A 56,665-nucleotide genomic window follows, 5' to 3' on the forward strand; every position below is an offset into this window, starting at 1 on the left:
AGGCTGTGACAAATGAGGGAAAAGAGCATATGATAGAGATTGACTAAATGGAAAGGGGTGTCGGGTATGGATGGAACGAAACGTGCTGACATTCGCCCAGGGCTCCATGTCCAAATCGTTTTGAAACAAGATCAACGAAGCGGGAAGCTGACGAAAGGCGTCGTTCAAGATATCTTGACGAACTCGCCACGTCATCCGCATGGAATCAAAGTGCGTTTGAGCGATGGACAGGTCGGTCGTGTGAAAGTGATCGAAGCTGGAGGTGAGTAAGATGAGCGAGAAAAAACTATCTTTTCAAGAAGCGATGAAACAAAAGCTTGCAGAAAAGAAACAGAACCAGACGAAGGTTCCGACAGGTTTACATGGTACAAAACAAAAACCGTTAACGAGTCAATTGACGAAAAAACCTAATAACCAGAAGAAACGTACTGGTATTTAAAAAGCAGTCGCTTGAAAGAAGCGACTGCTTTTTTTGATGGATTAGTCGTGTAACGTATTTTCAAAATAACCGTTGTTGAATTGATCGAGAAGTTGTTGGTAATACTTCATTTGGTCTACGTTATTGTTAGCTAAAGCTGTTTCTGCGCCGGAAAGTAGTTCGCCAACTGTCAAACCAGTCGATATGCCACTGTCTTTATAGACGAGCTCTAGATCAAGGAACGCAGGGTCATTCAATAATACGTTGATTTTCGCTGCTGTCAACTGCATAATCAATCGTTTTTCTTCCGTCATTGATTTTGGAGAACCTGTCATTAATGCAGACAACGCCTGTTGTCCTTCAAGTGTGCTGACATCATAGGATACTCCTTGAATATAAACGATTGAACCATACTCAAACGAGACTTTTTCATAGTTGAAGATGTTCTTCCAGAATCCGATTGTATAGACCCCATAATCGATCTCTGGTGGCGGAGGTGTGCATTCTTCAACAGTCAATGTCACATAGCGGACCCAAGGAGTTCCAGTGCCTGGATCACCAGGATAAGCCGTCTCCGTTTCTCCATTGACGATTGTGTCTAGGTGAAGGAAAACGTTAAATTGGAAGCCGTTTGACTTCAATACACTTTCGTCTACACCAAGATAACTTGCTAACGAAGCATAAGGGATTAGTAGATGTGTTGGATCAACGAGCGATGCTGTTTTAAATTCGTATGCGCCTGGACTTCCACGTTCGAGTGATTCGCTTGTTAACCGAAAATCAATTTTGATGTTTTCAGGCACGTCAGCTAATGTCACACCATCATTTAAATCGATGACAATTTTTAGACCGTCTGCGACAAACTCAAAATCGACGACTCCGATTGGGATGTTCTGTCCTGCATAGATGGTTGAGTCAGAGGTGGTGGAGATACACCACTGCGTCCCGTCATTTGCTTCGACAACATTACCTTTCATGGGTAACAAGGACAACACGAATGCCAACACAACGAACCAAGACAACCATTTCCGATGCCTTTTCATGATGGATTCCTTCTTTCTTCTAGATGACTTTACGTGGTGAACAGAAGGTGACAACTATAGTAAGTTAATACCCGATAAACAGAGAAAACATAGATGAAACTCCAAAAAAACAGCTTGAAATAGAGGGATAATGGACTGACTTACCCTTAAAATTCATGAAATTGAGTTTTCAAATATGTCAAAACAATCATGATTTAATATTTCTAAACATTTTTATGTAAGCGCTTTAAATGACTAAAAATAAGGAATCTCGTCGAATTGATGTGAAAAAAGAGTGAAATCACTTATAAAAAAATTGTTGCTAATTGTCAGAATCTTTGTATAATTCAGAACTAAGACATCATAAAAAATTCTCAACTTCAGATTCACACAACAGGGAGGAACTTATTCATGGAAGCGATTCAAGGTATGTTACAAGGAAGCGTCGACTTTTTGAACAACATCTTATGGTCGTACGTATTGATCGCCGTGCTCGTTGGAGCCGGGATCTACTTCACAGTCAAAACACGATTTATGCAGTTCCGTTACTTAAAAGAAATGTTCCGGACGATTACAGATAAATCGGACGTAACACCATCAAAAGATGGAAAGAGTATCACACCAATGAAATCATTCTTCATCGGTGCAGCTACTCGTATCGGTACGGGTAACCTTGCAGGGGTTACGGTAGCGGTCACACTCGGTGGACCAGGAGCGGTCTTCTGGATGTGGATTGTCGCCCTTCTCGGTGGAGCGACAGCGATGATTGAAAGTACATTGGCTCAAGTATACAAAGTGAAAGACGATGTCGCGTACCGCGGTGGTCCGGCTTACTACATTGAAAAAGGTTTGAACAACCGTGCGCTCGGAATCGTATTCGCGGTTCTCATCGCCGTCACATTCGGTTTGATCTTCAACTCAGTTCAATCGAACACGATCGCTGCAGCATTCGATAACGCGTTCGGTGTCGATGCAGTCATCGGTGGAGCAGTCTTAGTCGTCCTTACAGGTCTCGTCATCTTTGGTGGTGTACAACGTGTCGCGAACTTCTCGGCAATCGTCGTACCTGTCATGGCTGTTCTCTACCTTGCAATCGCACTTTACGTTGTCGTTGTAAACTTCGCTGAACTTCCAGCTGTCTTCGCGATGATCTTCCAAAGCGCATTCGGCTTAGACGAAGCGGTCGGTGGTTCAATCGGTGCTGCGATCTCAATGGGTGTTCGTCGTGGACTCTTCTCGAACGAAGCTGGTATGGGTTCTGCACCAAACGCAGCAGCAGCTGCTGAAGTATCGCACCCAGCGAAACAAGGTTTCCTTCAAGCACTCGGTGTATTCTTGGATACATTGATCGTTTGTACGGCAACTGCAGCAATCATCCTTCTTTCAGATAGCTACGCTTCAGGGAACGGTGAAGGGATTGTCCTTCTTCAAAACGCTTTGACTGAACAAATCGGAGCGCTTGCTCCAGCATTCATCGCTGTCAGCGTCTTCTTGTTCGCGTTCAGCTCGATCGCAGGAAGCTACTACTACGGTGAAACGAACATCGAATTCATCAAGAAGAGCAAAGGTGCAGTCCTCGGATTCCGTCTTGCAACAATGGCATTCGTCTTCATCGGAGCGGTCGCTAGCCTCGGATTCGTTTGGAGCCTCGCTGACCTCTTCATGGCAGGGATGACATTGATCAACATCGCGGCAATCACATTGCTCGGTGGTGTTGCCTTCAAAGTCCTCAAAGACTACGAAGAGCAACGTGCTCAAGGTCTCAACCCACGCTTCTCTGCTCGTAAGCTCGGTATCGAGAACACAGAGTGCTGGGACGTGGAAGAAGACGAAGTGGCACAAGGTTCTGTTCAAGCAGCCGCTGCTGACTCTTCAAAATCATAATTCGTGAAATGAAACAAACAGGGACCCTGCGAATCGGGGTCCCTGTCTTTTTATGCACGTTGGCGAATCGGTTTGACGGCTTGCTCCGTCTCCGATTTGTTCAAATATAAGTAACTCCCCGCAACGAACAACGCACCACCGACAATATTACCGAGTGTGGCGAAGAACAAATTGTAAAGGGCACCGCTGAAGGTGATGAGGTCCGACGGTACATAGTGGAGCGCAAGGGCAAAAACGCCCATGTTCGCAATCGAGTGCTCGAACCCGGCGGCAAAAAATACGACGACTGGAATCATCGTCAGCATAATCTTCGCGACGTCATTGTTCGTTTTGAGCGGCATGAAGATGGCCAAACAGACGAGCACGTTACATAAGATCCCTTTCAGAAAAATCGCGAGGGCATCTCCACCGATTTTTTTCGTTGCGACGACGGCGAGTAAGTGCTCACTTGTCACTTCCCCCATACTATGGGCACCGATGACGAGCAAGGCCAGGATGATGGCACCAATCAAGTTACCGACCCAACTGAGTCCCCATATTTTTGCTAAGTCTAGCCAAGCGACACGACCTCGTTTTGCACCGGTATAGAGATACATGGTGTTACTCGTAAAGAGTTCTCCACCCATCCACACGATGAAGACGAGTGCGACCGAGAAGCTCGCGCCGGCGATGAGCATCGTGCCGGGCACATCGATGAACATGTTTCCGACCGTGAACGAGAAGACGACCCCGATTCCAATCAAAAACCCTGCGATGATTGAGCGTAGCATGTATTGCGAAAATGATTGCTGAAGCAAGGATGATTTTTTAAATGCGGCTTCTTCCATATAGTCGACGACTTGCTTTTCCATAAAAAGACCTCCTTTAGACCCTTTCAGTCTAGGAGGTTGACATAAAGTTTGCAATTGTTTTCACAAACTTTCAAGAAGTTATCAAGAAACCGTTCACATCGTTGCCACGAGTTCAACTTTGATACGGTCCGGGTCTTCAAAAAACAGTGCTGTATAGTTCGGACCACCTGCGTGAGGGAAACGGTCCGCATACAATTCGCGAAACCCGTGTGATGTGAGCTGTTGTCGAATTTCTTCTAATTGCTCGAGTGATGAGGCATGAAACGCCAAATGATTCAGACCAGTCTTTTTTCGATGATAGGGCGGAGAAAGGTGATCTTCCTCTGTCTGGACGAAAACGAGATATGTATCTCCGTAACGATAGCTCCGACCTTCTGGCCACGATTGGTAAAGTGTGTACGCCAGTTGGTCACAGAGGAGCCATTCCCAGGCACGCACACTGTCATCAAGGTTGGATACGTACAGTTCAACATGGTGAAGCATGAGAATCATCCTTTCGATGGACGTTTGAAATCGGTCCGTTCGGTATAATTGAACTATACAACGAATGGGGGAGGAAGCATATGGATCGGACAGGGCTCGTCTCGAATATTTTGATTGCCGGGAAGACCGGTGTCGGAAAGAGTGCGTTCATCAATTATATATACGGTCATGACGTCGCCGAATCGCGTGCCGGAAGTCCGGTCACCGCAGAAGGGCTTCATGAATACGAGTATTACGATTTAGAGCGAGGCATCTTATTTCGTTTCTTTGATACGTGGGGGCTTGAAGCAGACCGTTCCGAAGAATGGCATCAAGCTATCCTATCCATTGTTCATCAGCGCGAAGGTGCCCTCGATATCGCAGAGTGGTTTCACACCATCTATTATTTGTTGTCCGTGCAATCAGGACGTGTCGAGGCATACGAGCTCGAGGCAATTTTAAAGCCGTTATATGAACGGGGGAGCAACGTCACCCTCATCCTGACCAACTTCAATGAGGAAGATCCGATGAGTGTACAGAAGGCGGAAGCGATGGAGCGAGTGCTGTTACGCGAACTTCCGATTGAAGAAGGAGACATCATCCGTGTCAACAGTGTCGAAAAGAAGTTACTGACGGGGAAACGTGTCCCGGTGAGAGGGTACGAAGAGGTGTGGAAACGGAATCGAACGAACTTGTGGAAAGACATTGAACGAAAACTTCCCATCAATCTGACGAATCATCTCATAGAAGAATTGGAAGATTGGCGCATTCGAAGTATCACGTCAGCGGAAAAAATCCGCATGCTGACTCCGCAAGCGATGATCAGTTGGAAAGCCCGGAATATTGAAAAGGATTTAGAGAAAACGCTCGAACAGGCGGCCGTGACGACCGAAGACGCGATGGCAGAAGGGGTGCGTCACTATATCCAACTCATGCAGCGGTATCCTCTGGTCGGTGAGCAAGCCGATCATCTATTTAGAACGAGACGAGTCGAGCTCGGATTTGACTATTCGTTCGGGAAAACAGTCCGAAAGATGGTTCTCGGAATGATTCCTGGGGTGCACTTCATCTACTGGGCATTCAAGCGCCGAACGGCAGAACGAGGCATCAAAAAGGCCATCAATCAACAATATGCATCTGTGAAACAAACGATTGAAGAACAGATTCGACGTGGCTTTGAGCGCGAGATGCGTCAACTTGGTCAAACGCTCAACTCATAAAGGGGGAAACGAGAATGGAATCGACAAAACGGTTTGATTTTAAAGAATATGATTTAAAAGCGGAGCTCGATCGCCTTCGTGGCAATGTGAAGAAACCGAACATCCTCATCGCAGGAGCGACCGGGGCTGGGAAAAGTTCGGTCGTGAACCATGTGTTCGGTCGTGATTTGACGAAGGTGGCGGCGGGAGAGCCGGTCACTCGAGGAATTCACCAATATAAGAGTGAGGATATTGCGGTCACGTTGTTTGATAGTGAAGGATATGAAATCGGCAGCGCACGGCAGCAACATTATGAGGAAGAAGTCATCGGTTTTGTGGAGAACGCAAAGCGACAAGAGGCAACGAATCGAATCCATCTTGTATGGTACACGATCAACGCTGCGACAAAACGTGTCACGCCTCTCGACAAGACGCTCATTCGTCGTCTACGTGACTCGACTGCTGTGGCTGTCTTATTTACACAAATCGACCAAGTCGATTTGGATGAACTGACGGCGCTACGAAGTGAACTAGATGAGGTCGTATCAGAGGAATCCGTCTTCCAAGTCAGCATTTCCCCAGAAATATTGAATGATGAGACGTTACGACAGTATGTCGATTGGGAACGGTTAATTGTGTGGTCGGTCGAACAGTTAGACACTTCATTACAGGAAGGGCTCTTGATGGAGATTCAGGCAGAGAGTGAAGCGATGCTCAAGTTAAAGCGGAAGAAAGCGAATCGAATCATCTCAGGCTATGTGGCGAGTGCGGGGACCGCTGCGGCAGTGCCACTTCCATTCGCAGATGCCGTGGCATTGACACCGATTCAAGTGACGATGAGCGTCCACCTGTTCCGTTATTGGGGTGTGAAGGCGAGTGACGATTTACTGAAGACACTCATTGGAAGCACGATCATCCCACAAATCGGTCGTACGCTATCGAAGACGCTACTATTGAACGTAATGAAATTCTTCCCTGGAGCGAACGCCGCAGCTGGTGTCATTAATGCAACTGTCGCCTCGGGGATCACGTGGGCGATAGGACTCACCATCAACGAAATTGCTTATCGAAATGCGATGGACTCCTCAAAAACAATCGAGCAGTTGTTGAATCAAGAGTTCGGCTCCTTGTTTGAAAAGTTCCTGAAACAAACTCCGAAGTCGGATCAACCATCTTAACGGCTCCCTTTTGTTAGACTACAAGTAAGTGTAGAGAGGGGGAGAAAGATGAAAAAACGAATCTATATTACGCGGCGTTTGCCGGAAGAAGCAGTCGCGCCACTTCGTGACCATTATGATGTACGTATGTGGGAACATGAGGGGGAAAGTGTCCCACGTGAGGTTCTTTTAGAAGAGGTGGCAAGTGCACATGCACTGTGGACGATGCTCAGTGACACGATTGACCGCGAGGTATTTGAACGTGCAACGAATTTAGAGGTCGTTTCCAACTTGGCTGTCGGCTATAACAACATCGACTTGAACGCAGCGAAAGCGAAGGGAGTCATCGTGACGAATACTCCGGACGTCTTGACCGAAACGACAGCGGACTTGACGTTTGGACTCATGATGATGACGGCACGGCGTCTCGGTGAGGCAGAGCGTGATTTACGTGCTGGCGAGTGGAAGTCTTGGCTGCCGATGGGGTATGTCGGGATGGACCTTTATCAAGCGAAGCTCGGCATTATCGGCATGGGACGGATTGGTGAGGCGGTCGCACGACGGGCACGAGGGTTTGATATGGAGGTGCTGTATCACAACCGGACGCGTCGTCATGAGTCGGAGTCGATGTACGGCTTCACGTATGCGGAAATCGATGAACTGTTGACGCAATCTGATTTCGTCGTCGTTCTCGCTCCGCTCACGGATGAGACTCGAGGCATGCTCGGAGCTGAGGAGTTTGCCAAGATGAAAGAAACGTCGATTTTCATCAATGTGGCTCGTGGAGAGATCATCGATGAACAGGCGTTGTATGAGGCACTCAAGGCGAAGAAAATTTGGGGAGCGGGACTCGACGTGTTCACGAAAGAACCGGTCAATCTCGATCATCCGCTATTGACGCTTCCGAACGTGACGACACTGCCGCATATCGGGAGTGCCTCGATTCGAACGCGTCTCGCGATGATGGCGTTGAACCGAGACGCTATCGTGAACGTGCTGGAAGGAAAAGAACCGAAGAATCGATTGACGTAAATAGAGCCTGACGCGGACGCGTCAGGCTCTTCTTATAATTAAAAACGTCGAATGTTGTCTGGGTCTTCGACGTCATTTCGGTAAGCACGATCATCGAGACCACGTAGTTTTTCTTCTCGGTCAGGTTTCTTCGTTTCTTCGTCTAATTTATCTTGTTCTGGGTCCACCGGGTGACTTGAATCGACCGTCTGGGCTTCATGATAAGGTTTCGAATCGATCTCTAATCCGTCGTCTGTATGACTACCGAGATGAGTGGATGATGCGTCTTGATACGGTTTCGCGTCAACCGTCACCCCGTCCTGATGACGACGTTCAAAATCTTCATCGACGTAAACGAGAATTTTACCGGCCTCGACATCGTCATAGTGACGTTTCACTTCATCTTCGCTAAGTCCCATATTTCGTAAACCGGCATGAACATCTTCATGTCCGCTTAAGAAGGATCGGACCTTATCGAACCAACTTGTATGATGTGCAGCTTCCGTATGAACGTCTGTGTCCCGTCTCAAAATCGATACGTTGTCTTCATGCTTCGTGACGACGTAAATGTGTGAGTCCTCGTACCCTTTTGCGCGTAACTCTTCAATTTTTCCAAGCGCCGCATCTTGTGTGTCGTGCATACTGATGAATCGTTTCTCGTTCATAGTAACTCCTCCTTATAGTCGTCGATGGTCTTCTAAACCTGAATGTCCGCGAACAATCGGGTCATCCTTTGTACCTTTTGGTTCCTCGTCATGGTCGTTGAATGGTTTCGCGTCAAACGCGATTCCATCTGCCTCTTCCCCTTTGTCATGATCGAGTTCGCTATCTTTTTTATACATATTCGGATAGCGGTCGTACGAATGGCGATCGACATAGAGTAAAATCTGACCTTCATCGATGGCGTCATAGTATTGCTCCGCCTCTGCATCGCTAAGGCCCATGTTGCGCAGCTCGTCACGGATACGGTCACTTCCATGTAGGAATGCTTTGACGCGATCGAGCAAATTCACATCTCGAACCCCAGCCTCGGCATTTACATCCGTATGGTCACGTAAAGCAGAGATTTCCCCATCTCGTTTGGCGACGACATGCATATTTTTCTCGGCTTCCCCTGCAGCCCTTAATTCATCTACTTTATGCATGACTTCTTGTTCCGTCTGAAACAGACCAATCATTTTACGTTCTGACATCGAATACCCCCTTAGATTTTGTCACTCTTCAATTAGCGTCACAATAGGAGTAATTTCCGTTCTGTCCAAAATCGAAACAAAAAACGCCATCTCCTTAAAGGAGTGGCGTGGTTAGTAGTAAAGCATGAGCGTGTCGTCACCGAGTGAACAACGTGTGCTCTTCCAGACGAATTCAATCAACGTCCAGATGGCCATAAAGCCGCTGATTGCCAAGAGAATGAGAGCATACAGTGGAGTCAATTGAATGACAAACGACCAACCGAGCATCATTAAAAGCGGTTGAATCAAAAAGATGGATGTAACGTAGACGACTACAATGAGTAGAGCAAATGCGATTCGTCTTCCGAGCGTTTGGATGTGGTGCCGAAAGCGGGTCAATACACCAAAGATGGCACCAGTCACGAGGACGGGTAACAGGAAGGCTAAATAATCTACCGGATAAGTCGACATTGGGGCAGTGAATAACCGTCCGCTAAATACATCGTCGATGACGAGCAGTAAGTTGGCGTAGGAAAATGCCAAAATCATACCGAGCAACCAGCCAAATCGGTTCCAAATCGCACGTGACGATTTGAGTGCTTCGATTTTTGTATAGGCGAGGAATGCAAGGTCTCGTACTTCAATCTCTTTTAATGAGAGTTTCGCTTCATCCAGTTGATTGACGGCCCAATCGAAATCTCGATTCGCCTGAGCTTTTTCATGAGGTTTTAATTCATCCGAGGCCTCGATCAAAACGTGGTAACGACGTCGATATTCTTCATTTGTTTCTGGTTGTTCAATGAGGAAACGAGCATACTCGTGCGGATCTTGGTTTAAGAGGCCGTCTAACGACTGTCCACTTTTCTCCGCATGGCGGATGTAGCCGGCGAGTGCCAGTAAGAGGCGGTCCGCTTCCGCCTCATTTCCAACTAGTTCAATCAGGCGCTTTCGCACTTCGTTAAAAAACTGTTGGACGTTCGGGTCGTGAATCATATTCGGTTCCAGGGAGATTCCTCTCCTTTCTTGGTTTGTCATGGTCACGCAGGTGGTTCGTCATTATGAGAAAGTTTGAGCGACTCAAAATCACCTTGTTCGATGCTTCGAATCAAAATCTCACTTCCGCCCATGTTTGTTGAAAGGGGGATGGAATAAACGTCACACAGACGCATCAATGCGCTCACATCCGGTTCGTGAGGTTGGGCAGTCAATGGATCTCGGAAGAAGATGATCATATCCATCTCTCCGCGTGCGACGGCAGCTCCAATTTCTTGGTCCCCTCCAAGCGGTCCTGAGCGGAAACAATGCACCGGTAACCCAGTCGCTTCCGCAATCCGTTTACCTGTCGTACCCGTTGCGAATAATTGATGTTTTTCTAGAATATGTGCATACGTTTTAATGAGGACAATCAAATCGTCTTTCTTTTTGTCGTGAGCCACTAAAGCGATGTTCATTCGAATTCCTCCTAAAATGACTTCTCATGTTATTCGTATCATATCTCGAGTGATTTGACACGAGTTCTCTCTTAACTAACGTACCCAATTCCGATAAATCGTAATAGTCATGTAAACGAGTTGTTATGTGCATGATGTTTGATGATTTTGAAATATAGGTATTTAAAGAAGGAGCACTGTTAAGGAAAAGCAATCATTTCATAAAAAAAGGAGGAAGATTCGATGAACAATACGACGTATAACTTCAATTCGTTCATGTCATGGCTACCAGAGCTTTTGCTGGCAATTGTTATTCTCGTAGTCGGTTATATCTTGGCGAAAGTATTGGAAAACGTGACACGAAAAGCATTGAAGAAGGCACGACTCGATGAGCGGGCCGGTATTAAAAAAGAGGGGGAAAAAGGAGATAAGTGGACGCCTGAACGCATTATTGCAAAAGTGGTGTTCTTTGGAGTCTTACTTCTCGCATTCCTGATCATCTTTGAATTTATGAACGTTCCTGCAATCACAGAGCCGTTCAGTCAGATTTATGAAGGATTCTCTGGATTGATTATTGGTGTCATTAAAGCCGGTTTGATTTTACTCGTTGCTTGGGTCATCGCTACTCTTTTGAAAAAAGGGATTCAAATGGCGGGACATCGCTTGAATTTGAGCAAGTTGATGGAAAAGACAGGACAAGAATCGACAAGTGTCAACCAAACGAAATGGGTCGATACGGTCGCGAATATCGTCTTCTATCTCGTCCTCTTACTTGCATTACCGGCTGTACTTGACGCCCTTGGACTTCGTGGGGTCAGCGGACCATTCGAGGACTTGTTAAACAGTTTCCTTGGATTCATTCCGAAGCTTGTCGCAGCAGCCCTCATCTTCGCAATCGGTTATGTCGTCGCGAAGATCGTCCGCGATATTTTGACGAAGTTCCTCGAGGCAGCAGGTTTAGATCGATTGGCAGAACGTTTCCATCTTTCTGACTATGTAAAAGGATCGAGTCTTGCGAAAGCGATTGGTACAATCGTGTTCATCTTCATCATGATTCCGGTCACAATCTCAGCACTTGAAGCGCTTGATATTCGAGGTATCTCGGAACCAGCGATTGCGATGCTGAACGATGTCCTTGTCATGATTCCGGACATCCTTGTTGCAATCGTTCTCGTCCTCGTCGGTGTGTTTGTCGCAAGATGGTTGAAAGGTGTTGTCGTATCGCTCCTTGAAAACCTTGGCGTCAATTCACTGGCTCAAAAAATGGGCTTCGGGGAACGCGCATCTTCGATGTCAATCGCCCAAGTGGTCGGTGTCATTGTCCAAGTAATCGTGATTTTACTCTTCGTATCTGAGGCACTTCAGGTCGCGAATCTCGAGTTCATGGCATCTCTCGCAACGGCAATCTTCGCTTACTTGCCAATGGTGATTGCAGCACTCATCATCTTGGCGGTCGGCTTCTGGTTGGCTAATATGGTAGAGCGTTTGGTCGGAAGTGTCCTTGTCGATGGAGCAGGACAACCGAGCGCACTTCGTTACGTAGCGAAATACGCGATTCTCGGTCTCGTCTTCTTCATGGCAATCAGTCAACTTGGCATCGCGCCAATGATTGTCAATACGGCATTCCTTCTCATTCTCGGAGCAGTGGCTCTCGCCTTCGGACTTGCCTTCGGTCTTGGTGGTCGCGAGACGGCGGCACGCTATTTGAAAAAAGCGGAGCAACGTATTGATGAAACAGAAGTGTCAAAAGAAGGGCTCGAGCAAGAAAAAGAACAGATGAGTCGTGAAGCGGAAGCTGCGAAGCATCAAGCAAAACAAGGTGTTGAGCAGTCGAAGCACGAAGCGGAACAATCGAAGCAAGAGATGAAGCGAGACGTTCATGATTCAACGGGAGATCACGTTGACGGACCGGAACCAAATCCGTTCCACGAAAATATCACCCCGGATCAAGACAATCGTTCACTTGATGACAATGATGGTCCGTTGCGTCCTTAATTGATTCTTTCACGGATCTCCCATGCGGAGATCCGTTTTTTTTATGTTCAACGAAAGCATTCATCTAGTCGATAATAAAAGAAAAGAGTCTAGGGGTGAGGGGAATGTTTAAACGATTTCAACGAACACTCGTAATCAACTATATCATCGGATCAGGATTAGCCGTTTTTGGAGTGGGTGGAGTCTTTATTTTTCAGACGCTTGATTTGTCCGTTCGTGAGGTGTTGTTGCTATTGACCATCATGCTAGGCTCAGGGATTATCATGATCACATCCGAACTTTTCTTATACCGCCGTCACATTCGACCGATTCGACAGTTTTTTGCGACCGACACACCGACAATTGATGAATTGACGTCAGCGTTCGAGCAAGCGAGTCGATTCCCGATTTTAACGGTACAGCGGATTCTAGGTCCGCATTTATTTGGATTATCCATCCCGTCAATTGCTTTGACGACCCTTTGTATTTATTATGATTGGATTGATTTACCGTATCGTTTGATTGGGCTAGCCGCCATCGGTGCTGTCATGATTGCCGTGTTACATGCATTGATTGAATATTTTTTAACGGTACGGTCAGTGGAACCGCTTCTTGTGCATATGAAGGATAAGCACTATGAGCTCTTTCATCAACCTATCCATGCAACATATCAATCGTTTAGTGTCCGAACGAAATTATTGATCAGCATGCTCATTACAGGTGTCTTTCCGATTATGCTGTTTATGTTGGCTTCGAGCGTTCAACTTTCGACCTCGACACGCACCGATACGTATTGGAACTGGGCGTTCGTGATTCTCGTCATCATTGTCGGGATTGCGGTGTTATGTAGTTTCTTACTTTATGACAACATCAAACGTCCGATTGGACTTTTGACATCGGGAATCGAACAGATGGAGTCAGGACGACTCCAAAAAATCGAAAATCCCTATTTAGACGAGTTCGCCCAATTGATCGGTGGCTTCAACCAAATGGTTGAGACGGTGAACGCTCGAGAACAAGAGAATGCGCAACTGCTAGATAGCCTCTTCATTTTGTTTGCCGCAACACTCGATGCACGTGACCCATATACAGCAGGTCATTCGGAACGTGTAGCGATGTACTCGGTGGAACTTGCCCGTGCCCTTGATTTGCCAAAAGAACAAATCGATTTACTCAATAAGTCAGCACTGCTTCATGACATCGGGAAAATCGGAATTCGCGACGATGTCCTGTTAAAAGAGGGGAAGTTGACAGACGAAGAGTTTTCAAAGATTCAGGAACATCCGACAATCGGCATTCATATTTTGAGTCAAATCCATTTGCCGGCATCACTTCAACCCATTTTAGCCGGAGTTCGATCTCATCATGAACGAATCGATGGAAAGGGTTATCCGGATCGCCTAAGTGAAGTCGATATTCCTCTATTTGGGAGAATCATGGCCATTGCCGATGCTTATGATGCCATGACATCAGACCGACCTTATCGATCGGGAATGCCGGTTGAGAAGGCACTTTCTATTTTAGAGAGCGGTCGTGGCACACAATGGGACGCCGAATTCGTAGACGTCTTTGTACGACTTCGTCGACAAGCCATCTCTGCATGAAAAAGGAGCCGCACCTCGTGTGCGACTCCTTTTACAATAAGGTTTGGAAGGCGTAAACACCGAACACGGCTCCTATGACGACAACGACGAGATTAACGCGGAGTAGCGCAAGCGTCGTAGCAACCACCCCTCCGAATAAGGCGGACGTCGTAGTGGTTGTGGAGGATAAGACCCCCGGAAAGATCAAACTGGCCAATACCGCATAAGGGATGAAGGAGAGAAATCGTTTCATATATGCCGGTAACGCCAATTCCTTTAACCACAGTAGCGGAATGACGCGAGGGAGGTACGTGACAAGAGCCAACCCTAGGACGAGCAGAAACAACGATATCATGTGACCTGTTCCTCCTTAAATACAAAAGCACCGATTCCGGCTGCAACAACGGTCGCGATGATGATTCGGATGCCGTCTGAGATTGGAAAGAACGGTGTGATGCCCCAGTGAAGTATCGCTTGAATCATGATGGCGAAACTCGCGACAACGAAGACGGGACGAGTCGTCAATGAAGGGACGAGTAACCCGATAAACATCGCATATAGCGCAATGCCCATGCTCGCCTGTAACGTGCCGGGAAGACCGAAGGCTAGGAAGACGCCAATCCATGTACCGATATTCCAAGCGAGAAAGGCAATTGTATTTAACCCGAGGACGAACAGACCAGAACGTGCCTCTTTTCGAGTGGACGCGATACTAAACGTTTCATCCGTCACTCCGAAGGCGATGGTTGCTAATAGTTTTCGAGACGTCGTTTCAATTCGTTGTGACAACGAGGCGGACATTAAAAAGTGTCGCGAGTTTAGAATGAACGTGGTCAGAATGATTTCCCAATACATCGAACCGGTCATCAGCAATTGCACGGTGATGAACTGACTCGCTCCCGCGAAGATGAAAAACGACATAGATAACGTGATGGCGTTTGGAAGATCAAACGATTTTGCTAAAAGCCCAAAGGCGATGGCAATCGGGATGTATCCAATTGCAACGGGAATACCTGCCCGAAGGCCGGCACGAAATGTCGATTGTTGTGAAGATGGGGATGTGGATTGAATCGAAGTCGCCATGACAGCCCTCCTTAAGAATCAAGATGATTTCTATGTCATTCGGGATGAATGGACGGTTTCCTGCTCAAACGATGAAAAAGAGGGTATACATGTATCGTTAAGGAGGGTGGTCACATGAGTCGTGCTGAAGAATTTTTGGCCTCTTATCATCGAATCGAGGACTACTTGAGTCGAGAGATGGGAGATGGACAACATTTCAGCTTTAGCAACATGGTGAATCGGTTAGCGAAACAAAACCCGATCATCGACCGTTATAAAGAAGATTTACATCAAATGAGTCAACTGCGAAATGCCATCGTCCATGAGCGACGAGAACCTGATTTTATTATCGCGGAACCACATGAATCGCTCGTTGAATTGATTTTAGAGGTGGAACGGGAGCTACTTCATCCCCGTCTCGTCATCCCATTGTTTGCGAAATCCGTGGTGACGTTTCAGTCAGAAGACTTTTTGACGGAGGTGATACGCGAGATTCGCGACAAAAATTACTCGCAGTTTCCGGTATATCACGACAATGGCTCGTGGCGTGGTCTACTGACGAAAAAAGGAGTGACGAGTTGGCTGGCCGAGACAATCGACGGGACCAACTTATCACTCAAAGGAGTGCGCGTGAAGCATGTGCTTCATCATGATCCACATATGCATCGTTATCGCTTCATTCGAAAAGATGCTACGGTCATCGAGGCACAACATTGCTTCACACAAATGAAAGAGGGCGCACGATACGACGCCCTCCTGATTACGAATACCGGTAGCCCGGATGAAACGTTACTTGGAATCATTCGCCCTCAAGATTTACTGAACGCGCTCCGTTGAGGCGAGGTGTTCAATGGCGACCTCGTATTGGGTGACGGTGTTGCCGAGGACAATCGGTTTCACTTCGGACGTCCCGTCATCCCGTTTTTTATGGGCATGTTTGTAGGCATTGCTGTCACGCCAGTTCTCAAAGCTTTCCGCATCACGCCATGTGGTCATGATGACCACATGATCCATTGCCGCATCAGACGTATCTGTTAACACTTGCATACGGACAAAGCCATCCATCGCTTCGATTCCTTTTGTCGTTTCGAAGCGTGCTTTGACCGCATCGACCTTTCCTTTTTCAACATCTAGTTTGTTCATCACGATCCACATCACGCATTTCCCCCTATACGAATAAGATGACTCCATTATAACGTGAACGGAGAAATGCCTGAAAAAGGATGCTCACTCAACGTTGGTTCCACCATTCTTCAAACGCCCAATTCTTTTGCTTCATCATCGTCGCTTCATTCACCCCGACATAGCGCAAATGCCATGGTTCATAATTATAGCCGGTGATCTTTTCTTTTCCTTTCGGATAACGGACGATGAAGCCGTAACGATGTGCGTTTTGGATCATCCACTTTCCTTCAGGTGATTGGTCAAAGGATTCATATAACCCTAGTCGCATGCGTTGACTCGTCATATCTACGGCTAACCCGGTTTGATGTTCACTATGACCGGGACGGGCGACATATTTTGAAGCGTATGCGACCCCGCGTGTATTGACCCAGTAAGTGTATAGTGATTTTTGGGTCGAATAGGAGCGATAAGCGCTGAGTGCGTACAACGTATGACCTTGCTTCCGACCTGCGTAATACAATTTCGCCAGTGCGTAAGCGGCTTCCGCTGTCATCAGTGTACGCTCACTCCCTTTTTGATAGACAGTTGGGACGGTTAAGGTCACAAGTTGTGGGGAACGATAAGTGGACGGGAGTCCATACGTTTTATTAACAAGTCGTAACCGATCGGCCGTAGGCATTTTAGGGATACCGGCTTTCAGATTAGCGGTCGGAGTGAAGTACTTTGCACTTCCGATATAAACGTTTGCCCAACTCCGGTTATACGTGGTGTAACGGACCGGTATATTCGTTCGTAACGTCTTTAACACAGGAGAAGATTGCATTGCGCGACCATATAAGTAGGTTGTTTTAATCGTATAACCTGGTTGTGGGGACGATGATGCCGCCATCACCGGCGAGGTCTGAAACAGCAGCAGACAAATGATCAAGATACGCAGGGACTTCATGGCAAAAAGCCTCCTCTTGGGTTAGATGATGTTCCTTTTCCCGTTTTCTTGATGGACTGAGCATCTTTTATCCATCCTTAGGTCGGATGAGGATACAGCTTGGGTCCGATGAAGCGAGACACCAAATCCGATACAATAAACATAACGAATGAGATCGTAGAAAGGAGTGAGCGAATGGAAGTCTTATTTGGATTACCACTGTTGTTGCTCGTCCTGTTCTTTGCCTTTTTATACTTTAATATCAAAGGGCTATCGAATATGTGGAAGGACTACAATCGCACGAAATCGATGATTCCGCTCGGGTTCTTCATCGTCGGGATTATTGGGATTTTCACAGGGGTGTGGACGTGGCTCGTCATTTTGATTTACTACGTCGTCCGACCGAAAGACTAAACACTGTATGCAGACGCATACGGTGTTTTTGCTATACTAAGGACGAGGTGTTGAGATGGAGAAGTTAATAAAAGCATGGTTTATCGTGACATTGATCGCGTTTGGGATCTTCAAGCTTGGTGAAGTGATGACAACCCCTTATTCGGAAACGCCGAGTGAAGGGAATGTATACTGGATTGTGCTCTTGATTGGCTGGCCGTTTCTATTATTATTCATTTGGATTACAATCCGGATGACACGTCGAGTCACAGCATCCGTGCGACCAATCGGGAGAGTCGTATTAGGTTTGGGTAGTCTCATCATGGCCGGGATTGCTTGGGTGACCAATCAATCGCAAGCGACGTCTCTTCGGGAAGGAATTCGTTTATCTACGAACGAGTCTTTCGCAGAAGGATGGAACCAATTCACGAATATCATCTATATGAACCAACTGACTTTCTTTTTCCTGACAGTCAGTTGCATGGGGATTGGAGTTGTCCTTTCGTTTCTCCCGACTAAAAAACAGCGAGAAGAAGCCGTGTGAGCTTCCTCTCGCTATTTTCATAAACGCTCTTGATAAAGACGGGCATATCGGTCGGCCGCGATGATCGCATCAGCCACTTCTTCAGGCGTGACATCAAAACCGCTATGAATGGTTTCACCTTCTGCCGTGGCAGCTTTTCCGACTTTCAAGATATCTTCTCGAGATGCATCTTTCAATTTAATGTCTTCGAGTGTGACCGGTAAATCGAGTGCCATATAAAAGGCAACGTACTGCTCGAATTCTTCTTGAGGACGTCCTTCGAGTGCGAGTTGCACGAGTGTTCCAAATGCAACTTTTTCACCGTGCGTCAAATGGTGGATGTCCCCCTCTAACGCGGTGAATCCATTGTGAATGGCGTGGGCAGCAGCCAAGCCACCACTTTCAAAGCCGAGACCGCTCAATAAGGTGTTGGCTTCAACGATGGCTTCGAGCGCAGGTGTGACGACTTTTGCTTTGACGGCTTCATACGCTTGAATGCCGTACGTGAACAGCACTTCTTCACACCGTTCGGCAATCGCTTCCGCCGCAAGCGTCGGGACACCACCGGCCATCGTTTTCCCTCTAAATGAAAGAACGCTTCGCACTTCAACCCACGTCGCTAAAGCATCGGCAATGCCTGATGCAAGGAAACGTGGCGGTGCCTGTGCAATCAACTCGGTGTCCACTAAAACGAGGTCTGGATTCTTTTTATAAAAACGATAGCTTTCGAAATTGCCTTCATCTGTATAAATGACTGAAAGTGCGCTCGTCGGTGCGTCTGTCGAGGCAATCGTCGGTACGATGACGATGCGCGCATCCAATTCATCTGCAACCGCCTTTGCCGTATCGAGCGTCTTACCGCCACCGAGACCGATCACAAATGCTGTACCGCTCTCTTTGGCGTCTGTGGCGATTCGAGTAATCTCATGTTTCGATGCCTCTCCGACAAAATCTGCTTTCGTCGACTCAAGATTGCTCGTCTCTAGCGACGTTGTCACACGCGAACCGATTAAATCCCACACGACGTCATCGGCGATGAGTAAAGCTTTTGAACCGAAATGAGCGACGAACTCTCCGATACGATCAATCGTCTGTTTCCCTTGCACATACTTAGCCGGACTGATGAAAATACGTTCTGACATAGTGAAATTCATCCTTTCCTATTGGTTTTTTTGTAAGTGCTTACAACGCCATCATACTACAGTTTGTGAAGGAATGTCCGTGAAGATTACATGAAGATCTTCAACTGACCGAGCACAAGCAATAAGATGATGATGGCGACAACAGCGAGAAACCCCCAGTCATTCATTCGTTTCGTCATACGAGATATCCCCTTCATTGTTCAGAGTGACGATTCATCCTCAGTATAGAAGGATATACAAAAGAGGTAGGCTGAATAAATCACCAGGTCAAAAATAGAAACACCTCATGATGTCGAGACAGTTCATCAGGTTTAACGGATGATGAATCGGGAACAATAGTGTCGTATGTTGATTATTGAAGGAGGAATTGAGTATGTCGAAACATGTACTGATTGTCACAACGTCAGCGAATGAATTATCAAATGGCCATGCAACGGGACTTTGGCTTGAAGAGTTTGCCGTTCCTTACTTGTTGTTTGAAAAAGAAGGGTACAAAGTGACGGTCGCAAGTATCGAAGGTGGAGACGTGCCAATCGATGCGAATAGTTTAGAGGATGGCTTGTCAGAAGATATTTTAAATACACGCGAGTTGCTCAAAGACACAGCGCGTCTCGATCAAGTCGCAGACGAGTCATACGACGCAATCTACTTGCCTGGTGGTCACGGGACAGTCGTCGATTTCCCAGAAAATGAAACGCTACAGCGCGTGATTCGCAACGTATACGAAAGTGGAAACATTGTTGGAGCGGTTTGCCATGGACCGATTGGATTGGTCAATGTGAAGCTTAGTAACAATGAACCACTCGTCAAAGATAAACAGGTGACAGGATTCACCGACGCAGAAGAAAAAGAAATGCAACTTGATTCAGCTGTACCGTTCTTATTGGAGACGGGACTTCGCAATCAAGGCGGACAGTTCAAAGGAGCCGACAACTGGGCGGTGAATGTGGCAGTGGACGATCGACTCGTCACAGGTCAAAACCCTCAGTCTTCTGAAGCGGTCGGGAAAGAACTTGTCAAATTGCTCGGATAAATATGATGAAGCAACTTCGATCATTCGAAGTTGCTTTTTATTTTTGGACATATGTCCTATTCAAGCTGTCATTCTTTTTGTACAGTCAGACAAAGAGAGAGGGGAATGACATGGGAGTTATATTTGCCATACTATCTGGCACGTTTATCGCGTTACAAGGGATTTTTAATGCCAAACTAGGAGATGCAGTAGGGGCATGGATGTCTGTCACGATCGTCCATTTCGTCGGACTTCTATTAGCGCTCGTCATTTATTTGTTCAAACGAGATGCTGACATGACGGCCTTCAAACGTGTCCCTTGGTATTATAGTTTAGGCGGACTGTTTGGTGTATTCGTCGTATTCGGCGAACTGACAGCGATTCAACAACTTGGTGTGACGTGGGCAATCTGTGTCCTGCTTGTGGCACAATTGGTAGGAGCATTTATCATCGATTTGAACGGCTGGTTTGGTGTCAAACGAAAGCCGATGAATACGGGACAGGTCATGGGACTCGTCTTGATGGTCGTCGGTATCGGAATTTATACATTCGCGTAAGGAGTTCAATTCCAATGATGAATATTATGGATGCACTGACACGTTTGCAGTGGGATCATCTTTTTTCTAACGAAACGCTCGAAGCTTCTTCTTTAGTCACTTATGAATCCGGGACAATGCTTTGTTCGAACAATCAACATATTGAATGCTTGTTTGTCGTTCTCGAAGGACGTGTCAAAATTTATACGCTGAGTGAAGAAGGGAAGTTGCGCTTGCTTCGTTTAAAAGCTGCACCTACCCTGATTGGTGACATCGAATATGCGAGTGGTCGTAACGTGTTGCATACCGTCGAGGCGGTAGGTCCGGTAACCTGTTTACGCATTCCGTTCGAGGTACTTCGTCGTCATAATCGTACGGTCGAATTCACGGAACATCTATTGCGCGGGGTATCTGAAAAACTGTTCATCGAGGCAAACGCCTCATCCAATCATCTCATGTCGACACTTGAAGAACGGTTGGCTGGTTATTTGATCTCGCTTAGCGAATCAGGTAATGAGCTGTTTCAAGCTGAGATGAGTCAACTGAAGCGTAAAGAAGTCGCCGAATGGCTGGGGACCAGCTATCGTCATTTGAATCGGACGTTGCAGGCGTTCGTCGATGAAGGATTGGTCAAACGAACGAGAAAAGAAGTTGTCATATTAAATAGTGCGCGATTGAAAGAACGTGCGAACGGCATGTTTTATGAGTGAGGAGCGATTACATGGTTTTTGGAATTATCTGTTCAGCAGTGGCCGGAGCATTTATTAGTGTCCAGGCAGCGGTCAATGCAAAAATGAATACAAATTTAGGAGCTTGGGCGACAACGGTACTGGTCTTTATCGTCGGTTTGGTCGGATCCATCATCCCGTTGTTATTATTCGGAGGCAATCTTTCCGGATTACGTGACGTCTCTCCCATCTATTGGCTTGGTGGGTTACTTGGTGTAGGTGTCGTGTATTGTGTCATGCGGAGCATCCAGTTACTTGGACCAACGCTATCGGTATCCCTTATCCTTGTGTCCCAATTGATTTGGGCGTTACTGGTCGACTTGTACGGTGCCTTCGGGATGCCTCAAATCACCTTGTCGTCTGGACAAGTCGTTGGGCTTACGGTCCTGCTCGTCGGAGTGATTCTCTTTAAGCAGTCCCAAACCGCGGCCATCGCCAAACAAGCTGTCAACGAAGCCACTTCTTGAGGAGTGGCTATTTTTCTGAGCAAAACGGGTACAGGTTGGTAACGATTTTTTGATAAAATGAAGCAGTATGGTTTAAAAATTAGCTGAGGTGATAAAAAAGTGGATTCTTCCATAGTGATTGATTTGTTGATTGTTTTGTTTTTGATTGTGTTGAACGGGATTTTTGCGATGACAGAAATTGCGCTCATCTCATCGAAACCTGCAAAACTTGAGGTTGAAGCAAATCGAGGGAAACGAAGTGCGAAGATTGCGCTTCACTATTCGAAAGACCCGACAGATTTGTTGTCGACCGTTCAAGTCGGAATCACATTGATTGGGATTATTAACGGGGCCTACGGGGGTGCGCGCTTCTCGGCTCCTCTCGCATCGGCGTTTGAACAAGCCGGGATGAGTACGCAGTATGCCGGAACGGTAGCTTATGTGGCCGTCGTTACAATCATTACGTATTTGTCGCTCATCATTGGTGAATTGGTACCGAAACGGATTGCGCTCGTCTCGCCTGAAAAAGTAACGATGGCAATCATTCCTTCGCTTGATTTATTTAGCAAGTTGATGCGCCCATTCATTTGGATTTTATCGAAATCGACGCTCTTCTTATTCAAGCTACTTGGGTTGAAGGCAGAACAAACAAGTGGAGAAACAGAGCTTGAGATTAAGCAGCTTCTCTTTGAAGGGGCACAGCAAGGTCAGTTTGCTCACGAAGAAGTTCAGCAAGTTGAACGCGTCTTTGCGTTCCATGATCAGTTGATTTATGAACTGATGCAACCTCGGACGACGCTCGAATGGGTCGACTTAGAGGATGACATGGACGACATGAAAAAATCGATTTACGAAAGTAAGCATAACAAGTTACCAGTCGGTCGCGACTCGCTCGACGATTTTGTCGGATATATCGATGTGCGTGACATTTTGACGTTACCGACATTGCGTGAGCCGTCACAGATTTTAAAACGCATCAAGCAACCGCTCATCGTTCCAAAGCAACGAGAGGCGAGCCAAGTGCTTCAGATGATGCAGAAAAATGGTGTCGAGATTGCCTTTGTCTTAGATGAATATGGTGGATTCCTCGGAATGGTCACGTTATTCGATATTTTAGAAGAAATCGTCGGAGAGGTCATGATTGAAGAAGATACACCGGAAGTGGTTCGTCGTGAGGACGGATCGTATTTGGCGGATGGGTTACTCGGAATCGAGGATTTGAAACGAACGTTCGAGATTCGGGATGACCGATTCGACGAAGGACGTAATTCGTACCATACGCTCGCAGGTCTCGTCATTTATGCACTAGGCGATTTTCCGAAGCGGGGTGACGTGGTCGAAGCGTACGGTCTTCGCTTTGAAGTCGTGGACATGGACGGGAAGCGTGTCGACCAAGTACTTGTCTCTGAATTACAACATCCAACCAAAGAAGAGGATTGATGCAATCGCATCAATCCTCTTCTTCGTGTGTCATCCACGTGCGTTGTAAAGCACCAAGTAAAGTTTGAGCCGTGTGTAACATCGCCCGTTCATCTACATCGAAACGAGGATGGTGATGAGGAAAGATTGCCGCAAGCTCGGGATTCCCGGCTCCCGTGAAGAAGAAGCTACCGGGCACTTGCTCTACATAGTAGGCGAAGTCTTCACCGACCATGAGCGGTGCCATCTCGATAACACCATCTGAACCGACGACGTCAATTGCGCTTTGCCGGACGTGTTCCGTTTCCGTCACATGATTGACGACAGCTGGATACCCTTTTATATAGTCGAGCTCGTACTCGGCATCGCTCGCAGCACAGACGGAACGGATGATGCGTTCCATATCCGTGATCATCTTTTCTTGCGTCTCATGGGTGAATGTACGCACGGTTCCAGATAACTTCGCTTCTTCGGCTATCACGTTGAACGCTTGACCGGAATGGAGAGTCCCGATGGTGAGAACGGCTGGTTCGAGCGGGTCAACGCGTCGACTGACCACTTGTTGGAGATGATTAGCCACGTTCACGGCGACCATGAGCGCATCGACCGTATGTTGCGGAATCGCGCCATGTCCACCTTTTCCTGTAATGGTCAATTCAAATCGATCGGCTGCAGCCATGACGGGACCTGTTTTCACGCCAATCGTTCCGAACGGGAGCGGCGTCCAAATGTGTGCGCCGTATACATAATCTACGTTGTCGAGACACCCGTCTTCAATCATCGGTTTGGCACCCCCTGGAGCCAACTCTTCAGCGAACTGATGAATTAACACGACGTCTCCCGGAAGGTCCATCTCGGTCAACACTTTCGCTAGGACGAGAAGTGTCGCCGTATGGGCATCGTGTCCGCAAGCATGCATGACCCCATTTACTTTTGAACGATAGGGGACATCTTTCACATCTTGGATCGGAAGGGCATCAAAATCGGCACGTAACGCGATGGTCGGGCCGTCACCGCCTTTGATTCGACCGACGACACCATTACCGCCAACGTGTTCACGCACCTCGATTCCAAACGCACGGAGATAAGAAGCAATCATCTTTGGCGTTTCGACTTCTTGAAAGGACAGCTCTGGATATTGGTGAAAATGGCGCCTTAGTGACACCATCTCTTCGAACAACTCTGTCAAACGTACTTCGGCATGCGTGACGATCATTGCGAACACTCCTTTGTGATTACCGTGTCAAGAAATGAATCCATTTACAAATTGTTATGAAAGTTAAGCTTATCTTATACGAGTAAAGGGAATTAATACAGGAGAAAATGAAGAAATGAGGTGCCAACATGGGGTGGATTATTGCAATTGTAGCGGTTGTCGTGCTCGTACTCATCTATTTTTCGATGTACAACGGGCTCGTCAAATATCGGAACTGGGTCGATGAGGCATGGGCTCAAATCGATGTTCAGTTGAAGCGGCGGTATGATTTGATTCCGAACTTGGTCGAGACGGTGAAAGGGTATGCGAAACACGAGCAAGAGACGCTTGCGAAGGTTGTTGAACTAAGAAATCAGCTTGGTGAGAAGTCGAATCGTCAAGATCAGATGGCGGTGAACGACCAACTGAGCGGGGCGTTGAAAAATCTGTTCGCGCTTCGTGAAGCGTATCCAGACTTGAAGGCGAATGAGAACTTCAAAATGTTGCAGGAAGAATTGACGCAGACTGAAAACAAGGTCGCTTACTCGCGTCAGCTCTATAACAATACGGTCATGAAGTACAATACAAAAATCGAATCGGTACCGACGAATATCATCGCGTCCGTCCATCATTTCGAAAAACGCGACATGCTTGAAGCACGTGCTGAAGAGCGCGAAAACGTTCGCGTGTCGTTTTGATGAATCGAGGTGGCAGCTATGCTCCTCTATGAACAGATTCGAAAGAATAAAGTGAAGACCGTTTTCATCGTCACGGGGTTCGTCTTATTCGTTCTTCTCGTAGGGGCAGCCATCTCCTATGTCAACTACGGGGACGCAATCCCAGGGTTGATTTTCACACCAATCTTCTCATTGTTTTATGTCGGTATCGTCATCATGTCGAGCACGAACATCGTCATGAAGATGAATCGGGCGCAAGAGGTGACCTCGGTCGAAGAGCATCGTTTTTTATGGCATACGGTCGAAAACATGGCGATGGTCGCGAGAGTACCGATGCCACGCATCTTTATCATCAACGATTCGTCACCGAACGCATTTGCGACGGGGTTGAAGCCAGAAAAGGCGGCCGTCGCCGTCACGACAGGGCTGTTGGAGCGCTTATCGCGCGAAGAAGTAGAAGGTGTCATCGCGCATGAGGTCGCACATATAAAAAACTATGATGTGCGTCTCTCTACGGTCACGCTCGCACTCGTATCGGTCATTGCCATCATGAGCGACATCGGCTCACGTATGTTATTTTTCCGAAGCATCAGTGGAGGGAGACGCGATCAAAATCAGAATCCAATCTTCCTCATAATCGGGTTCGTCTTATTGGTGTTAGCCCCGCTCATCGCGATGCTGATCAATATGGCGATTTCACGTAATCGCGAGTTCCTAGCAGATGCAAGTGGAGCGGAACTGACCCGTAACCCGGATGCCCTCGCCTCAGCGCTTGAGAAGATTGCAAACGTCGAGACACCGGTCGAGCAAGCGTCGAGTGCCTCGGCCCCACTTTACTTCTCCGACCCACTCAAGAAGAAAGTGAGCGGTTTGTTCTCGACGCACCCTGATCCAGTCGAGCGGATTTCCCGACTTCGTCAAATGTAAGAAGAGCCTGTCCAGTTGCGGCAGGCTCTTTATGTTACACTGAACTGGGAAAATAAGGGGGTGGGTGAGTTGGATAAAAAGATATACATAGGTTTAGGAGTCGCTTTACTAGTCGTATTATTTTTATTTGGGCTAGGACCATATATTGTGCATACAGTACTTAAGGTCTTCATGTGGCTCACGCAATATATTTTGCCATGGATTTTCCTCTACTATTTCGTTCAATTTTATAAACAATATGCACAAAAACAAGAAAAGCCACCTGAATGAGGTGGCTTTCGACGTTTATCCTGCGCGGTGGCTACGGATTTTTTCAATCTCGTCGAGAACGAACTGAACGTTTGTACCGACGATGACTTGGATATGATTCGGGCTGACGACTTTAACGCCAGGAATACCAGCTTTTTTGATTTGATCTTGGTTAACGGTATCCATGTCTTTGACATCAACGCGTAGGCGTGTGATACAAGATTCGATTCCTGTGACGTTGCTGTCACCGCCGAGACCATCATAGATCATGTTCGCCATCGCTGAGAATTCGTTGCCAGAGGCAGATGCGACCGGCGCCACTTTCGTTTCGCCGTCTGTCGTTTCACTTGCGACTGCATCAACGACTTCATCCGGTTCACGACCTGGTGTTGCCAAGTTGAGCTTCACAATCATGAAGCGGAAGATTGCATAGTAGATGACTGCAAAGACGAGACCTTGAACGAGTAACATGTACGGTTGGTTCGCAAGTGGCAAGCGTGAGCTTAACACGAAGTCAACCAATCCTGCACTGAACCCGAAACCAGCTGTCCATTGGAACGTTGCCGCGATAAAGAGCGAGATTCCTGTAAGGACTGCGTGTACAAGGTAAAGAACCGGTGCGAGGAACATGAATGAGAACTCGAGTGGTTCAGTTACACCTGTAAAGAATGAAGCGAATGCAGCTGCAAGAAGAAGAGAAGCCGCTTGTTTCTTCCGTTTTGTCTTCGCTGTGTGGTACATCGCAAGTGCTGCGGCTGGGAGACCGAACATCATGATTGGGAAGTAACCCGCTTGATACATCCCAGTTACACCTTTCTCACCTTCACCCGACCAGAAGTTTCCGATGTCGTTAATGCCAGCGACGTCGAACCAGAAGACTGAGTTGAGGGCGTGGTGAAGACCTGTTGGAATCAAGAGACGGTTAAAGAACCCATAAAGTCCGGCACCAAATGCGCCAAGCTTAGAAATCGATTCCCCGAATCCGACGAGACCTGTATAAACGACCGGCCAGATGAAGTAAAGCGCGACCGATACGAGGATCATCGAGAAGGCTGTCATGATTGGAACGAGACGCTTCCCACTAAAGAACGCGAGGGCGTCTGGTAATTTAACGTGACTGAAACGATTATACATCGAAGCGGCGACGAGACCTGAAAGAATCCCGACAAACGCGTTGGCAATCTTGCCGAACGCCGGGTTGACGGCTTCGACGTCGACACCTTGGAACAAGGCGACCGTGCCAGCAGAGAGAAGCGTCGTGACAGTCAAAAAGGCAACGAGTCCACTCAGTGCAGCTGAACCGTCGCGGTTTTTAGCCATACCGAGGGCAACCCCGACTGCGAAAAGAATTGGAATGTTATCGATAATCGCGGCACCCGCTTTAATTAGGAAGGCGGCTGCAATGTTTTCAGATCCCCAGCCGACTGGGTCAATCCAATAACCAATCCCCATGAGAATCGCAGCTGCCGGAAGTACAGCAACCGGTAACATGAGGGAACGTCCGAGACGTTGGAAAAAGTTCATCATTTTTGATTTCCTCCTTTTTGGTGGTGTTGATCTTGTAGACGTTGAATGTGGAGCGTAATATAGCCAAGTTCTGACTCGGGCAAGACGATGCCATATGTCTCTTCCATTTCTTTTGCGACATCAGATGCGCACGCATAGGCAGACGTGAATTTCGTCTGAATCATGCGGAGCATGTCTTCATCAATCGTATGATGATCGTAATGGTTGACCCGATCCATGACGAACCGTAAATGAGTTAATAATCGTTGGTAGGATAAGTCATCTTCTTCAATGGATACATCGAGTCGTCGTGAAATCGATTGAATCATGTCGCGGACAATCGTTGTCTGTTTGACCGTCTTGCGTAAATCACCTCCTTTCACTTTCATCGTATGGATATGAAGCGCGATGAACGCGGCTTCGTCTTTCGGCATTTGAACATTGAGTTTGTCAGCGATGTGTTCAATCGCCCACAGTCCAATCTCGTACTCATTCCGATAGAGAATCTTAATCTCGTTCAACAATTTGTTTCGTAGTGAGATGCCTTCCATCTCCCGCTCGATCGCAAATGAGATATGATCGGTCAAGACGATGTGGATGTGCTCGTTGAACGATGTCTCGAGACGTTTCTCTGCGTATGAAATAATGTCCTCGGAGACAGTGAAGTGTTCGACCGGGATTCGGCTCAACAACTGTTGGAACTTGTCATTTTCCGGCATGATGAACAACTTTTCGATTTTATGGGGATTCACGATGTCGTTCTTCGTCTTTTTAAAGGCGACGCCAGGACCAATCGCAATCTTTTCTTCTCCATCGTCCGAGACGATGACCGCATTGTTATTTAGAATCTTTTTGATCTTAATCATGTGTCCTCCTTGTTCCGGAGTCACGCTTCCACTCGGGCGACGACCGTCTTACCTGGGACGGCTTCCTTCGTAAATGTGAAGGCATAGTGATGGGCAAGCGTTCCACCATTCGTCACGACCATCGGCGTGACGGTGTCTTTACCGGCTTGATGGATTTGTGCCAAGTCCGCTGTGAGTAGCAGCTGCCCCGTTTTCACATGGTCACCCACATCGACACGGAGATCGAATGGTCGACCTTCGAGTTCGACGGTGTCGAGTCCAACGTGAATCAAAATCTCAGCACCATCCTCGGTCCGAATGCCGATGGCGTGCTTTGTCGGAGCGATTTGTACGATTTCTCCGTCAGCTGGTGAGACGACTGCTCCGTCTGTCGGTGTGATCGCGATGCCATCGCCCATCATTTTTTCGCTAAAGACCGGATCGGCTACTTGTTCGAGTGGAATGACGTCTCCTTCCATTGGCGAGTGTAGTGTCGGTTTGTGTCGATTCATTAACTTATTCCATAGCATATCTTCTACATCCTTTCTTAAAACAAAACGCGGAAAAACAAAACAGGCATGGAGTATAGACGGGTGGCATGCACCGTACGTCTTACCCCATGCCTGATCGAATCAGTCACATGTGATCGCTATTCGTTTCTTCACGTACAACATAACATGTGTTGATTTGAGACACAAGTCTTTTTTTGAAAGCGTTCTCTAAAAATTTACAAGGTGATGAATCTATTGTATAGTTAAGGCGAATCTATTGAAGAAAGGTGTTGCATGTTGATGAGTGAGGTTGTATCTGCCTAACGAACTGAAAAATGTCGGATGACACGTCTTTTTGTCATGCCGTCATGTTCCGTTACAGATACCGCCCATCAAAAACTGCCAGACACCGGTCTGTCTTTTTGCGTTGGTCGTCATCGACCGACGCTTTTTTGTTTGCGCGGTATCTCGATTCTACATTTGAGGAGAGAGACATATGAACGAACAAACATTTGAAAAATTACAATACAACGAATTGATGACGAAAGTAGAGCGCTTCTGCATCAGCGGATTCGGGCGACGGTTACTCAAACAACAACGTCCGACGAGCCATATTGCGACGGTGAAGAAGCGTCTGCAGGAAACGTCTGAAGCACGAGCGATTTTAGATGCGACGTCACACGTCCCATTCATCGGGGTTTCTGATATGGAAACAATCATCGGAAAACTACAACGAGGCATCCAACTCGAAGCAACAGAACTTGAAGCGGTCGCTGAATTTTTACGAGGAGCACGTAAACTGAAGCGATTCATGCTCGAACATGAATTTTTTGCACCGCTCCTGTCCGCGTATGCTGCTGGAATGGGCGAATGGCGGACACTAGAAGAAGACATCACGCAAGCGATTCGAGCTGGACAAGTCGTCGATGAGGCGTCGAAAGAGTTGAAGCGGATCCGAAAACAAGTCGACATTCTCGAAGGGCGAATCGAGGAGCGGTTGGCCAAGTTTTTGAAGAGCGCCGCCAATCGCGAGATGATTCAAGACGGATTCGTCACGCAAAAACAGGATCGCTTCACCATCCCAATCAAAGCTTCATACAAGCATAAAGTAGCGGGTACGATTGTAGACACATCGAATCGTGGGACAACGGTCTTTATCGAACCGGAGGCTATTTCGAAATTGAATGCAGAACTCGTCATTAAACGCACGGAAGAAGCGGTAGAAGTGTATCAAGTATTAGCCACATTGACCGGAGCGGTGACAGAAGTCCTTTCTGACATCGAGGCAACACTCGATGTCATCGCGCAGTACGATATGGTCTTCGCCAAAGGGAAGTACAGTCAGTCGATTGATGGCGTGACACCGCATGTGAATGCGACCGGTCGAATCCAATTGAAGCAAGTGCGTCATCCGCTCTTAGAAAGTGCCGTTCCACTCGATTTTGCCATCGGTACGGATTATCGTGGCTTGATTATCACTGGACCGAACGCCGGCGGAAAGACGGTCGTCTTGAAAACGATTGGACTCCTCAGTTTGATGACGATGACGGGTCTGCATATCCCGGCACACACAGATACGGTCATCTCCACATTCGATGAGGTGTTCGTCGATATCGGAGACAATCAGGACTTGGAGTCAGCACTCAGTACGTTCTCGGCGCATATGCACAATGTGGCAAAAATCATGCAAACCGCTGGGAAACGGTCGCTGCTGCTATTCGATGAAATCGGAAGTGGGACGGAACCGAATGAAGGGGCCGCTCTGGCGATTGCCATTTTAGAAGCGGCTTATAAACGAGGGGCGATTATCGTGGCTTCGACCCATTACGGAGAAATCAAATCGTATTCTGAAGCACATCCGGATTTCATGAACGCTGCGATGCAGTTTGATCCGGAAACGCTCGAACCGAAATACCGACTGCTCATGGGGCAGTCTGGCGACAGCAATGCTTTGTTTATCGCTCGGAAGATGAAGTTGCCGGAAGCGATTTTGAAACAGGCATCTCGTTATATGAACGAGAAAACGTATGACACCACGAAAGTCGATGATGCTAAAATCGCTCGCGAAGTGGAAGTGGTTCCTCTTGAAGAGGCGGAACGCTTTGAAAAAGGTGACCGTGTCCGGTTGTTAGAGACAAATCAAGTCGGGCTTGTCTATTCGTTTGATGCATCGCGTCGGCATGTCCAAGTGTTCGTGAATGACGATTATGTAGAGCTACCGAGTCGTCGTGTCCGGCTAGAGGCGCGTGCCACAGAACTCTATCCGGCTGACTATGATTTGGATACGTTATTCACGACGTATCAGGAGCGTAAGGAAGCCCACGACTTTGCACGAGGATCGAAAAAAGCGTTACGACGAGTGGAGAAAGAGATTCGGGAAAGAAAGAAACAAGAGCAATCTAACCGGAAATGAATGTAGCGTAAAGCGAAAGGGTAAGAGCACATAGAGAGAAGTCTTAATGTGGGAGGGGCTTATGTGTTCGAGTTAAGTTTTTGGTTTGCACTCGGCTTTGCAGTGATTCACTTTTTTTCAGGAAAGCTCATTCATGTGCGTGAAGTGCCGAGGAGCCGTTTTTTATCAGTGGCTGGTGGGATTGCCGTTGCTTATGTATTCCTTCATCTGTTACCAGAGTTAAATGAATATCAACGTGAACTCGAAGGAGAGATTGGAAATAACGTCTTCGCTTCCCTCGAGAACCATATCTTGATCATCAGTATGTTAGGACTGGCTGTCTTTTATGGGCTCGAGCGATTCGCGACGGCCAACAAGCGTAAACAAAAACCGTATGTATTTTGGATTCACATTGGTTCATTCACGCTTTATACGTTTAGCATCGGGTATGTGCTCGCAGAAAGTGAATTTCAGTCAAATGGCACGATGTTCCTCTATTTTGTAGCGCTCGGCATACACTTTGTCACGGTCGATCAAGGATTGCGTCAGCATCACCAGCAACTTTATGATCGACAAGGGCGCATCTTCTTGGCGCTTGCTGTACTCATAGGGTGGGCAGTTGGTACATTTGCAGAAGTGAATGAACTTGGCTTGTCCATCGTTGTCGCCTTTTTAGCAGGTGGCGTCATCTTGAACGTCATGAAAGAAGAATTGCCTGCTGAACGTGAGAGTAGTTTTGGTGCGTTTTTAATTGGACTATTAGGTTATGCGTTGTTATTACTCGTCATATGAAAAGGCAGCCACGTGCGTCGTGGCTGCCTTTTGACTTATAAGCTTGAACTTTGATTCTCTACGTTGCTGTCGCTCTCTGTTGAAGCATCGTCATGATGCGGTCCGTGACCGTGGCCATGGCGACCACCTTCTCGTCCGCCGCGCATACCGCGAGCATCTTCTAAGTCATCATAACTTGTCACATCAGCAAAACGCTCTTCGTGATCCGCAAGGATTTGATCGGCTTCTTCTTGCGTCAAGTTTCCTTCCTCCACATCGGTCGCCAGTTTTTCTTCATGCGATGTCATGATGGCATCGATGAATGCTTCAATCGAAATGCCTTTTTCCTCCGCGAGTTCAGGAAGTGACTGTCCGTTTTCACGTGCAGCGTCCACTTCCTCTTCCGTTAAACCAAGCGCTTCGATGAGAGCGGCATGACCTGCTTCCCGATCACCGAACATACCAGGACCTCGCTCGCTGCGTTCACATTGGGTGGATGCTGTCGTTGTCGATTCGTCTGTTGTTGTATCATTCGTCGCGGCATATACGCCAGTGCCCGAGACGGCTAAAAGACCCGCCAAGGCGATTGCAAGTTTCGTTGATTTCATGTGTATCTCCTCCTTTTGATACTCCAAGTGTAGATCTGAAGGTGAGGAAAGTTGTGAGGGAGTTGCAAGATTTCTGCAAATTGTCTTTGGGAAACGGTGGGACATTCGATGTGTGCGATATAATGGGTGTGGAGGCGATATGAGATGAACGTACTCGTTGTGGAAGATGAACAAAAACTGGCGGACGGCATGTCTCGTTTTTTAACGTATGCCGGATTTGATGTGACCGTGGCGACGACTCTCGGTGAGGCGAAGCGACAGCTACATCAACGATTTGATGCGGTGTTATTAGATGTTCGTTTGCCTGACGGGGAAGGTTGGACCTTGATCCCGACATTAAAAGCGCAACAACCATCGCCCGCCATCATCTTGACGACCGCACGTGGTGAGGCGGATGACCGTGTATTTGGATTGGAACTCGGGGCGGACGATTACTTAGTCAAACCGATTGTCTTGAAAGAGTTGGAGATTCGTTTGAAACGTCTCGTGAAACAGACTGATTTGATTCAATTCGGGGCACTCACCATTGACATCAAGTCGAGGATGGTACAAGAGAACGGGCAACCGCTCCGACTGACGAACAAAGAGTATGAATTGCTTTTGTACTTATGGAAGCACGTCGGGGAGGCGTTAGATCGGAACCGCCTGCTCGACGATGTATGGGATTATACGTTTGTCGGAGATACGCGTACGGTCGACACCCATATCAAGCAATTACGTGACAAATCACCGACATTAAAAGAACAGCTGAAGACCGTTCACCGGGTCGGTTATCGATTAGAGGGACTGTCATGAACCGTCTGATGAAGAAACTATTATGGACGGCTATCCTACCGCTTGCTGTGATGGCGGTTTTGACCTTCGGACTCACATCCTTATTAATCGGACGTTTCGCAGAAGATGAGACGTATGCACAATTGGAGCGCGAGGCGGCGATTGTATATGAAGCCATTCAGGAAGGACGCGGGATTCCAGGTCAATTAGACGTACTTTTATTTCAAGACGGGCAACGCATCGAGCTAGAGCGGGGTGGTCGGATGCACCGCATGATGCCGATTACCCTCGATCCGAATGATTTAGCAGTTCAAGACGAAGTGAGTGTGAATGGAACCCGTTTCTTAACGTACTTACAAGAAGAAGGGGACGTCCAAATCGTGACGTACAGCCCGGTGCCGTTTTCAAATCCACAGTTCCAACAAATCTATCTCATCTTAGCGGGTGGGTTTATTCTGGCACTGTTGGTTGCCATCGGTGTTACGTTTTGGATGAGTCGTCGACTCACGCAACCGCTTGTGGAATTAAAACAGGCGACTACCTCGATTATGGAAGGGCGACACGACATTACACTTCCGAATGTGACGAACGATGAGATTGGAGATTTGACCGTTACGGTCGGTCAAATGAACGAATCACTTCAAGAAAAAGAAGCACTCCAAAAATCATTTATCTCCGGAGTGACGCATGATGTGCGTACACCGCTCGCCATCGTTCGAAACGAGGCAGAAATGTTGGAGCTAGGTGTTGTGAAGGCGTCAGAGGTTTCTATGACAGGGAAAAGTATTACCGAGGAAGTAGATCGTATTGATCGACTCGTCAATCAGATGCTCGAATATTCAAAGTTGTCCACCGATACGATTCCGCTCGAAATGGAGTCGCTTCAACTAGATGACTTGATTCGTCGATTGACGTCACGCATGTCCGAGTGGTTCCGACAAAAAGATGTGACGCTTGATTTACAACTCGAACCGGTATCGATTCAAGCTGATCGACTCGCAATGGAACGGGTACTCTCGAACTTCATTAGAAATGCGTATGAGGCGAGCCCTACTGGCGGAAAGATTACCATCAAACTGACACCACATCGACTGTCCGTGACAGACGAAGGGGACGGGATTGACCCTTCCATTGGGCATTCGATTTGGGATATGTATGTGAAGGGTGATCGTTCAAATGGTCATGGCTTAGGTCTCGCCATCACGAAGCTCTTACTTGAAGCGCAAGGATTCTCGTACGGGGTCGATTCACATAAGGGGGCGACATTTTGGATCGAATGGACATGACTTTATTTTTACGTGGGATACGGTTAGAGAGAGAACGCATTCGTTCGACAGGATACCCATACTCGCTACCAATCTTTCAGACCCTCGATGAACTGACGTTTCATCATCCGGTCACGTTTCTCGTCGGAGAGAACGGGAGTGGAAAATCGACTTTAATTGAAGGGATGGCTGTAGCGGCAGGCTTCAATCCAGAAGGCGGAGCACCGTCCTTCCAATTTGAAACAGAGGCGACGCATAGTTCCTTGTATGAAGCGTTGCGTCCGATTCGTGGTCCGTATCGACCGAAAGATGGTTTTTTCTTACGTGCCGAGACAGCATACCAACTATCGAGTTATGTGGATGAGATGGCGAAATCAGGGCTTGATCCTGAACGGTTTTATGCGTCATACGGCGGACGTTCCCTTCATGAACAATCGCACGGTGAAGCGTTCCTCTCTCTCATGTTGCATCGATTCCGTGAAAGAGGGCTCTATATTTTGGATGAGCCAGAAGCCGCATTGTCACCGATGCGACAACTGACCATGCTCGCGCGTATGCATGAACTTGTACAATCCGGAAGTCAATTCATCATCGCGAGTCACTCACCCATCTTGATGTCATATCCAGGCGCGGTCATTTTGCAAGTAGAGACCGGGCTATCCCCGACGGCGTTTGACGATTTGGAGCATGTACGGGTTATGCGTGACTATTTAGAGGCGCCAGAACGCATGCAACGAATCTTGTTTGATGAATAAAACGGTCACGATGTAAGCGTTTTATTTTTATGTTGACGTCAAGATTTCTAGGGAGTATGCTTATATCGAAAAGAAGAAAATCCACTTTGGGATTGTTACTGGTGATGCAGGCAAAACCTAAATTGATGCCATGACTCCATGTTGGACTCTGGTGTGAATTTAGGTTTTTTTCTTTTCAGTTCAGTTGAATGAGAGCGAGGTGAGGAGACCATGCATATTTCAAAAGTGTTCAACAACAATGTCGTAGCCATCGATGCGAACGGTCAAGAGCAGGTCGTGATGGGACGTGGGATTGCGTTTCAAAAACGACCGGGCGATCAGATCGATCAGACACGAATCGAAAAAATCTTTACGCTCGAGAGTAAAGAGAGCTATGAGCGTTTCGTTCACTTTTTAAATGAAATGCCGACAGCTGAGATGGAAACGGTGAAGCAGATTGTCAGATTGGCCGAACAGCGATTGGACCAACCCATCCATGACTCACTATATGTGACGCTGGCTGACCACCTTCATTTTGCACTCAGTCGGTACCAAGATGGAATCCAAATTCGAAATCCTCTCGTTTGGGAAGTGAAACGATTTTATGCCCCAGAGTTCGTTATCGGGAAAGAAGCGGTTAACCTGATCAATGAGCGACATGAGGTCAAACTTGATGAGGACGAGGCAGTGGCAATCGCCTTACACCTTGTCAATGCGACGATGTCTGGTGTTAAAGGTGAGAATCTTCATCTCGTCACCGAGATGACGAGAGCTACGCAAGCGATTCTGACGATCATCACGTATCACTTTCAAATCGAATTGGACGAGGAATCATACGCTTATGCACGCTTTTTGACCCATCTAAAATATTTTGTGCAGCGTCTCGCATCTGGGGAGAAGGTCAAATCAACGGGTGACGAAACTTTGTTCCTGATGGTGAAGCAAAGATATCCAGAAGCATTTGAATGTGTCGAAAAGATCGCCGGGTTGATTGCGACGAAATATCATTACGATGTATCGATGGACGAACGGCTGTACATGATGATTCATATCGAAAACTTAATGAAAGAACGTCGATCCTAAGGATGGTTACTGATGATGCAGGCCAAACCTAAATGACTACACAATTGTTTGTGTGGTGATTTAGGTTTTTCTTTTTACCTAAAATGATGAGGAGTGAACAAAGTGGAACAATATAAACAACTGGCAGAAACGATTGTGCAGCATGTCGGTGGTAAGGAGAACGTCAAGAGCGTCTTTCACTGTGCAACGCGGTTACGCTTCAAACTAAAGGATGAATCAAAAGCGAGTGCGGCGACATTGAAACAACAAGATGGCATCATCACCGTCGTTCAAAGTGGTGGACAGTTTCAAGTCGTAATCGGAAACAATGTACCATACGTCTACAAAGAGGTTGTCGAGGTTGGTGGTTTCCAGACATCTTCGACTGATGATGAAGAAAAATCAGGAGTGTTCAACCGATTGATTGATGTAATCGCTGGAATCTTTACGCCAATTCTCGGACCAATGGCAGGTAGTGGTCTTTTGAAAGGATTGCTTGCGATTCTCGTTGCGCTCGGATTATTGACACAAGAGATGGGAACGTATGTCGTCTTAAATGCCGCAGCGGACGCACTGTTTTACTTCCTTCCGGTGATTTTGGGACATTCGGCCGCGAAGAAATTTGGTGGGAACCCGTATATTGGGATGATCATCGGGGGGGCGCTCGTTTATCCGTCGATTGTCGCGATACAAGGGGCTGGTGAGTCGTTAACGTTTCTCAATGTACCAGTCGTCTTGATGAGTTATGCGTCTTCGGTCATTCCGATTATCTTGGCGACATATGTGTCTTCAAAAGTAGAAACATTCTTCAACCGCCATACACATGAGGCCGTCCGAAACTTCACAACGCCGATGATGGCATTGTTACTTGTTGTCCCGTTGACTTTTTTAGCCATTGGACCAGTTGCGACATATGCGAGTCAAGGATTAGCGAACGGATACTCGTTCTTATATGACTTGAGCCCGACAATCGCCATCGCATTCATCGGTGCGTTCTGGCAAGTGCTCGTCATGTTCGGACTTCACTGGGGACTTGTGCCAATCATCATCAACAACTTATCGGTTGTCGGTATGGATACAATCGTTGTCGGTGTATTGATGGCCACATTTGGTCAGGTCGGTGCTGTTTTAGCAATCACGTTAAAGGCGAAAAATCCAAAAGTGAAAGGGTTAGGGACTTCCTCGACCATTGCGGGTGTCTTCGGAATCACAGAACCGGCGATGTATGGATTAACATTACCTCGTAAGAAGCCATTCGTTTTCGGGATGATTGGTGGAGCGGCAGGTGGTGTCATTGGTGGTCTCTTCGGTACAGCAGCCTATGCGATGGGAGGACTCGGAATCTTCAGTATCCCGGTCATGATTCCGGCAACGGGTGTCGATTTAGCCTTTTACGGCGCATTTATCGGAATGGCGGTAGCGGCAGTGATTGCACTCGCTTTGACGATGGTGTTTCACAAAGAAGAAGTGACAGTCGAGTCGCAGGAACAAGAGGTCGCCCAGTCTGTATCTGAGCAAGTAGGCTTTCCGGTCTCGGCTCCATTAAAAGGGGAAGTCGTGTCGCTTGAAACGGTTCGTGATGAAGTGTTCTCGAGTGGGGCGATGGGGAAAGGGATTGCCATCATGCCTTCAGAAGGCGCAGTGTATGCCCCGTTCAATGGTGAAATTGTAACGGTCTATCCATCGAAACACGCAATTGGCCTTCGGTCTGATACCGGTGTTGAGGTGTTGATTCATATTGGTTTAGACACGGTGAAACTAAACGGAAAGTATTTTGAAACGCTTGTGACGGATGGACAGAAAGTGAGAGAAGGAGATCCGCTCGTCCGATTCGATATGGATGCCATCGCCCGGGAAGGGTATGACACGATCACGCCGATCATTGTCACGAATACCGATCATTATTTAGACGTATTACCAACTTACACAGGAGCGGTAGAAGCGAATCATGGCGTATTGCGCGTCATTGTATAACAAAGGAGGAGACAAGATGAAACAAGTATCAAGTGATTTTTTATGGGGCGGGGCCACTGCGGCCAACCAGTTAGAAGGCGGTTACCAAGAAGGTGGGAAAGGTCTTTCGATTGCTGACGTGATGCCTGGTGGGAAACAGCGAATGAAAATCATTCATGACCCGACGTTCGATTTTGAATTACATGAGGAATATTCGTATCCGAACCATGAAGGCATTGATTTCTATCATCGCTATAAAGAAGATATCGCCCTCTTTAAAGAAATGGGATTCAAGACGTTCCGTATGTCGATTGCCTGGTCACGAATTTTTCCGAACGGGGATGAAACGCAACCGAATGAGGAAGGTCTTCAATTCTACGATCGTGTCATCGATGAGTTGGTCGCACAAGGGATTGAACCACTTGTCACGATTTCACACTATGAGATGCCGCTACATCTTGCAAAACATTATGGGGGTTGGCGGGACCGCCGTCTCGTCACCTATTTTGAACGATATAGTCGCGTCTTATTCGAACGTTATCAAGGGAAGGTCAAATATTGGTTGACGTTTAACGAAATCAATGGCGCTCAATTCATGCCAATGCTCAGCCTAGGCATTGCGGTCCGAGAAGAAGAAAACACATTACAACTGACGTATCAGGGACTTCATCACCAACTGGTTGCAAGTGCACTCGCGACGAAAGCAGCACGCGAGATCGACCCATCGATGCAAATTGGATGTATGCTCATCGCGGCTCCAGTTTATCCATACAGCTCGAACCCGGATGATGTTTGGTATGCACATGATGCGGAGCGGATGATGAACTTCTTCTGCGGAGACGTTCACGTACGCGGGAAGTATCCGAGCTTTGCGAAACGCTTCTTCGAAGAGAATGGCATTGAACTCGCCATGGAGGATGGCGACCTTGATATCCTCAAAGAGAATACAGTGGATTTCTTTTCACTCAGTTATTATATGTCGCGCACTGAAAAGGCTGAAAAAGGTCAGGATGAGGCGGAAGGTAATATCATGAGCGGTGTCAAGAATCCATACTTACAAGCGAGCGACTGGGGATGGGAAATTGATCCGACGGGACTCCGTGTCATTTTAAACAAATTATATGAACGTTATGAGCTTCCATTATTCATCGTTGAGAACGGATTAGGTGCATATGATCAAATCGAGTCGGACGGAACGATTCATGATCACTACCGAATCGATTACTTGCGCGACCATTTAAAAGGGATGATGGATGCCATCGAAGATGGGGTTGAAGTGATGGGCTATACGAGTTGGGGTTGTATTGACTTGGTGAGTGCCTCAACAGGTGAGTACAGCAAACGGTACGGCTTCATTTACGTGGATCGACATGACGATGGTACCGGGACGTTAGAGCGAAAACGGAAAGAATCGTTCTTCTGGTACCAAGATGTGATTCGTTCACAAGGTGCGAGCTTATACGAAGAAGAATCAGTCAAATGAAAAAAGCGGCCGAGGCCGCTTTTTTCATGCTTTCGTGATTTTTCGCAATAAGATGATCGCGAGACTAATGCCCCCAGCAATCAACATATACATAATAATTTCCACCCATGTGCTCATTCGTCGTCTCCATCCGCAAAGATTGCGAGCTCCCCTTGTGGCATCGCGACCAACAGATAGGCGTCTCCACCAAGTGGTCTCGCGTCTCCTGCTTGCCAGCACTCAAAGTGTTCTTGGTATCCGTTGATGAATAGTAGAGAACCGGATTCGAATTGAAGTTCGAGATGCGGATGCTCGTCTCCGAGTCGTACGTGATGGATGCGTTCACGACGGAGTCGCATGAGTTGTTCGAGTTGTTCGCCTTCATCAAATGTATCTTGTGTGGCATGGACATGCCAAGGTCCCTCGATGGAGATCCAAGATTCCAGTCCTTGGCGGCTGAAATAGAGGAGATGATGATTCGGGCCGGAACCGAAATCGATTCCCACAAAGGAAGAGGCGGTAAAGAGGTGATGCAAAATAGATGTCGCTTGTTCGTACTCCGTGGTAGACACACCGTCACCTCACTTTAAAGAGTTGTTATCATTATCATTTCACGTTACCACGCTAAAGTAAACGAATCTCACTCAAGCTAGAAAAGAAACTGTAGATGATTCGCAAAGTATAATCTTGATTCATTTCATATGTCTGTATACGAAAAAACGGACATTCACGTTGAACGTCCGTTTTTTCAAATCGCATTATGCTTCGACAAAGGCGGCGCCGATCACGCCCGCATCTCCTGACAATTGAGTGAGGCAGAGACGCGTTTTTCCACTAGCATGTGGATACATTTTATTCGAGACGGCTTCTTGTAATTCGTTCCAAAATAATGAGGCCGACAACATGACGCCGCCCCCTAATACAATGACATCAGGATCGACGGTATGAATGATGTTGGCTAATCCACTAGCTAATTCCTCGACGAAGTAATGGCGGTACTCCTCATCTAATAGTAGCGATGGGACAGTTGTATATCCTTTTTCACTTGCACGATTCATGAGTGCTGTTCCACTTGCCAGTGATTCGAGAGAGCCTTGATTCAATACGGGATGAACTGGTCCGTTCGAACGGATAATCATATTTCCGATTTCACCGGCACTGCCGTTCGCCCCTCGAATGATTTGATGTTTATAGACATAACCGCCACCGATTCCAGTGCTGACTGTTACATAAAAAACAGCATCGAATCCTTTTCCTGCCCCAAATTTGGCTTCTGCGAGAGCTGCCGCATTCGCATCGTTTTCAAGGGTGACAGAAAAGTCGAGGCGCTGTGTTAAAGGCTCAACGATTTTTTGATTGTGCCAATTCGGAAGGTTTGGAGGCGTTAAAAACATCCCTTGTTTCAAATCGAGTGGACCGGGAGCTACAATCCCGACATGCCGGATATCGAATTCAACATTGAATTGATGAATCGCAGTCTCAATAGATTGTAGTGCCTCTTCGAAAGGAAGTTGAGGCTGCGTGTTAAAGGTGAGTTGTTTCAGTACTTCACCTTTGAGTGAAACAGCCGCAATCCGAGTGTTCGTCCCTCCTAAATCAATCCCGATTCGAACAGCTTGTTTTTCATCGGAAGGAACACCAGTCACTAGACAAATCGTTTCTCCCTCAATCAAGAACGACTCATTGGCCGGGAGAAGGAGTGTACCTCCCGTAGGTATTTCCATCTCATCAATGATTAATGTTCCTTGCACGACAGATAGTAACCGGAACGTGTCGGTCGAAATCTTTTCTTTCGCTGTAACATGCCATTTTTCCACGAAGAAGAATGGATTCTTCGTCAAACGTGTTCGAAAGTGATCGAGTTGACGGATTGGTTCACTATAGCCAAGGTGAGGGACGAAAGAAGCGAGAATGCCCTTCTCTACGTGAAGTTCACGTGGACGACCGGTCGTCACATCCAGTCGCTCGTAATCGTATAGACGATAGGTTGTGTCCGAACTTTGTTGAATTTCCAGTACGCATACCCCTTTTGTCAATGCATGGACCGTTCCAGCAGGGACATAGAAAAAATCACCGGTATGAATCGATTTTCGTATCAAGCCGTTTTCCAAATCGCCTGTTTCAAGCGCTTTGTTGAAGTCTTCTGAGGTGGCATAGGAGTGACCGTAAATGAGTGTCGCATTTGCTGGAGCATCGAGAATATACCAACATTCATTTTTTCCATATGATTCGTTTTCGAGTTGTTCCGCTAACGAATCATCAGGATGAACTTGAATAGACAAATCATCGTTCGCATCAATCCATTTAATCAGTAACGGAAACACGTCCGCTTTAATTTGAAACAACTCTGGATGTTGTTGATAGAGTTCACGCAAAGAAAGACCAACGTAAGGTCCGGAAACAACGGTTGAACTACCTTTTTCTAATGCAGAAGCCGTCCAAGCTTCACCAATCGAAGGGTCATTGAAATCGAAACCAAATTGCTTCAGACGCTCCCCTCCCCAAAGTCGCTGTTGATAGTGTGGCTTTAAAAGAATAGCGCTCATATCCTGTCCTCCCGTAAATTTAATATACACTTATGAATTTAAAAACTAAACAAAGTATAAATCAAGTATAGACATGAAATAAATCATGTGTATAATAAAACGTGTAATCGATTTCAAATAAGGAGTGAGGACACATGAAGAAAATCTTATTAGCGTGTAGTTCAGGGATGTCGACGAGTTTACTTGTAACGAAGATGAAAGATCATGCCACATCAATCGGGGATGAGGCGAAGATTTGGGCAGTCGGTCAAGATCAGGTCGTAACCGAGATGGACGAGGCAGATGTGATTTTGATTGGTCCACAAATGCGTTTCTTGTTGGATAAATTGAAAGCGCAAACATCAACACCGATTGAAGTAATCGATATGATGGCATACGGCACGGCGAATGGAAAAGCTGCATACGAACAAGCGATGAAATTAATGGGGTGAACAACGTGGAACAGGTAGACGAGTTAACCTTGGAGCAAATGGCATTCATGATGATTTTGCACAGTGGCAATGCGAGAAGTACGATTCAGGAAGCGATTCAACTGTATAAAACGAGTTCTTATGAAACGTTCGAAGAAAAGATTGATGAGGCACGTGGACAATTGAAAGAAGCACATCAAACACACTTTTCACAAATCCAAAGAGAAGCGAATGGAGAAAAAACAGACGTCTCTTTATTGCTTCTTCATGCAGAGGACCATTTAATGTCTACGCAAACGATGCTTGATTTGACAGCGGGTTTGGTCGAAATGGTCGAACAAAAGATTGTAAATCCTAATCAAGAAGGGTGAATCATATGCCACAGGACAATAAGATGTTCAACATGATCAGTAAACTGCTCATGCCGATGGCGACCTATTTAAACAACAGTCGCTATTTACAAGTATTGCGAGATGCATTCATGCTCGCTTTCCCAATTACCATGTTTGGGTCAATCATCGTCGTCATTGCAAACCTGCCGTTCCTCGACCGTTTCATGTCCGAGAGTACACTCAGTGTATTTAAAACATCACTTGGGAACGCACCATCTGCAACGATGGGGATTATGTCTATCTTTGTCGTCTTCGGTATCGGGTATTATCTATCGAAAAGTTATCAAGTCGAGGCTGTCTTCGGAGGAGCGATTTCACTCGTGTCTTTCCTTCTCTTAACGCCTTTCTTGATTGAAGTGGACGGTATGTCAGAGGCAGTCGGGAATGTCCTTCCATTGGATCGCCTTGGAGCGAAAGGGATGTTCCTTGCGATGATTACAGGATTCCTGTCCGGTGAGATTTATCGATTTGTCGTTCAAAAGAACTGGACGATTAAGATGCCGGATGGAGTACCGCCAGCTGTTGCGAAATCATTCTCAGCACTTGTTCCTGCATTATTAACCTTGACTGTATTTTTAACATTCAACATCATCGTGACGAACTTATTCAATACGAATCTTCATGACGTCATTTTCAACGTCGTTCAGCAACCGCTTGTGACATTGGGGAATGGTCTCATTCCAACGTTGATCGCAATCTTCTTCGTTCAGCTATTTTGGTTCTTCGGACTCCACGGTCAGGTCATCGTCAACTCGGTGATGGACCCGATTTGGAACACATTATCTGTGGAAAACTTGACGGCTTATACCTCGACTGGAGATGTTCCGAACATTATCAGTAAACAGTTCATTGAAATTTACACGGTAGGGCTTGGTGGTTCCGGATCTACACTTGCTGTCGTCGTGGCCATCTTGTTGTTCTTGAAATCGAAACAGTTGAAACAAATCGGGAAACTATCCCTCGGGCCTGGACTATTCAACGTAAACGAGCCGGTCATCTTCGGACTTCCGATCGTTATGAACCCGCTCATCATGATTCCTTGGATTGTCGCACCGCTCGTGACGGTAACGGTCACATACTTCGCGATGTCGACAGGCTTAGTCCCACCACCAACGGGTGTCGCTGTTCCATGGACCGTCCCAATGATCCTGAGTGGCATGATGGCGACGAATTCGCTTGCCGGAGGTCTTCTTCAAATCGTGAACTTTTTCATTATTTTGGCGATTTGGTTCCCGTTCTTGAAATTTATCGACCGCATGAACTTGAAAAAAGAGTTAGAAGAATCAACAGATAAACAAGAAGCAGTGTAAACAAATAGAGAAAATAGAAATAAGGGAGAGATAAAAGATGACGAACCCGACACAAACACGAATGAAAGAGCAAAAGACCTATCAATTTCCGACAGACTTTTGGTGGGGGACGGCTTCTTCTGCTACACAGATGGAAGGTGCTGCTTTTGAAGGTGGAAAAGGATTGAACATCTGGGATTATTGGTACATGCAAGAGCCGAATCGCTTTTTCAATGGCGTGAGCGCAACAGAGGCCACAAACTTCTATCATTTGTATGAAGAAGATATCGCATTGATGAAAGAACTCGGGCATAACACGTTCCGTTTCTCCATTTCATGGTCACGCCTTTTTCCCCAAGGTGTCGGGGAAGTAAATGAAGAGGCAATCACATTTTATAACAATGTCATCAATTGCTTAATTGATAACGGTATCGAACCGTTCATCAATCTGTATCACTTTGATATGCCGATGGCGCTTCAAGAACAAGGTGGTTGGGAGTCACGGGAAGTCGTGGAGGCATATGTCACCTTTGCGAAGACATGCTTTGAGTTGTTTGGTGACCGCGTCGAGAAGTGGTTCACGCATAATGAACCGATTGTACCGGTAGAGGGTGGATATTTATATGATTTTCATTATCCAAACGTTGTTGATTTCAAGCGAGCTGTCCAAGTAGCGTACCACTCGATCTTATCGAGTGCGAAGGCAATCGAAGCGTATCGTGACATGGGACAATCAGGGCAAATTGGGATCATCTTAAATCTGACACCCTCATATCCGAGAAGTCAGCACCCAGCTGATTTGAGCGCAGCGCGCATTGCTGATGCGATGTTCAATCGCTCGTTCCTCGATCCATCTGTTTTAGGCACGTTCCCTCAAGAATTAGTAGAGGTGTTGAAGTCTGAAGATGCGATGCCACAGATAGAAACAGGCGATCTTGAACTCATTCGAGAACATACAGTAGACCTGCTTGGCATCAACTATTACCAGCCGCGTCGCGTGAAAGCAAAAGCATCACTGCCGAATCCGGACGCACCATTCTTACCGGAAAACTTATTTGATTTTTATGAGATGCCTGGACGTAAAATGAATCCTTATCGTGGATGGGAAATTTACGAAAAAGGAATCTATGATATATTAATCAATCTAAAAGAAAACTATGGTAATATTCCTTGCTTCATTTCAGAGAATGGAATGGGTGTCGAGGGTGAAGAGCGTTATCGTGACGAGAACGGAAGTGTCCAAGACGATTATCGAATTGATTTCATTCGCGAACATCTGAAATGGATGCATCAAGCGATTGAAGAGGGTTCAAACGTGAAAGGCTATCATCTTTGGACGTTCATGGACAATTGGTCATGGAGCAATGCTTATAAAAATCGCTATGGATTTGTAGGCATTGACTTAGATACGCAACAACGTACTGTAAAAAAATCAGGGCACTGGTTTAAACAGTTGATTGACGCTAATGGTTTTACAGAATAATGAAGTAAGCTGACAAAGACTACTCTTTGTCAGCTTTTTTTGATATATTGTACATATATGTCTATACATGAGGTGCTATATGTCTACTAAGAAAAAACCGAAATATGAAACCATTGCTGATGAAATTCGTAAAAGAATTATTGAACACGTTTATCCGCTAGAACATGCATTACCTGATGAAATCCATTTGGCCCAAGAGTTTGGGGTGAGCAGAATGACGATGAAACGTGCGCTTGAGATTCTCGTCATGGAAGGGCTGATTTATCGTAAACGTGGTAAAGGAACATTCATTTTACAGTCGAGCTTCCAAAAAGATCGCATCAACGTGATTAGCAAAGAAACGAGAGGGCTGACTCAAGTAATCGGAGATCGCTCGTTACGAAGTGAAGTCCTGAATTTTGAGGTGAAGTTTCCGTGTCAGGAAGTCGCCAATCATCTCATGATTGAGCTGACAGAACCAGTCTATGAAATACGTCGTGTGCGTTACGTAGACGATGAGCCGTATGTCATCGAATTGACGTACATGGTTGCTAACCTCATTACAGGAATCACGCGTGAAATTTTGGAAAAATCCGTGTACGCGTATATTCAAGAAGATCTGGGTTATACGATTACAAGCTCGCATAAAGTGATTCGAGCAGATAAACCGGATGAGTACGATCAAGCTTACTTGAAGAATGATATCACTGAACCGATTATCGAAGTCGAGCAAGTGGTCTATTTAAGTAACGGGAAACCGTTCGAGTATTCGTTTGCCCGTCATCGATACGATAAATTTGTGTTTTCATCGGTCAATATTGTGAAATAAAAGTCGCCGCGATGGCGACTTTTTCGTAAGGAGGACCCATCGTGGATGTGAAAATTGAACAGGCAGGATACGAGATAAACGAGCCCATCATCCAAGACATCTCGTTTGATGTGCGATCAGGTGAGATTTTAGGGGTGATTGGGTCGAACGGAGCGGGAAAAACGACGACCATTGCCTGTCTGACAGGGACGATTCCATGGATGAAAGGGACAGTCGAGTTGGAACGCTATGCGTACATCCCGGAACAACCGGTCTACTACGATTATTTGACACTATCGGAACATATCGCGCTCGTTCAAGAATTGACAGGCGTAAATTCGACAGAAAAGACAGAGGCGTTGCTGCAGCTTTTCCGACTAGAATATGTGACAGACCACTATCTTTCTTCATTTTCAAAAGGGATGAAACAGAAAGCGATGATTTTATTGGCGCTCATCCAAGAAGCGCATGTATTGATTGTCGATGAACCGTTTATCGGGTTGGATGCGACGACGACGATTCAGCTACTTCGACTGTTAGAGGCGGAGCGCACAAGGGGAGCCGCTGTCTTACTAGTCACACACGTTCTTGATACGGCGGAGCGGTTGTGTGACCGGTTCGTATGGATTGATGACGGACAACTGCTGGCGAGTGGGACGAAAGCAGAGATTCGGGAAGCGCTCGAAACAGAGGGGATGACCTTGTTCGATATGATGGAAGATGTGGCGCTCCGATGATTGCGAAACGACTATTTTGGATGCGTGTTTCCCGTTATATGAAGCAACAGTGGAAGACAGTCCGATTGATTGTCGATTGGACGATTTTTTTATATGGGGTAGTCCCTCTGCTCATATGGGCAGGCTATTCCTACTGGCGTATATGGCAAGGTGATTTTGACTGGATGCGTGATGTACCTTACCTGTTATGGACAATCCTGTTCGGGTGGGTGATGTGGCAAGATCGTATTTTTGTCTGGGTGGAGCGCGCCGACATCATCCTCGTGTCTGACCGGAGCATGATTCGACAGTTGAAATGGTATTCTGTTTCATATCATCTCGTTCAACATGTCATTCAATACGGATTCTATCTTTTATTGATTACGCCGATTCTTCACATGAAGGGAAGAAGTGCTGTCGAGATTCTCGCATTCGGAGCCTCACTTTTCCTGCTTGCCTGGTGTCATGCGTGGATTCAATATCAACTTCGCCTCCGACATGCCCACCTTACGAAGCGATTCTTGATCATACTCCTTGCTTTCGTAGGCGTGTATGCGCTATTGATTGAGTCGGTGTTACTCGGTGTATTGATTGGAAGCGTGATGGTCACCTTTGCATTATACGTCGGGGAAGGCTGGGTGTCGCGACATCCGAGTATCGGTCGCGAGATTGAGATTGGGGAACGTGAACGTGCCTCGTTCGACCGTATGCTACTGACAACCTCAGGTGCCATCGAAAAGACGAGTGAGCGAAAACGTCCCTTGTATCGACCGAGACCGAATCGCTTTGGAACCGTCAGACGGACGATGGCACTCCTTATGTACTTTAGAACGCCGAGTCATCGGAATTTATGGTTTCGACTCATTCCGCTCGGGGTCACGAGCGTGATTCTCCTTCCGAGCTGGTTCAAAGTGTTGGTTCCGATTTATCTATTGTATGTCGCCTATCAGGAGCATACGTCGTTCACGAGGGAGATGGAGCGGCATCCATTCTTCCAATCCATTCAAGAAAGAGGTTCATCATGAACGAACAGCAATATGAGCACCTATTACACATCCAGACGGCTAAACCTCAGCAGGGATTCCCGTCGTCGGCGGAATATCACCGTTATGAACCGACTCCTTACGAAGCGCTCGATTTGCTTCGAGATGCGTATCCGCTAGAGTCCACAGATACCATCGTGGATTTCGGTTCGGGCAAGGGGCGTCTGCCGTTCTATTTGGCGTATACGTTTCGTGTGCGGGCAATTGGTGTCGAGATGGACGGTGGGTTCCACGAAGAGGCGCTTCAAAATTTAGTGAGTTATACGAAGAAACACCGGACCCGAGGAAGTGTTCAATTGGAACAGGGGCTCGCGGAGGAATTTACGATTCCATCGGATGCGAATCGGTTCTACTTCTTTAATCCGTTCTCGGTAAACATCTTTCGACAAGTGGTTGCCAACATCATCGAATCTGTTGAGACATCCCCCCGTCCGGTCGATGTGATCTTGTATTACCCGGCAGATGCGTATCTCCATTATTTGAACGACGAAACGCCTTTTCACTATGTACAGACCGTTCGACTGCCCCTCAAGAATCTTCATGAGCGATTTTTGATTTATCGTTTTGATATGATGGAATCATCTTGGTGATGGAGGAGTGAGCACGATGAAAAAGAAAGACATTTTAGAGGCGTATCGTTGGCGTCAAGCGACGAAAGCATTCGATGCGGATCGTAAAATCAAAGAAGAGGACATGGAGTTCATTTTAGAGACAGGACGTCTTTCCCCGAGTTCGTTCGGGTTTGAGCCGTGGCAGTTTGTCGTGGTCCGTCGGGAAGATTTACTCCAAAAAATTAAAGATCACGCATGGGGAGCGCAAGGTCAGGCTTTGACTGCGAGTCACTTCGTGTTAATTCTCGCAAGAACACCGAAAGCGATGCGTTACGATGCGGACTATATTCGTCATATCGTGACGGGCGTACAAGGTCGCACGGAAGAAGAATACGCACAACGCGTGAAACGGGTACAGGAGTTTCAAGAGAACGATTATCGTCTATTAGACGATGAGCGCGTCTTCCAAGAATGGATCAAGCGTCAGACATATATCCCACTTGGGAACATGATGACGGCGGCCGCACAAATCGAGATTGATTCATGCCCGATTGAAGGGTTTAATCAAGAGGAAATCGATGAGTTGCTCATCTCAGAAGGTGTCATGGAACGAGGCGAATGGTCGCTTTCGGTCATGGTCGCATTTGGGTACCGGGCGCGCGATTTTGCCCCGAAAACACGTCGTGACTTTAACGAAGTCGTCAAATATATCGGATGAAAAAAAGGGTACATCGCCTCGGCGATGTACCCTTTTGAATTATTTCCAGTCTGTGATGCGGTCGACTGGGAAGCGTACTGATGGATATCCTTCTTCTGCTGCTTTTCCGATTGAGAGAAGCATGACTGGAAGGTAACGTTCTTTGTCGAGGCCGAACGCTTCCGCGATGTTCGCTTTATCGTATCCGCCGATTGGGTTTGTGTCGTAACCATGTGCACGTGCGACGAGCATGAGTTGCATCGCAACGAGACCTGAATCAAGCATGATGCTGTCTTTAATCATTTCTTTCGGTGCGTCTTTGAAGATGCCTTTGATCATGTCGACTTGACGGTCACGGACCTCGGCCGGCATCATCCCGCGTTCTACCGCTGTATCGAAAATCTCTTCTGTGTAGTCTGCCATTTGATAGTCAGCGAAGAGTGCGATGACCGCTGAAGACGTTTCGACTTGGCGTTTGTTGAAGCTTGCGAGTGGAAGGAGTGTTTCTTTTCCTTCTGCGCTATCGATGACGACGAAGCGCCATGGTTGTAGGTTAAGTGATGAAGGTGCTGTCGTCGCCTCTTCAAGAATTTGTGTCATTTCTTCTTTTGAGATTTTGACGTTCTCATCGTATACACGAATCGAACGGCGTCCTTTGACAATCTCCATAAAGTCTTTTTGTGTAGCAGTGTTCATATTGTTGTCTTCCTTTCATGGTCAATTGTATCTTGTAACATCGTCAAAGATGTTAATAACTGTTGTTGATCCTCTACCTTCATGTTGACAAAAAGTCGGTCCGTTAAGCACTCTTTTTGCTCAGTCCAATGTGCAATTTGTTCACGACCATCGTCTGTCAACTCGACATAGATGACACGGTTGTCCTGTTCACAACGTCTACGCGTGATAAGTCCTTGTGTCTCTAGCTGTTTCAGGTGTCGGGTGATAGCCGCATGATCGACATCAACGCGTTGTTGCAATTCACGTTGCCGCAATGGACCGACGTGATACAGGTTGCTTAAAATGTCATAGCGACTTAAGCTGAGCCCGTTCATTTCGGAGTCGAATAATTGCCCCAATTCTTTTTGTACGGTGATGATGTGATAGAGAATTTGATCACGAAGCGAGCAAGAATCTCGCATGCACATCGCCTCCTCAAATCATTGATGACTCAATCATTGATGGGTCACACAATGTATAGTAAACCCATCTTGAGGAGATTTCAAATAAAAAGTTTTAAGAAATGGGTTGTCAAACTGTTATATAATAGTCTATATTGTAATCAACTGATATATAACAATGATTAAGGAGGATGTGAGCGCTTGGAACATTACGAACGGCTAAATACGTACCATGTTCATGAGAAGCTGTTTGAATTCGTGAATACAAACGTACTTGAACCCCATGAAATCAACGATTTTTGGGAAGGTGTTGAATCGCTTCTAGAGCGTTTCATTCCAGTGAATCAGATGCTTCTAGAAAAGCGTGCGACATACGAACGATTGTTACAGGAGTGGTACAGTCAGCAAGACGAAGTCGACCCGATCGAATATGAGACGTTTTTAACGTCAATCGGCTATATCGAACCGGTCGTCGAAGATTTCAACATTGACGTGTCGAATGTTGACCGAGAAATCGCGCATCAAGCCGGTCCGCAACTCGTCGTACCATTAGACAATGCTAGATATGCACTCAACGCCGCCAATGCCAGATGGGGAAGTCTTTACGACGCCCTTTATGGAACAGACATGATTGAAGAGACGGACGGTACGGAAAAAGGGCCGGGATACAATCCCATTCGCGGCAATGAAGTCATTCGATTGGCAAAACAGTTTCTAGATGACACGTTCCCTTTGCCGTCAGGATCGCACGGGGAAGTGACACGTTACTTCGTTCGTGATGATGTCGCCTACGCGGTGATTGGGGAAGATGAGCACGCATTCGCACATGATTCCTTCGTCGGTTATACCGGGGACTTGAACAATTTGAAAACATTGATGCTCCAGCACCATGCCTTACACGTTGAACTGCAATTCGACCGTGAACATCCGGTCGGGAAAGTCGACCCTGCTGGACTGATGGACATCGAGCTCGAATCAGCCCTATCCGCAATCGTGGATTGTGAGGACTCGGTCGCAGCCGTTTGTGCGAAAGACAAAGTTCATCTGTATCGCAATTGGCTTGGCCTCATGGATGGGACGCTTGAAGCATCGTTCGAAAAGAACGGGAAGCGACTCTCACGACATTTGAATGAGGATAAGCGTTTAATCGGAAAAGGTGGAGCGGAAGTCGTCCTCCCGGGACGCGCGCTCTTATTCATTCGGAACGTCGGACACTTGATGACGACAGACTTGATGCTTGATGCAGAAGGTCGCGAGGTACCAGAAGGTATAGTAGACACCATCTTTACTTCACTGATTGCGAGTCGACATCTACATCGCAACCTTAACTCTCGGGAAGGGTCCATCTATATCGTCAAGCCAAAAATGCATGGATCTGAAGAAGTGGCATTCACCAACGACTTATTTGACGCCGTGGAAGATCGATTGAGCCTTCCTCGCCATACGTTAAAAGTCGGCGTGATGGATGAAGAGAGACGAACGTCGCTCAATTTAAAAAACTGTATCGCTCAAGTGAAAGATCGGGTCGTCTTCATCAACACGGGCTTCCTCGACCGGACGGGGGATGAGATTCATTCCTCGATGACACTTGGACCAATGCGTCGAAAAGGAGAGATGAAGACGTCTCCTTGGCTCGCTGCATACGAACAATTGAATGTATCGACTGGTCTCGAGAGCGGATTCCATCACCGTGCACAAATCGGGAAAGGGATGTGGGCGATGCCTGATCGGATGCGGGACATGATGCGTGAAAAGATTGCGCACGTACGGTCCGGGGCGACAACGGCGTGGGTGCCTTCCCCGACGGCAGCGACGCTCCATGCGATGCACTATCATCAACTCGACGCTTTTGCTGTGCAGCGACAATTGATGCAGCAACCTGCTTTGGAAAATGAACGACAACAACTCCTCGATATTCCGCTCGCGACACGCATCTATTCGCAAGACGAAATCAGAGAAGAGCTCGAGAACAACTTGCAAGGATTGCTCGGATACGTCGTTCGCTGGGTCGAACAAGGTGTTGGTTGTTCGAAAGTGCCAGACATTCATCATATTGGGCTAATGGAAGACCGGGCAACACTTCGTATTTCAAGCCAGCACGTGGCCAACTGGTTGCATCATGGCATCTGTTCAGCAGATCAAGTCGAAGTCACACTCTATCGAATGGCACAGGTCGTCGATGAACAAAACGAGGCAGATCCAAATTATCGACCGATGACACCGAACGTCGATCAATCGATCGCTTATCAAGCTGCGCATGAACTCGTGTTTCATGGGTTGAAACAACCGAACGGGTACACAGAACCGATCTTACATCGCCGTCGCCGTGAATTTATGAAACGACAAACTATGGAGTTAAACCTTAAAGGAGGAACCTCATCATGACTACGAAAAAAATGGAAAGCGAACAGTTGATTGAACGTTGGGTCGTCCGCCGCATCGTATCTGGAGAATCGACAGCTTCTTTGGCGAATACAGCATTCGTATACGGGAACGACTTGATGCGTCTCGTCTTGGACCGGGCAGATGGATCACTTCAAATCATGAAGGAACCGATTGATGAAGTCGTCGTCTTCCGCAAACCGGAAGATCGGGACGAAGAGAACGTCTGTCGTTGCTGTGGAATGGAACACTCGACGTTCAAAGCGGCATTGGAGTGCTGTGCTTACCTTGACTAACCCATTTATTTTGCACTATCTGTTATATAACAAATTTAATTTATTGAAATTAATATAATACAGGAGGGTTTATTGATGAAACAACGCGAACAATTGATGGATAGCTGGAAGTCGGAACGATTTGAAGGGGTAGAACGTCCATATTCCGTAGAAGATGTTATGAAATTACGAGGATCGATTGTGATTGAACAGACGCTCGCGACAAAGGGAGCGGAACGCTTATGGCAATTGATGCACGAGCGTGACTACGTGCATGCACTTGGCGCGTTGACAGGAAACCAAGCCATTCAGCAAGTGAAGGCAGGACTTGAAGCGATTTACTTGAGCGGCTGGCAAGTAGCGGCGGATGCGAATCTATCGGGTCATATGTATCCAGACCAAAGTCTATATCCGGCCAACTCGGTTCCGAGTGTCGTCAAACGAATCAATCAGGCACTCCAACGTGCCGATCAAATTCAAACGGCGGAAGGAAAGGGCGACACACATTGGTTCGCACCGATTGTCGCGGATATGGAAGCAGGATTCGGTGGGGTGCTCAACGTGTTCGAATTGACGAAGGCGATGATCGAAGCAGGGGCTGCCGGCGTTCACCTCGAAGACCAGCTCTCGTCTGAGAAGAAATGTGGTCACCTTGGTGGGAAGGTGTTACTCCCAACTCAGACGGCTGTGAAAAACTTGATCTCGGCTCGACTCGCGGCAGACGTCATGGGTGTCCCGACCGTCATTGTAGCGCGGACAGATGCGCACGCGGCGAACTTGATCACGAGCGACATCGATCCAATCGATCACCCGTTCATCATTGGGGAGCGTACACCGGAAGGATTCTATCGTACGGAAGCCGGCATCGAACAAGCGATCGCTCGTGGACTCGCTTATGCACCATATGCAGACCTCGTCTGGTGTGAGACGTCTGAACCAGACTTAGCGGAGGCTCGTCAATTTGCCGAAGCGATTCATGCGAAGTATCCAGGAAAACTCCTCGCGTACAACTGTTCACCGTCGTTCAACTGGAAGAAGAAGTTGTCAGACGAAGAGATTGCGACGTTCCAACAAGAGATCGGTGCGATGGGATACAAGTTCCAGTTCGTCACACTCGCTGGATTCCACGCGCTCAACTTCGGGATGTTCGAACTTGCACGCGGGTACAAAGATCGCGGGATGGCGGCTTATTCAGAGTTACAACAAGCAGAATTTGCGGCTGAAGTTCATGGTTACACGGCGACACGTCACCAACGTGAAGTCGGAACAGGTTATTTCGATGAAGTGTCGCTTGTGATTTCAGGAGGACAGTCCTCTACGACAGCATTAGCTGGATCGACAGAGGCGGAGCAGTTCACAAATTGATCATATCTTGGAGACGCCAATTTATTGGTGTCTCTTTATTTATGTGAAAGTGTGTGAGAAGGGTTGGTAAAAATGTGAAAAAAAGATGAATTGAAGTTCATTTTCACTTCTTCAATTCGACGAATAGTTGTCACAATTGAAAAGAATAAACCGTTTCCATTCCTTGTATACTCAATCTGTTCACAAGTTGGACACAATGACAAAGGGGGAAGCGGCATGCAGGGGGAACGATTGAACAAACGCAACGCTTGGTATCAAGCGGTGTGGCGTTGGCACTTTTATGCAGGACTTATATTTGCACCGATTTTTATTATCCTGGCTGTGACGGGCAGCATTTATTTATTTGAACCGCAATTAACGAAAATACAATACAGAGACATGATGACGGCATCATTTGCCGAAGAACAACCGATTGAAGTCCAAAAGGAGTCATTCCTGGCAGAACATCCGGAGGCGATGATCACATCGATCCGTTTGCCAGGTGAAGGAGAATCGACTCGAATCGGTTGGATGAACAATGACGAGATGATGTATACATATATTCATCCAGAAACTGCAGAAGTTTTAGGAACGCGAACTGCTGAAAGTAGCATGGATCTATTAGTTTTGATTCATGGCACACTATTAGGTGGTCAAATCGGGAACTGGGTCGTCGAACTCGCGGCGTCCTGGGCGATCATTCTTCTTATTACGGGGACATTCTTATTCTGGCCACGTGGGAAAAACCCGATTCGGATGCTTATGCCGAAGCTCGGGAAAGGGCGGCAGTGGTGGAAGCAAATGCACGGTAGCGTCGCTTTATGGTCATCGTTAGGACTTGTCATCATCATCAGTTCAGGATTGGCCTGGTCATCCGTGTCGGGTGCGATGTTGCAATGGGTTTCCTCATCGACAAACACCGGAACACCGATGTACGCGTATGCGTTCGGTGCTAAACCTGAATCAACCGTGACCACGAAAGATGTGGCAGAAGACGTGCCTTGGGCGACACAAGCAGACCTCGTCCCAGCGTCTTCACCGAGTTCGCTATTGCCAATTGACTTGAATCAGGTCGTGAACAATACGTCGATTGATCGACCGTACACGATTTCGCTTCCTGAAGGCGAAACAGGCGTCTACACTGTTACATCGGCAGCAGGACATCCGTTTAAAGAAGCGACGGTGAACTTAGATCAATATAGTGGTGAAACACTCAGCTCTGTGACGTATGCGGATTATGGGATTCT

General features: G+C 47.0%; 61 protein-coding genes (2 of these 61 only partly in view). 40 read left to right on the forward strand and 21 right to left on the reverse strand.

Going from position 1 to position 56,665, the window contains the following annotated elements:
* The 3 genes in view from KNO87_RS09975 to KNO87_RS09985 are tightly spaced (at most 57 nt apart) and all read left to right on the forward strand, a layout consistent with a single transcriptional unit that may run on beyond the window.
* Positions 1-9, forward strand: partial view of a hypothetical protein gene (locus KNO87_RS09975; protein WP_214790099.1) — the 3' portion only. It extends 330 nt beyond the left edge of the window; 9 of the gene's 339 nt are visible here — the last part of the coding sequence; the start codon falls outside the window, past its left edge; the stop codon is at positions 7-9.
* 57 nt (positions 10-66) lie between these two features.
* Positions 67-270 (forward strand): YwbE family protein, encoded by a 204-nt coding sequence (locus KNO87_RS09980; protein WP_015880320.1) that lies wholly within the window; start codon positions 67-69, stop codon positions 268-270.
* A 1-nt stretch (position 271) separates the two neighbouring features.
* Positions 272-439, forward strand: coding sequence for a hypothetical protein (locus tag KNO87_RS09985; protein ID WP_015880321.1), 168 nt, complete (start codon positions 272-274; stop codon positions 437-439).
* Positions 440-480: 41 nt separating this feature from the next.
* Here the strand turns inward: KNO87_RS09985 and KNO87_RS09990 are convergent, their stop codons facing one another.
* Entirely contained in the window at positions 481-1,461 is a 981-nt protein-coding gene (locus KNO87_RS09990) for a hypothetical protein (protein ID WP_214795926.1), read from the reverse strand.
* 390 nt (positions 1,462-1,851) lie between these two features.
* Between KNO87_RS09990 and KNO87_RS09995 the strand changes: the two genes are divergently transcribed.
* Positions 1,852-3,324, forward strand: coding sequence for an alanine/glycine:cation symporter family protein (locus KNO87_RS09995; RefSeq protein WP_214790101.1), 1,473 nt, complete (start codon positions 1,852-1,854; stop codon positions 3,322-3,324).
* A 50-nt stretch (positions 3,325-3,374) separates the two neighbouring features.
* Here KNO87_RS09995 and KNO87_RS10000 read toward each other — a convergent pair whose 3' ends face one another.
* Complete coding sequence (locus KNO87_RS10000) at positions 3,375-4,175, reverse strand: formate/nitrite transporter family protein (RefSeq protein WP_214790103.1); 801 nt, start codon at positions 4,173-4,175, stop codon at positions 3,375-3,377.
* Between the two features lie 93 nt (positions 4,176-4,268).
* Positions 4,269-4,658, reverse strand: a complete 390-nt coding sequence (locus KNO87_RS10005) for a VOC family protein (RefSeq protein ID WP_214790105.1) — start codon at positions 4,656-4,658, stop codon at positions 4,269-4,271.
* An 80-nt stretch (positions 4,659-4,738) separates the two neighbouring features.
* Here KNO87_RS10005 and KNO87_RS10010 point away from each other — a divergent pair, with 80 nt between their 5' ends.
* The 3 genes from KNO87_RS10010 to KNO87_RS10020 are packed head-to-tail and all read left to right on the forward strand — an operon-like array spanning position 4,739 to position 8,025.
* Positions 4,739-5,857 (forward strand): GTPase, encoded by a 1,119-nt coding sequence (locus tag KNO87_RS10010; protein ID WP_214795928.1) that lies wholly within the window; start codon positions 4,739-4,741, stop codon positions 5,855-5,857.
* Positions 5,858-5,871: 14 nt separating this feature from the next.
* A complete protein-coding gene (locus KNO87_RS10015; protein WP_214795930.1) occupies positions 5,872-7,014 on the forward strand; it encodes a YcjF family protein in 1,143 nt (380 codons plus the stop codon).
* A 48-nt stretch (positions 7,015-7,062) separates the two neighbouring features.
* Positions 7,063-8,025, forward strand: a complete 963-nt coding sequence (locus KNO87_RS10020; RefSeq protein WP_214795932.1) for a 2-hydroxyacid dehydrogenase — start codon at positions 7,063-7,065, stop codon at positions 8,023-8,025.
* A gap of 38 nt (positions 8,026-8,063) precedes the next feature.
* Here KNO87_RS10020 and KNO87_RS10025 read toward each other — a convergent pair whose 3' ends face one another.
* From KNO87_RS10025 to KNO87_RS10040, 4 genes are all read right to left on the reverse strand, one after another.
* Positions 8,064-8,669: a YflT domain-containing protein gene (locus KNO87_RS10025; RefSeq protein WP_214795934.1), complete on the reverse strand. Its 606-nt coding sequence runs from the start codon at positions 8,667-8,669 to the stop codon at positions 8,064-8,066.
* Positions 8,670-8,681: 12 nt separating this feature from the next.
* Positions 8,682-9,197: a YflT domain-containing protein gene (locus tag KNO87_RS10030; protein WP_214790115.1), complete on the reverse strand. Its 516-nt coding sequence runs from the start codon at positions 9,195-9,197 to the stop codon at positions 8,682-8,684.
* Between the two features lie 111 nt (positions 9,198-9,308).
* A complete protein-coding gene (locus tag KNO87_RS10035; protein ID WP_251126185.1) occupies positions 9,309-10,211 on the reverse strand; it encodes a hypothetical protein in 903 nt (300 codons plus the stop codon).
* Positions 10,212-10,213: 2 nt separating this feature from the next.
* Positions 10,214-10,627, reverse strand: coding sequence for a methylglyoxal synthase (locus KNO87_RS10040; RefSeq protein ID WP_026824646.1), 414 nt, complete (start codon positions 10,625-10,627; stop codon positions 10,214-10,216).
* Between the two features lie 222 nt (positions 10,628-10,849).
* Here KNO87_RS10040 and KNO87_RS10045 point away from each other — a divergent pair, with 222 nt between their 5' ends.
* Both KNO87_RS10045 and KNO87_RS10050 read left to right on the forward strand, forming a co-directional pair.
* Entirely contained in the window at positions 10,850-12,601 is a 1,752-nt protein-coding gene (locus KNO87_RS10045) for a mechanosensitive ion channel (protein WP_214795936.1), read from the forward strand.
* Between the two features lie 104 nt (positions 12,602-12,705).
* Positions 12,706-14,184: an HD domain-containing phosphohydrolase gene (locus KNO87_RS10050; RefSeq protein ID WP_214795938.1), complete on the forward strand. Its 1,479-nt coding sequence runs from the start codon at positions 12,706-12,708 to the stop codon at positions 14,182-14,184.
* 31 nt (positions 14,185-14,215) lie between these two features.
* On the opposite strand, the gene KNO87_RS10055 is transcribed toward KNO87_RS10050, so the two are convergent.
* Together KNO87_RS10055 and KNO87_RS10060 are read right to left on the reverse strand one after the other, a co-directional pair.
* Positions 14,216-14,518, reverse strand: a complete 303-nt coding sequence (locus KNO87_RS10055; RefSeq protein ID WP_214795940.1) for an AzlD domain-containing protein — start codon at positions 14,516-14,518, stop codon at positions 14,216-14,218.
* Entirely contained in the window at positions 14,515-15,246 is a 732-nt protein-coding gene (locus KNO87_RS10060) for an AzlC family ABC transporter permease (protein ID WP_214795942.1), read from the reverse strand. Before KNO87_RS10060 ends, KNO87_RS10055 begins: the two co-directional genes overlap by 4 nt.
* A gap of 114 nt (positions 15,247-15,360) precedes the next feature.
* On the opposite strand from KNO87_RS10060, the gene KNO87_RS10065 reads away from it, so the two are divergent.
* The gene (locus KNO87_RS10065; protein ID WP_214795944.1) at positions 15,361-16,062 is read left to right on the forward strand and encodes a CBS domain-containing protein; all 702 of its coding nucleotides are present in this window, start codon (positions 15,361-15,363) and stop codon (positions 16,060-16,062) included.
* Here KNO87_RS10065 and KNO87_RS10070 read toward each other — a convergent pair.
* Together KNO87_RS10070 and KNO87_RS10075 are read right to left on the reverse strand one after the other, a co-directional pair.
* The gene (locus KNO87_RS10070; protein ID WP_214795946.1) at positions 16,042-16,380 is read right to left on the reverse strand and encodes an antibiotic biosynthesis monooxygenase; all 339 of its coding nucleotides are present in this window, start codon (positions 16,378-16,380) and stop codon (positions 16,042-16,044) included. The genes KNO87_RS10065 and KNO87_RS10070 overlap by 21 nt on opposite strands.
* 76 nt (positions 16,381-16,456) lie before the next feature.
* Positions 16,457-17,296 carry a M15 family metallopeptidase gene (locus KNO87_RS10075; RefSeq protein ID WP_214795948.1) on the reverse strand — a complete coding sequence of 280 codons (840 nt, stop codon included), beginning with the start codon at positions 17,294-17,296 and terminating at the stop codon, positions 16,457-16,459.
* A 174-nt stretch (positions 17,297-17,470) separates the two neighbouring features.
* On the opposite strand from KNO87_RS10075, the gene KNO87_RS10080 reads away from it, so the two are divergent.
* Together KNO87_RS10080 and KNO87_RS10085 are read left to right on the forward strand one after the other, a co-directional pair.
* The gene (locus KNO87_RS10080; RefSeq protein WP_074036747.1) at positions 17,471-17,689 is read left to right on the forward strand and encodes a hypothetical protein; all 219 of its coding nucleotides are present in this window, start codon (positions 17,471-17,473) and stop codon (positions 17,687-17,689) included.
* Between the two features lie 55 nt (positions 17,690-17,744).
* Positions 17,745-18,212, forward strand: a complete 468-nt coding sequence (locus KNO87_RS10085) for a hypothetical protein (protein WP_214795950.1) — start codon at positions 17,745-17,747, stop codon at positions 18,210-18,212.
* A gap of 17 nt (positions 18,213-18,229) precedes the next feature.
* Here the strand turns inward: KNO87_RS10085 and KNO87_RS10090 are convergent, their stop codons facing one another.
* Positions 18,230-19,333, reverse strand: a complete 1,104-nt coding sequence (locus tag KNO87_RS10090) for a glycerol dehydrogenase (RefSeq protein WP_214795952.1) — start codon at positions 19,331-19,333, stop codon at positions 18,230-18,232.
* A 373-nt stretch (positions 19,334-19,706) separates the two neighbouring features.
* On the opposite strand from KNO87_RS10090, the gene KNO87_RS10095 reads away from it, so the two are divergent.
* The 5 genes from KNO87_RS10095 (at position 19,707) to KNO87_RS10115 (ending at position 23,495) form a co-directional block, all read left to right on the forward strand.
* A complete protein-coding gene (locus KNO87_RS10095) occupies positions 19,707-20,366 on the forward strand; it encodes a type 1 glutamine amidotransferase domain-containing protein (protein ID WP_214795954.1) in 660 nt (219 codons plus the stop codon).
* A 110-nt stretch (positions 20,367-20,476) separates the two neighbouring features.
* Positions 20,477-20,902, forward strand: a complete 426-nt coding sequence (locus KNO87_RS10100) for a DMT family transporter (RefSeq protein ID WP_214795956.1) — start codon at positions 20,477-20,479, stop codon at positions 20,900-20,902.
* Between the two features lie 14 nt (positions 20,903-20,916).
* Entirely contained in the window at positions 20,917-21,591 is a 675-nt protein-coding gene (locus tag KNO87_RS10105; protein WP_214795958.1) for a Crp/Fnr family transcriptional regulator, read from the forward strand.
* Between the two features lie 11 nt (positions 21,592-21,602).
* On the forward strand, positions 21,603-22,076 hold the full coding sequence (locus KNO87_RS10110; RefSeq protein WP_214790148.1) for a DMT family transporter: 474 nt from the start codon (positions 21,603-21,605) through the stop codon (positions 22,074-22,076).
* 99 nt (positions 22,077-22,175) lie between these two features.
* On the forward strand, positions 22,176-23,495 hold the full coding sequence (locus tag KNO87_RS10115; protein WP_214795960.1) for a hemolysin family protein: 1,320 nt from the start codon (positions 22,176-22,178) through the stop codon (positions 23,493-23,495).
* A gap of 10 nt (positions 23,496-23,505) precedes the next feature.
* Here KNO87_RS10115 and KNO87_RS10120 read toward each other — a convergent pair whose 3' ends face one another.
* Complete coding sequence (locus KNO87_RS10120; protein ID WP_214795962.1) at positions 23,506-24,690, reverse strand: amidohydrolase; 1,185 nt, start codon at positions 24,688-24,690, stop codon at positions 23,506-23,508.
* Positions 24,691-24,818: 128 nt separating this feature from the next.
* On the opposite strand from KNO87_RS10120, the gene KNO87_RS10125 reads away from it, so the two are divergent.
* Together KNO87_RS10125 and htpX are read left to right on the forward strand one after the other, a co-directional pair.
* Entirely contained in the window at positions 24,819-25,367 is a 549-nt protein-coding gene (locus KNO87_RS10125) for a LemA family protein (protein ID WP_015880351.1), read from the forward strand.
* Positions 25,368-25,385: 18 nt separating this feature from the next.
* Positions 25,386-26,273, forward strand: a complete 888-nt coding sequence (gene htpX, locus KNO87_RS10130; RefSeq protein ID WP_214796187.1) for a zinc metalloprotease HtpX — start codon at positions 25,386-25,388, stop codon at positions 26,271-26,273.
* A gap of 285 nt (positions 26,274-26,558) precedes the next feature.
* Here the strand turns inward: htpX and nagE are convergent, their stop codons facing one another.
* From nagE to KNO87_RS10145, 3 genes are read right to left on the reverse strand one after another with little or no spacing between them, the layout of a single operon-like run.
* Positions 26,559-28,049 carry an N-acetylglucosamine-specific PTS transporter subunit IIBC gene (gene nagE, locus KNO87_RS10135; protein WP_214695709.1) on the reverse strand — a complete coding sequence of 497 codons (1,491 nt, stop codon included), beginning with the start codon at positions 28,047-28,049 and terminating at the stop codon, positions 26,559-26,561.
* Positions 28,046-28,894, reverse strand: coding sequence for a PRD domain-containing protein (locus tag KNO87_RS10140; protein WP_251126635.1), 849 nt, complete (start codon positions 28,892-28,894; stop codon positions 28,046-28,048). Before KNO87_RS10140 ends, nagE begins: the two co-directional genes overlap by 4 nt.
* A gap of 20 nt (positions 28,895-28,914) precedes the next feature.
* On the reverse strand, positions 28,915-29,403 hold the full coding sequence (locus tag KNO87_RS10145; RefSeq protein ID WP_214790158.1) for a PTS sugar transporter subunit IIA: 489 nt from the start codon (positions 29,401-29,403) through the stop codon (positions 28,915-28,917).
* Positions 29,404-29,860: 457 nt separating this feature from the next.
* Here KNO87_RS10145 and KNO87_RS10150 point away from each other — a divergent pair, with 457 nt between their 5' ends.
* A complete protein-coding gene (locus KNO87_RS10150) occupies positions 29,861-31,777 on the forward strand; it encodes an endonuclease MutS2 (protein ID WP_214795964.1) in 1,917 nt (638 codons plus the stop codon).
* A gap of 63 nt (positions 31,778-31,840) precedes the next feature.
* The gene (locus KNO87_RS10155) at positions 31,841-32,548 is read left to right on the forward strand and encodes a hypothetical protein (protein ID WP_214795966.1); all 708 of its coding nucleotides are present in this window, start codon (positions 31,841-31,843) and stop codon (positions 32,546-32,548) included.
* A gap of 35 nt (positions 32,549-32,583) precedes the next feature.
* On the opposite strand, the gene KNO87_RS10160 is transcribed toward KNO87_RS10155, so the two are convergent.
* A complete protein-coding gene (locus tag KNO87_RS10160) occupies positions 32,584-33,135 on the reverse strand; it encodes a hypothetical protein (protein WP_214795968.1) in 552 nt (183 codons plus the stop codon).
* Between the two features lie 144 nt (positions 33,136-33,279).
* Between KNO87_RS10160 and KNO87_RS10165 the strand changes: the two genes are divergently transcribed.
* From KNO87_RS10165 to KNO87_RS10190, 6 genes are all read left to right on the forward strand, one after another.
* Positions 33,280-33,930, forward strand: a complete 651-nt coding sequence (locus KNO87_RS10165; protein ID WP_214795969.1) for a response regulator transcription factor — start codon at positions 33,280-33,282, stop codon at positions 33,928-33,930.
* Positions 33,927-35,195 (forward strand): sensor histidine kinase, encoded by a 1,269-nt coding sequence (locus KNO87_RS10170; RefSeq protein ID WP_214795971.1) that lies wholly within the window; start codon positions 33,927-33,929, stop codon positions 35,193-35,195. Before KNO87_RS10165 ends, KNO87_RS10170 begins: the two co-directional genes overlap by 4 nt.
* Positions 35,186-35,929, forward strand: a complete 744-nt coding sequence (locus KNO87_RS10175) for an AAA family ATPase (RefSeq protein ID WP_214796191.1) — start codon at positions 35,186-35,188, stop codon at positions 35,927-35,929. Before KNO87_RS10170 ends, KNO87_RS10175 begins: the two co-directional genes overlap by 10 nt.
* A 210-nt stretch (positions 35,930-36,139) precedes the next feature.
* Positions 36,140-36,991: a BglG family transcription antiterminator LicT gene (licT, locus tag KNO87_RS10180; RefSeq protein WP_214790168.1), complete on the forward strand. Its 852-nt coding sequence runs from the start codon at positions 36,140-36,142 to the stop codon at positions 36,989-36,991.
* Positions 36,992-37,093: 102 nt separating this feature from the next.
* A complete protein-coding gene (locus KNO87_RS10185; RefSeq protein WP_214795973.1) occupies positions 37,094-38,944 on the forward strand; it encodes a beta-glucoside-specific PTS transporter subunit IIABC in 1,851 nt (616 codons plus the stop codon).
* Positions 38,945-38,960: 16 nt separating this feature from the next.
* The gene (locus KNO87_RS10190) at positions 38,961-40,406 is read left to right on the forward strand and encodes a glycoside hydrolase family 1 protein (RefSeq protein WP_214795975.1); all 1,446 of its coding nucleotides are present in this window, start codon (positions 38,961-38,963) and stop codon (positions 40,404-40,406) included.
* 113 nt (positions 40,407-40,519) lie between these two features.
* Here KNO87_RS10190 and KNO87_RS10195 read toward each other — a convergent pair whose 3' ends face one another.
* Together KNO87_RS10195 and KNO87_RS10200 are read right to left on the reverse strand one after the other, a co-directional pair.
* Positions 40,520-40,957, reverse strand: coding sequence for a hypothetical protein (locus KNO87_RS10195; RefSeq protein WP_214795977.1), 438 nt, complete (start codon positions 40,955-40,957; stop codon positions 40,520-40,522).
* A gap of 186 nt (positions 40,958-41,143) precedes the next feature.
* On the reverse strand, positions 41,144-42,931 hold the full coding sequence (locus KNO87_RS10200) for a type I phosphomannose isomerase catalytic subunit (protein ID WP_214795979.1): 1,788 nt from the start codon (positions 42,929-42,931) through the stop codon (positions 41,144-41,146).
* 134 nt (positions 42,932-43,065) lie between these two features.
* Here KNO87_RS10200 and KNO87_RS10205 point away from each other — a divergent pair, with 134 nt between their 5' ends.
* The 9 genes from KNO87_RS10205 (at position 43,066) to KNO87_RS10245 (ending at position 50,320) form a co-directional block, all read left to right on the forward strand.
* Positions 43,066-43,362 carry a PTS sugar transporter subunit IIB gene (locus KNO87_RS10205; protein WP_015880368.1) on the forward strand — a complete coding sequence of 99 codons (297 nt, stop codon included), beginning with the start codon at positions 43,066-43,068 and terminating at the stop codon, positions 43,360-43,362.
* Between the two features lie 5 nt (positions 43,363-43,367).
* Entirely contained in the window at positions 43,368-43,712 is a 345-nt protein-coding gene (locus tag KNO87_RS10210) for a PTS sugar transporter subunit IIA (RefSeq protein ID WP_041917964.1), read from the forward strand.
* 23 nt (positions 43,713-43,735) lie between these two features.
* Positions 43,736-45,043 (forward strand): PTS cellobiose transporter subunit IIC, encoded by a 1,308-nt coding sequence (gene celB, locus KNO87_RS10215; RefSeq protein ID WP_214796193.1) that lies wholly within the window; start codon positions 43,736-43,738, stop codon positions 45,041-45,043.
* A gap of 61 nt (positions 45,044-45,104) precedes the next feature.
* The gene (locus KNO87_RS10220; protein WP_214796195.1) at positions 45,105-46,505 is read left to right on the forward strand and encodes a glycoside hydrolase family 1 protein; all 1,401 of its coding nucleotides are present in this window, start codon (positions 45,105-45,107) and stop codon (positions 46,503-46,505) included.
* A gap of 79 nt (positions 46,506-46,584) precedes the next feature.
* Positions 46,585-47,313: a GntR family transcriptional regulator gene (locus KNO87_RS10225; RefSeq protein WP_074035076.1), complete on the forward strand. Its 729-nt coding sequence runs from the start codon at positions 46,585-46,587 to the stop codon at positions 47,311-47,313.
* 41 nt (positions 47,314-47,354) lie between these two features.
* Positions 47,355-48,029 carry an ABC transporter ATP-binding protein gene (locus tag KNO87_RS15520; RefSeq protein WP_214795981.1) on the forward strand — a complete coding sequence of 225 codons (675 nt, stop codon included), beginning with the start codon at positions 47,355-47,357 and terminating at the stop codon, positions 48,027-48,029.
* Positions 48,026-49,033, forward strand: a complete 1,008-nt coding sequence (locus KNO87_RS10235; protein ID WP_214790178.1) for an ABC transporter permease — start codon at positions 48,026-48,028, stop codon at positions 49,031-49,033. Before KNO87_RS15520 ends, KNO87_RS10235 begins: the two co-directional genes overlap by 4 nt.
* A complete protein-coding gene (locus KNO87_RS10240; protein WP_214795983.1) occupies positions 49,030-49,641 on the forward strand; it encodes a class I SAM-dependent methyltransferase in 612 nt (203 codons plus the stop codon). The genes KNO87_RS10235 and KNO87_RS10240 overlap by 4 nt, the downstream gene beginning before the upstream one ends.
* Before the next feature lie 16 nt (positions 49,642-49,657).
* A complete protein-coding gene (locus KNO87_RS10245; RefSeq protein WP_015880376.1) occupies positions 49,658-50,320 on the forward strand; it encodes an NAD(P)H-dependent oxidoreductase in 663 nt (220 codons plus the stop codon).
* Between the two features lie 39 nt (positions 50,321-50,359).
* Here the strand turns inward: KNO87_RS10245 and KNO87_RS10250 are convergent, their stop codons facing one another.
* Both KNO87_RS10250 and KNO87_RS10255 read right to left on the reverse strand, forming a co-directional pair.
* Positions 50,360-50,995, reverse strand: a complete 636-nt coding sequence (locus tag KNO87_RS10250) for a nitroreductase family protein (protein WP_015880377.1) — start codon at positions 50,993-50,995, stop codon at positions 50,360-50,362.
* Complete coding sequence (locus KNO87_RS10255) at positions 50,992-51,438, reverse strand: MarR family winged helix-turn-helix transcriptional regulator (RefSeq protein ID WP_214795985.1); 447 nt, start codon at positions 51,436-51,438, stop codon at positions 50,992-50,994. Before KNO87_RS10255 ends, KNO87_RS10250 begins: the two co-directional genes overlap by 4 nt.
* 180 nt (positions 51,439-51,618) lie before the next feature.
* On the opposite strand from KNO87_RS10255, the gene KNO87_RS10260 reads away from it, so the two are divergent.
* The 4 genes from KNO87_RS10260 to KNO87_RS10275 all read left to right on the forward strand — a co-directional run.
* Positions 51,619-53,802: a malate synthase G gene (locus tag KNO87_RS10260; protein ID WP_214795987.1), complete on the forward strand. Its 2,184-nt coding sequence runs from the start codon at positions 51,619-51,621 to the stop codon at positions 53,800-53,802.
* Entirely contained in the window at positions 53,799-54,095 is a 297-nt protein-coding gene (locus tag KNO87_RS10265) for a hypothetical protein (RefSeq protein WP_015880380.1), read from the forward strand. The genes KNO87_RS10260 and KNO87_RS10265 overlap by 4 nt, the downstream gene beginning before the upstream one ends.
* 75 nt (positions 54,096-54,170) lie before the next feature.
* A complete protein-coding gene (aceA, locus tag KNO87_RS10270; RefSeq protein WP_214795989.1) occupies positions 54,171-55,439 on the forward strand; it encodes an isocitrate lyase in 1,269 nt (422 codons plus the stop codon).
* A 216-nt stretch (positions 55,440-55,655) separates the two neighbouring features.
* Positions 55,656-56,665, forward strand: partial view of a PepSY-associated TM helix domain-containing protein gene (locus KNO87_RS10275; protein WP_214795991.1) — the 5' portion only. The gene runs 316 nt beyond the window's last position; the window shows 1,010 of its 1,326 coding nt (coding positions 1-1,010); it begins with the start codon at positions 55,656-55,658; the stop codon falls past the right edge of the window.

This window comes from Exiguobacterium sp. s34, from assembly GCF_018617435.1.
In the GTDB taxonomy this organism is placed as follows: domain Bacteria; phylum Bacillota; class Bacilli; order Exiguobacteriales; family Exiguobacteriaceae; genus Exiguobacterium; species Exiguobacterium aestuarii.

Excerpts from the sequence above, each read along its gene's own strand:
- KNO87_RS09980 (WP_015880320.1), top strand. The coding sequence starts at position 67 with ATGGATGGAACGAAACGTGCTGACATTCGCCCAGGGCTCCATGTCCAA.
- KNO87_RS09985 (WP_015880321.1), top strand. The coding sequence starts at position 272 with ATGAGCGAGAAAAAACTATCTTTTCAAGAAGCGATGAAACAAAAGCTT.
- KNO87_RS09990 (WP_214795926.1), bottom strand. The coding sequence starts at position 1,461 with ATGAAAAGGCATCGGAAATGGTTGTCTTGGTTCGTTGTGTTGGCATTC.
- KNO87_RS09995 (WP_214790101.1), top strand. The coding sequence starts at position 1,852 with ATGGAAGCGATTCAAGGTATGTTACAAGGAAGCGTCGACTTTTTGAAC.
- KNO87_RS10000 (WP_214790103.1), bottom strand. The coding sequence starts at position 4,175 with ATGGAAAAGCAAGTCGTCGACTATATGGAAGAAGCCGCATTTAAAAAA.
- KNO87_RS10005 (WP_214790105.1), bottom strand. The coding sequence starts at position 4,658 with ATGCTTCACCATGTTGAACTGTACGTATCCAACCTTGATGACAGTGTG.
- KNO87_RS10010 (WP_214795928.1), top strand. The coding sequence starts at position 4,739 with ATGGATCGGACAGGGCTCGTCTCGAATATTTTGATTGCCGGGAAGACC.
- KNO87_RS10015 (WP_214795930.1), top strand. The coding sequence starts at position 5,872 with ATGGAATCGACAAAACGGTTTGATTTTAAAGAATATGATTTAAAAGCG.
- KNO87_RS10020 (WP_214795932.1), top strand. The coding sequence starts at position 7,063 with ATGAAAAAACGAATCTATATTACGCGGCGTTTGCCGGAAGAAGCAGTC.
- KNO87_RS10025 (WP_214795934.1), bottom strand. The coding sequence starts at position 8,669 with ATGAACGAGAAACGATTCATCAGTATGCACGACACACAAGATGCGGCG.
- KNO87_RS10030 (WP_214790115.1), bottom strand. The coding sequence starts at position 9,197 with ATGTCAGAACGTAAAATGATTGGTCTGTTTCAGACGGAACAAGAAGTC.
- KNO87_RS10035 (WP_251126185.1), bottom strand. The coding sequence starts at position 10,211 with ATGACAAACCAAGAAAGGAGAGGAATCTCCCTGGAACCGAATATGATT.
- KNO87_RS10040 (WP_026824646.1), bottom strand. The coding sequence starts at position 10,627 with ATGAACATCGCTTTAGTGGCTCACGACAAAAAGAAAGACGATTTGATT.
- KNO87_RS10045 (WP_214795936.1), top strand. The coding sequence starts at position 10,850 with ATGAACAATACGACGTATAACTTCAATTCGTTCATGTCATGGCTACCA.
- KNO87_RS10050 (WP_214795938.1), top strand. The coding sequence starts at position 12,706 with ATGTTTAAACGATTTCAACGAACACTCGTAATCAACTATATCATCGGA.
- KNO87_RS10055 (WP_214795940.1), bottom strand. The coding sequence starts at position 14,518 with ATGATATCGTTGTTTCTGCTCGTCCTAGGGTTGGCTCTTGTCACGTAC.
- KNO87_RS10060 (WP_214795942.1), bottom strand. The coding sequence starts at position 15,246 with ATGGCGACTTCGATTCAATCCACATCCCCATCTTCACAACAATCGACA.
- KNO87_RS10065 (WP_214795944.1), top strand. The coding sequence starts at position 15,361 with ATGAGTCGTGCTGAAGAATTTTTGGCCTCTTATCATCGAATCGAGGAC.
- KNO87_RS10070 (WP_214795946.1), bottom strand. The coding sequence starts at position 16,380 with ATGTGGATCGTGATGAACAAACTAGATGTTGAAAAAGGAAAGGTCGAT.
- KNO87_RS10075 (WP_214795948.1), bottom strand. The coding sequence starts at position 17,296 with ATGAAGTCCCTGCGTATCTTGATCATTTGTCTGCTGCTGTTTCAGACC.
- KNO87_RS10080 (WP_074036747.1), top strand. The coding sequence starts at position 17,471 with ATGGAAGTCTTATTTGGATTACCACTGTTGTTGCTCGTCCTGTTCTTT.
- KNO87_RS10085 (WP_214795950.1), top strand. The coding sequence starts at position 17,745 with ATGGAGAAGTTAATAAAAGCATGGTTTATCGTGACATTGATCGCGTTT.
- KNO87_RS10090 (WP_214795952.1), bottom strand. The coding sequence starts at position 19,333 with ATGTCAGAACGTATTTTCATCAGTCCGGCTAAGTATGTGCAAGGGAAA.
- KNO87_RS10095 (WP_214795954.1), top strand. The coding sequence starts at position 19,707 with ATGTCGAAACATGTACTGATTGTCACAACGTCAGCGAATGAATTATCA.
- KNO87_RS10100 (WP_214795956.1), top strand. The coding sequence starts at position 20,477 with ATGGGAGTTATATTTGCCATACTATCTGGCACGTTTATCGCGTTACAA.
- KNO87_RS10105 (WP_214795958.1), top strand. The coding sequence starts at position 20,917 with ATGATGAATATTATGGATGCACTGACACGTTTGCAGTGGGATCATCTT.
- KNO87_RS10110 (WP_214790148.1), top strand. The coding sequence starts at position 21,603 with ATGGTTTTTGGAATTATCTGTTCAGCAGTGGCCGGAGCATTTATTAGT.
- KNO87_RS10120 (WP_214795962.1), bottom strand. The coding sequence starts at position 24,690 with ATGATCGTCACGCATGCCGAAGTACGTTTGACAGAGTTGTTCGAAGAG.
- KNO87_RS10125 (WP_015880351.1), top strand. The coding sequence starts at position 24,819 with ATGGGGTGGATTATTGCAATTGTAGCGGTTGTCGTGCTCGTACTCATC.
- htpX (WP_214796187.1), top strand. The coding sequence starts at position 25,386 with ATGCTCCTCTATGAACAGATTCGAAAGAATAAAGTGAAGACCGTTTTC.
- nagE (WP_214695709.1), bottom strand. The coding sequence starts at position 28,049 with ATGATGAACTTTTTCCAACGTCTCGGACGTTCCCTCATGTTACCGGTT.
- KNO87_RS10140 (WP_251126635.1), bottom strand. The coding sequence starts at position 28,894 with ATGATTAAGATCAAAAAGATTCTAAATAACAATGCGGTCATCGTCTCG.
- KNO87_RS10145 (WP_214790158.1), bottom strand. The coding sequence starts at position 29,403 with ATGCTATGGAATAAGTTAATGAATCGACACAAACCGACACTACACTCG.
- KNO87_RS10150 (WP_214795964.1), top strand. The coding sequence starts at position 29,861 with ATGAACGAACAAACATTTGAAAAATTACAATACAACGAATTGATGACG.
- KNO87_RS10160 (WP_214795968.1), bottom strand. The coding sequence starts at position 33,135 with ATGAAATCAACGAAACTTGCAATCGCCTTGGCGGGTCTTTTAGCCGTC.
- KNO87_RS10165 (WP_214795969.1), top strand. The coding sequence starts at position 33,280 with ATGAACGTACTCGTTGTGGAAGATGAACAAAAACTGGCGGACGGCATG.
- KNO87_RS10170 (WP_214795971.1), top strand. The coding sequence starts at position 33,927 with ATGAACCGTCTGATGAAGAAACTATTATGGACGGCTATCCTACCGCTT.
- KNO87_RS10175 (WP_214796191.1), top strand. The coding sequence starts at position 35,186 with ATGGACATGACTTTATTTTTACGTGGGATACGGTTAGAGAGAGAACGC.
- licT (WP_214790168.1), top strand. The coding sequence starts at position 36,140 with ATGCATATTTCAAAAGTGTTCAACAACAATGTCGTAGCCATCGATGCG.
- KNO87_RS10190 (WP_214795975.1), top strand. The coding sequence starts at position 38,961 with ATGAAACAAGTATCAAGTGATTTTTTATGGGGCGGGGCCACTGCGGCC.
- KNO87_RS10200 (WP_214795979.1), bottom strand. The coding sequence starts at position 42,931 with ATGAGCGCTATTCTTTTAAAGCCACACTATCAACAGCGACTTTGGGGA.
- KNO87_RS10205 (WP_015880368.1), top strand. The coding sequence starts at position 43,066 with ATGAAGAAAATCTTATTAGCGTGTAGTTCAGGGATGTCGACGAGTTTA.
- celB (WP_214796193.1), top strand. The coding sequence starts at position 43,736 with ATGTTCAACATGATCAGTAAACTGCTCATGCCGATGGCGACCTATTTA.
- KNO87_RS10220 (WP_214796195.1), top strand. The coding sequence starts at position 45,105 with ATGAAAGAGCAAAAGACCTATCAATTTCCGACAGACTTTTGGTGGGGG.
- KNO87_RS10225 (WP_074035076.1), top strand. The coding sequence starts at position 46,585 with ATGTCTACTAAGAAAAAACCGAAATATGAAACCATTGCTGATGAAATT.
- KNO87_RS10235 (WP_214790178.1), top strand. The coding sequence starts at position 48,026 with ATGATTGCGAAACGACTATTTTGGATGCGTGTTTCCCGTTATATGAAG.
- KNO87_RS10240 (WP_214795983.1), top strand. The coding sequence starts at position 49,030 with ATGAACGAACAGCAATATGAGCACCTATTACACATCCAGACGGCTAAA.
- KNO87_RS10245 (WP_015880376.1), top strand. The coding sequence starts at position 49,658 with ATGAAAAAGAAAGACATTTTAGAGGCGTATCGTTGGCGTCAAGCGACG.
- KNO87_RS10250 (WP_015880377.1), bottom strand. The coding sequence starts at position 50,995 with ATGAACACTGCTACACAAAAAGACTTTATGGAGATTGTCAAAGGACGC.
- KNO87_RS10255 (WP_214795985.1), bottom strand. The coding sequence starts at position 51,438 with ATGCGAGATTCTTGCTCGCTTCGTGATCAAATTCTCTATCACATCATC.
- KNO87_RS10265 (WP_015880380.1), top strand. The coding sequence starts at position 53,799 with ATGACTACGAAAAAAATGGAAAGCGAACAGTTGATTGAACGTTGGGTC.
- aceA (WP_214795989.1), top strand. The coding sequence starts at position 54,171 with ATGAAACAACGCGAACAATTGATGGATAGCTGGAAGTCGGAACGATTT.